Raw genomic sequence first — 57,671 nt, 5'->3', positions numbered from 1 at the left:
CTCCGTCCGATCCCGAGCCGCGCGGCTTCAGCGGTTCACCGCGCGGGCCGAAGCGCTCGTCGCCTTGCGGGGCGCGGTCGCGCTTGGCTTTCTTGCCGTGCTTGGAGCGGCCCGAGGCCGGCCCCATGACCGATTCTTCGAGCTCCGCTGCGGCGGCCATCGGATCGGCCTCCTCGACGGCGGTCGCGCCTTTCTTGCGGCCGGATCCGGTGTCGCCGCCAAATTCCAGTTCCTTGGCGTTGAGCTTCTTGATTTCGTCGCGCAGTCGCGCCGCCCGCTCGAAATCGAGATCGGCCGCCGCCTCGCGCATCTGCTTTTCCAGATGCTCGATATGGGCGCGCAGATTGTTGCCGACGAGTTCGCCTTCCTTGGCGCTCGGACCCGCGGCGATCCGGACGTGATCCTTTTCGTAATAGCTGTCGAGAATGTCGGCGATCTTCGCCTTCACCGAGGCCGGCGTGATGCCGTTCTCGGCATTGTAGACCTCCTGCTTTTCCCGGCGCCGATTGGTCTCGGCGATCGCCCGCTCCATTGAGCCGGTGACGGCGTCGGCATAAAGAATCACCTTACCGTCGACATTGCGCGCGGCGCGGCCGATGGTCTGGATCAGCGAGGTTTCCGAGCGCAAAAACCCTTCCTTGTCGGCGTCAAGAATGGCGACGAGGCCGCATTCGGGGATATCGAGGCCTTCGCGCAACAGGTTGATGCCGACTAGGCAGTCGAAGGCGCCGAGTCTCAGATCGCGGATGATCTCGATGCGCTCCAGCGTGTCGATGTCGGAATGCATGTAGCGCACCCGAATGCCCTGCTCGTGCAGATATTCGGTCAGATCCTCGGCCATCCGCTTGGTCAGCACCGTGCACAGCACACGGTAACCTTTTTCGACGGTTTCGCGGATTTCGCCGAGGAGGTCGTCGACCTGACTGCGGGCCGGGCGCACTTCGACCGGCGGATCGGTGAGGCCGGTCGGGCGGATCACCTGTTCGGCAAAGACGCCGCCGGATTCCTCCAGCTCCCAGCCACTCGGTGTGGCCGAGACGGCCACGGTCTGCGGCCGCATCGCGTCCCACTCCTCGAAGCGCAGCGGCCGGTTGTCCATGCAGGAGGGCAGGCGGAAGCCATATTCGGCGAGCGTTGCCTTGCGGCGGAAGTCGCCGCGATACATCGCGCCGATCTGCGGCACGGTGACGTGGCTTTCGTCGATGAAGACCAGCGCATTGTCAGGCAGATATTCGAACAGCGTCGGCGGCGGATGGCCGGGGGCGCGGCCGGTCAGATAGCGCGAATAATTCTCGATGCCGGCGCAGGAGCCTGTCGCCTCGATCATTTCGATGTCGAAGCGGGTGCGCTGTTCCAGCCGCTGGGCTTCGAGCAGCCGCCCGGCCTTTTCGAGCTCGGCCAGGCGATGCTTCAGCTCGGCGCGGATCGATTTGACCGCCTGATTGAGCGTCGGGCGCGGGGTGACATAGTGCGAATTGGCGTAGATCTTGACCGACTTCAAATCGTCGGTCTTCTTGCCGGTTAACGGATCAAATTCGTGGATCGCCTCGATCTCGTCGCCGAACAACGAGATCCGCCAGGCGCGGTCTTCCAGGTGGGCGGGGAAAATCTCGATGGTGTCGCCGCGCACCCGGAATGAGCCGCGCTGAAAATCCATATCCCGGCGCTTGTATTGCTGGGCAACGAGGTCGGCGAGCAGCTGGCGCTGGTCGAGCCGGTCGCCGACCGCCATCTGGAAGGTCATCGCCGTATAGGTCTCGACCGAGCCGATACCGTAGATGCAGGACACCGAGGCGACGATGATCACGTCGTCGCGTTCGAGCAGAGCCCGGGTGGCGGCGTGGCGCATCCGGTCGATCTGCTCGTTGATCGAGGATTCCTTCTCGATATAGGTGTCCGAGCGCGGCACATAGGCTTCAGGCTGGTAATAGTCGTAATAGGAGACGAAATATTCCACCGCGTTGTCGGGGAAGAACGCCTTGAACTCGCCATAGAGCTGGGCCGCCAGCGTCTTGTTCGGGGCCAGCACCAAGGCCGGGCGCTGGGTGCGCTCGATCACGTTGGCGACGGTGAAGGTCTTGCCGGAGCCGGTGACGCCAAGCAGCACCTGGGTCTTGTCCTGATCGCCGATGCCGGCAACGAGATCGGCGATCGCCGTCGGTTGGTCGCCCATCGGTGTGTAGTCCGAGGCGATCTTGAAGGCGACGCCGCCCTCCGACTTTTGCGGCCGGGCCGGTCGGTGCGGCAGCCACACCTCGCCGTTCTTGATCAGCGGGTTGCCCTCGGAGATCAGCTTGGTCAACGCTTCGACGGTGGCGGTGACGCCGCCCGCGGGCAACGATTTGGCATCCTCCAGCGAGACATCCATGCCGGCGACGGGATTGAGCCCCGCGGCGGCGCGTTTCTTCGGATCGGTGGTGCCGCCCATCGACGTGCCGCGGGCCGACTTCATCGGCTTTTGGCCGTCGCCTTTGCCGGTCTTGCGCCCACCCGCCGGTTTCGCAGCCTTCGACGGATCGCTCCCGCCGGCATCGGCGGCGCGCTCGGCCTTCATCTCGGCCGCATTGGCGATCGCGTCCGCCCAGCCGGAAATCGGCCCGTTCACCGGCGTGCCGGCTTCGAACGCCGCCTGCGGCGCTTCGGCAAAGCCGTTCTCCGCCCGCTCTGCCGCATCAGAAGAATCGCCCAACGGCCCGCGTCGGGCGGGCGCGGAGGGATCGAACGGGGAGTCCTCCACAGCCTCAATGCGAGGCTTGGCGGTAGGACGGCGAGAGGCATTGCGGGGTCGGGAAGCCATGGCGGAACATATAGAGACCGTGGCGCTCGGATGGAAGGCGGGCACGCGGCTCATGCACCGGCTGGAAAATCGAAAGCGATTTTCGGCGACGGCCAATGCATCGCTTCCATGAGTGAGAGCGCCTCTCCTGCGTCCTGTCGGACGCACGAGGTTCTCATCGCGAGTGACGCTCTGCCGCCGCGCAGGGTATTTCTGCCTCGATCGCAAGATCGCATGCGTCACCTTCGCGGTGGCCTGTCGGCTCAGCGTCGGGCCGATTTGACGGTGCATGGAAGCAGCAAAAAGCCTGCTTGCGTGATGATGAGGCCGATGAGATCAAGTTCATTTCGTGGCGGGATTGCGGCCCGGTGCGATGGTGCGGTGCCGAAGGCGCGCGCGCTTGGGCCGTCCTCCCGCCTTTCGCGGTCGGATCTCGGGGATATTCCAGCACGGCGCAGTGAAGATGAACCGCAGATAAATAGCCCGGATAACCAATTGATTCTCGAACAGAAAAATCGGACCAATCGCATTGGTCCGGTTCTTTTCCCAGCCAGTCCGTCCTCACAAGACAAGGCGGCAAAACGTCTGGGAGAAAGAAGATGAAATCCCTCCAAACCACGGCGCTCGCCACCATCCTGCTCGCCGGCAGCGTCGGCCTTGGCTACGCGCAGTCCTCGAGCTCGACGGTCGGCACCGGCGGCACCTCGGCGACGACACTCGGCACCGGTGGCGCTTCCATTGACGCCGATGGCGACTATGCCGCCTCGATTGGTTCCGGCGGGTCGGCTGCGGCGGTTGACGGCAAGACCGACAGCCGGACGAAGAGCAAGGTTCACAAGGACAAGCTGCATGGCCAGTCGCGTGCTAGCGCGCAGGATGGCGGAACCTTCTCGAAGTCGCGCACCCAGACGAAGATCCACGGTGATGACTTGTCGAGCAAGACGCTGACGATGTCGCACGAGCGCGGCCAGAAGCCGGTGATCGAAACGTCCCCTTCGAAGACGACGCTCGGCGATTAAGAGCGGGAGAAGCGGAAATCCGGCTGTGTTTTCATCGTCATCAACAAGCAAAGCCGGCGCTCTGAGTGCCGGCCTTGCCGCATGTCAGATCGATATATTTCGCGCCTTTCAGCGTTTTGTCATAGACCGCCCACAGGCCGTTGGTCTCAGAGCCGTCCGCCCGCGCCTGGGATGCCGCAAAACTCGCCGCGAGGCGGAGACACAAAGCTCCGGACAATGCTGACCGGATCGCTATGGTCGTCAAACTGTCCTCCGCTTTGTGCAATGATATCGCGAGCCTATCAATGCGGCAACGGTTGCTCCAAAGAGCGCTTAAGGTGTTGCAGCAGAAGATTTTTTGTGGAGGGATATTTTCGCGCTGTGCAGATCGTGTAAGCCGCTACCGACAGGTTCAGGAATCGATCATGATCGAACAGCTCTATCGCCGATTTTCAGGCTCGACCTTTGACCTGGATAATCGGGTGTTGAAGCCGCAGACCGGCTGCATTCCCTACGCCTTCGTCGATGGACAACGCGTGATCCTGTTGGTCACCTCGCGCCGCACCGGGCGATGGGTGTTTCCCAAGGGCGGCCTGATGGAAGGGTTGGAGCCGTGGGAAAGCGCGGCGCAGGAGGCCTATGAAGAAGCCGGCGTCGAGGGCCATGTCGACCCGCGGCCGGTCGGCGTCTATCACAGCATCAAGCAGCGGATTCGCCCGATCCCAGTCGAGGTCACGCTCTATCCGTTGCTGGTCGAGACGCAGCACGATGCTTGGCCGGAGATGCGCCAGCGCCACCGCCACTGGGCGACGATCGCCGAGGCACGCCGGCTGATCGCCGAACGGCCGCTGAAAGCGATTCTCAACGATTTCGCCGCGCAGTCGGTCACGCCAGAGTGACGGCGACGGCCAAGCTCATCATCACGCAGAAGACGGCCGACAGCAGCGCCGCGGCTGGCACGGTTACGAGCCACGCCGCGACGATGCCGAGGACCTGGCGGCGGCGCACCAGCCGGCGACGCTCGCGTTTTTGAAAGTTCTCCACTGCCTCGCGGGGCGTGCGGTTGAGGTGCGAGGTTTTCAGAAAGGTCGAGCGCGGCTGGACCGCCGGGTTGGGAATGCCGCGATTGGTCTTGAATTCACGCAAAAAACCGACGCCGAAGATCGCGCCGACGGCGATATGGGTCGAAGAAACCGGCAGGCCGAATGCGGAGGCGACGAGCACGGTGATCGCCGCCGACAGCGCCACGCAGAAGGCGCGGATTTCATTCATCCTGGTGATCTTCTCACCAACTGTGCGGATGACGCGTGGGCCGAACAGGGCCAGGCCGACCGCGATGCCGAGACCGCCGATCACCAGCACCCAGAGCGGCAGCGCGACCGTGTCGCTTGGCCCCGAGCCCGCGCTGGCGGCATCGACGATCGCCGCTAGCGGGCCGACCGCATTGGCGACGTCGTTGGCGCCATGGGCGAAGGAGAGCAGGGCGGTGGCAAAGATCAGCGGCGGCACGAACAGCCGATTGACGGACTTGCCGTTCATGGCGACGTCTTGCGAGCGCGCCGCGACCCAGGGCCGCGAGACCGCCCAGCCGATCAGGAAGAAGCCGACGCCGGCAGCGAGCACGCCGGCAAAGCCCGGATGCCAGATCCGTTTCAGCCCCTCGGTCATCAGATACATGGCGAAAACCGACGCCATCAGTCCGACCAGCAGCGGCACGAAACGACGGGCGGCGGCGGCCTTGTCCGCTCGCTCGACGATCAGCCGATCGATCAGGGCGAGCAGCAGGGCGGCGATGCCGCCGCCGAGCGCCGGCGAGATCACCCAGCTCGCGACGATCGCGCCAAGCACCGACCAATGCACCGCGGACACACCGGCCGATATCACCGCCGCGCCGACAACGCCGCCGACGATCGCGTGGGTGGTGGAAACCGGCGCGCCGAGGAAATTGGCAAGATGCGTCCAGATGCCTGCGGCGAGGAAGGACGACATCATGACGAGGATAAAGTTCTTGGCGTCCAGGACCGTGCCGGGATTGACGAGGTTGTGGGAGATCGTGCCGACCACGTTGCCGCCGGCGATGATCGCGCCGGCAGCCTCGCAAACCGCGGCAATCGCCAGCGCGCCGGCCAGCGTCAGCGCCCGGCTGCCAACTGCCGGGCCCATGTTGTTGGCGACGTCGTTGGCGCCGACATTGAGCGCCATATAGCCGGCGATCAGCGACGCGAGGATCACCAGATAGGAAAGCGGGCCGCTGCCGAAGGACAAGGCGCCGAGCACCATCGCGCCGAGCAGGAAGACGATAGCGAGCCCCGGAACGGCAAAGGATCGCCCGGTGCTCTGGGCGGCCTTTTTCAGCTGGGCGACCTTCTCCAGATCCTTGTCGAGTGCACTCTTTGCCATGAAATGTCCAATGCTCTGCAATGCGTCCGCCGCCAGCGGACGATCGCTGGAGCTACAGCATCGGCCCGAGAATCGGAATCGATTTTCGGCACAGCGCGACGCGTCGATCCGAAGGGTGAGAGCGACCTTTCTGCGTCCGATCGGACGCAGGGCGCTCTAGCATCGCTGGCAAAGCCGGGGGAGGATTGGGTTGAACATTCCCGTAAGGTCGAGACGGCGCGGGCCCCGCCGGCCTCGCTAAAGCGGCGGCGCCGAGCCAGGCATCTCAGCTGAGAATGATCGCCGGCTGTGGTTTGCAGGCGGAGGGCCGCCCACGCCGCTCTGGCGTGGAGTGCCACGCTGCGCCGTGAAACGGCATCGGTTTTATTTCACAGAGACCGAGGTCGCCTGCAGGATCAGCGAGCCGATGGTGGTTGGAACGCTCGCATAGACCGGCACATAGACGTCCGGCCGGGCGATCGGCGCGAACCACACCTCGATTGTCCGGCTCTCTAAGAATTTCAGCCCCTTGGAGCTTTTGTCATAGCCGCTGACCGGCTGAATTCGGACATTGCAGACCGCCGCCTCGCCGCTGTAGCCCTCAAGCGCGACCGTCTCCGTCCCATTCGGCGACAGGCGCAAGTCGAGGCGTGACCAGCCGTCGTAGAGGGGGAGGGTCCGGCGGCAGACGCTAGCGGGATCGTGGGTGCGAATCATCAGGCCGCTAAGCGGGTCGACCACCGAGCGTAGCTGGGCGGTCTCCACCGGGATGTAGGACGGCTTTTCGTTCTTCGATCGTTTTGGGCTGACCTTGGTGAAGGTCACTCTGCCGGAGCGGAAGTGAACGTCGCTCTGCCAGTGCTTGCCGTCCGAGGTGTAGTCGAGTCCATAGCGTTCCGGCAGAAACCCGCTGTTGGTGACGCGGCCGGAGACGCGGCTGGTGCCGCCGGTGTGCGAAACCAATCGGCCGAGGCCGGCCGAGGACAGATTGCCTTTCACGGAGAAGCTATTGTCGGTCATCACCGTGTCGAAGGAGGCTTTGCCGACGATCAGGCCGAGCAACGCCATGCCGTATTCGGTGGTCACGGTCTGGCTTTGGGCGTATGCGGCGGGATGGGAGGCGCTAGCGACCGCGGCGAAGGCCGAAACAGCGAGCGCGATTCGCAGGATGCGCATGGCTTATGATTCCCGTTGCCCGGGTGGATGCCCCGGAAGAAAGTTGATCTGGTGACAGATTATGGGCCAAGAAAAGGCCTTGGCGAGTTGGCGGCCAGCCACAACATCGCGATCGTTGCCGACGCGTGAAAAACTTGACGCTTCTTCCGATCGCGCCTATAGAGCGCGGGATTTTTCCGATCATGCCTCTGTCGCGATGATCGCGCCGTTTTCGAAGACGGCGGCGCGCTCGCCAGGGTTTGACGATATTCTGAAAGGTAAAGCGATGTCACGCGCTTGCGAACTGACCGGCAAGGCCGTTTTGACCGGCAACAACGTGTCCCACGCCAACAACAAGACGCGTCGCCGTTTCCTGCCGAATCTGTGCAACGTCACGCTGATCTCCGATGCCCTTGGCCAGCGTTTCCGCTTGCGGGTTTCGGCCCATGCCTTGCGCTCGGTTGAGCATCGCGGTGGCCTGGATGCCTTCCTGCTCAAGGCCAATGAGACGGATCTGTCGCAGCGCGCCCGTCTGTTGAAGCGCCAGATCGCCAAAAAGGTCGCCGAGGCCGCGTCGACCGCGGCCTGAGGCCGATCGACGGTGCGTCACGGCGCCGCATCGGCTTTTTGTCATACCGCAACTTGCTTCGTGCGCCCCTCGTGGCGCACGTTTCGTTCCTGAGGTCCAGTTCGCCCGAAGAGCGGAGCTGGGCCCTGCTGGCTCCATCCCCCAGGATAAAAGCCGCCGGATAAGGGCGCGCCGGTGCCGGGTTGGTTGCCAAAATTCAGTTGCGAAAAAGGCCGGCGTCTCAACGCCGGCCTTTTTTCTTGCGAATTGTCGGGCCAAGCGGCGAATTTACCGCTCGATCTCGATGAGGATCTCGTTGCGCTTCATGAAGCCCGGCGTCCAGGGTGGATTGTAGAAGGCGTATTCGGGATCGCCTTTCTGCTTCAAATTGTTGTCCGCCAAATAGTTGTAGAGCGTCATCAGATGCTTACTGGCCAGAGTGGCGGTAAAATTGCCGGGAAAGCGGATCACCGCGACACGACGGGCCGCCACATCCTTAAGCGCGATGTCGGTTGTGCCGGGCTCTGGCAGGCTGGCGAGGGTAAATTTCTTCGGCATGACGAAGCGCACCGCCCATCCCTTGCTGCGGCCTTCGCCATCAGCGAGCTGCTGCAGCACCGGCGTCGTCATCTTGATCTTCTTGCCCGGCCGGTTCTTGGCAAAAATGTAGTCGGCCAGCGTCATGAAGCCGATTCGGCGGGCCTTCTCGTGATAGCCGCTCTTGACCGTCTCGGCGACGATCATCGCGTCATAGTCGCGGATCTCGACGGCGCCGTCGGAGCGCACGACGTCATAATCCGGCTCCTCGGCGTGTTCCTGCACCTTTTTGGTGACGTAATAGGCCGCTCCCACGGCTGCCACGGCACCGCCGATGACGAGCAAAGCGGTCAGATCCGGATTGTCCCGGGTCGGCTGCGGTCGGTGGCGGGCCGGCAGGCGGTTGCGCAGGGTCGAAAGCGCAGGGCTCGTCCAATCGGCGAGGCTTTGCCGTGCGCTGCCGAGATAGTCCTCGGCGCCATGGGCCAAGCTTTCGCCGGTCTCGCGCAGCGCCCGAAGTTGGCGCTGGGCGTCGCGCTTGGGATGATCCGGCCAGTAATCCGAGAGATTCGGGATATAGCGCGATAGACCGGCCGGCTCGGCAGTGAGACCGGGAACAACGCGGCCGATCGCGCGGCGGGCGCGTTCGCCGGCCGACGGCGTCGGATTCAGTCGCTCTGCGACCTCGCCTTCCAATTCTCCGATGCGCTCACTCAGCGCGCCGAGTGCATTGGCGACCTGCTCGTAGGTGCTCGGTCTATCCCGAAACATATGCAAAACTCCTGGTGTTTTTGGTATCGTCCCGGCTGCACATTCCTTTAGGTCTGCTCCAAGCTGTGTCGGGCGGGCCCAAAAGCTGCGGTGGGGTGTGACACCGCCATTCGACTGTTTTCGATAACGTGAGGCACTGATATTGGTTGCGCCGCGAAAGGCGCCAAGGGCCAAGGAATCGGCGCTTGGACGTCCTCGGCTTGCGGGAAACTGCAAAAGTTCCCCAGCAATAAAATTTGACGCGCCAGCGTTGCCCAAGTGCAACCATGTTTCGACGTTAGCGTTCCTGTCCCATCGGGTTTTATGACCTGATACTCCAGCCAAACTCTAAGGCGGCCTTCGGGCCGCCCTTTTTTTGGCCAGGTAGTCCCGCGGCGATCGCACCGGATTTGTGCGCTCTCACCCTTTGAATCGACGCATCGTGCTTTGCCGAAAATCGATTCCGATTTTCAGGCCGATGCTGTCGGGATTGCCGTCCGGGCATGGGCATCGTGCCAGGGCGTGTCGGGCCCGTCATTGGTCATGGCAGGTTGCCGCAACGCGCTCCACCATGCCTTAACGGAAGATCGTTAGACTGTTCAGATCGCATTCAGCGTGGAACGCCTATCACTTCCGCATCGTTTGTCACGCCGACCAACAAAAACCGGAAGGGTTTGATCATGCGGAAGTTTCTCATTGCATCTGCCGTTGCGCTCGCTGCGAGCTTGGGCGCCGGCGCAGCGGCCCAGGCGGCCAGCGTGAATGTCCAGATCGGCACCCGCGACCACTACGTGCCCCGTCATCACCACCGGATGGAGCGCTATCACACCCCGCGCAAGACGGTCGTCATCCGCGAAGGCCGCCGCAATCATGCCGACTGCTACATCAAGAAGACGGTGAAGTACCGCCATGGCGAGCGGATCGTGAAGCGCGTTCGCATCTGCCGATAAGGGCATCGACCTGAAAATCGGAATCGATTTTTGGCAAAACACGATGCTCGAAATCTATGATTAAGAGCGTGTCTTGGGCGTCGTGAAGGACGCCAGGTGCTCTCACTGAGGCGATTGTGCCTGCGATCGACGGTCAACAAGCGGGTGGGGCCTATCAAGGCGCCGCCCGTTTTTCTTGTGCGGGCAAGCCGGCATCGGGGTGTGGCAGGGCGTTCGACCGTCTGCGGCAAAATGCCGGGCGAGGGGCGCAACGGTGACGCCTGCCCGTGGTGTTGATCCTCTTGGCCTCCTCTATAACTCCCCTTAGGGCATCGTAGTGCGACGCCGACCGCGCCACGCGCCCGGATCGGCCGGGGAGGAAAAACATCATGGCAACCGCTTCCAAGACCGCGACGCTCGCGGCTGCAGGGTCGATTCTGGCATCGCCGGCGTTGGCCGCCGAGGTCTCGAAATCCATCGAGATTGCGGCAACGCCCGCAGCCGTCTGGCAGATGATCGGCAGCTTCTGCGAGATCCAGAACTGGCATCCGGCGGTGAAGACGTGCGAGCCGGGCAGCAAGGACGGCAAGAAGATCCGCACGTTGACGCTGCCCGATGGCGGCAAGCTGGTCGAGGAAGAGGTGTCGCGCGACGACGACAAGATGCGTTACACCTACAAAATCTTGGAAGGCCCGCTGCCCGTCGACAATTATCAATCGACGATCAGTGTCTCCGGCTCCGGCGACATGGCGACGGTCGATTGGTCTGGCCGTTTCGATCCGAAGGGCGCCAGCGAGGAGAAGGCATCGGAGGTCGTCGAAGGCATCTACGAGGCAGGCCTCAATTCGCTGAAGGACAAAGCCGGGGGGATGTGAGGCGGGTCCGCCGGAGACCGCAGGGTCCGGTGAGCGCATCGATTGGGTGGGAGCGGGCGTGCGCTGGAACCGGTGCACGGCGCTGCCACCTCCATCATCCCGGCCTGCCGGTGGATTTCATCCGGGAGACAGGCTGGCGCCGGGCCGGTGCGGGGAATCAATTAGATCGCCTGTCCTTTGTGGGCCGTCCTGCCGGACGCACAGCGGGCGAGAGCCGCCCGTGGCCCGGCGCCCTTCCATCCGTTCAGTGATGATCCTGTGCGCCCAGGGCGGCGGTGCCCAAACCCCGATCCAATCGCCGTGGCTCAACGATCCGCAACGCCCGATTGTTCTCAACCTGCAGACAGGTGACCTCATGCGCCTCGCGGTCCAGCCATGCGCCGCTGAGTTTGCCGGTGAACACGGCGCCGGTATCCAGCGACAGCCGATTTTCGGTGACCGTTGGAAGGCCGCCCTTTTGCGGTGTGTGGCCGTGCACGACGATGTGGCTCAGCTTGCCGACATGGTTCATGAAGCGGCCGCGGATCCACAGGCAATCCTCGCGGCGCTGGGCACTGATGGCGCGCTGCGGATCGATCCCGGCATGGACGAAGGCGAATGTGTCGATGCATTCGATCGTCGAGGCCTGTTCGAGAAGGCTGATATGGCTTGGCCAATCCGCGTGGATGGCACGGCGAAGATCTTCGAGATCGCGGACATTGGCAACCTCGTAGGAGCGCAGCGTCTCGAAGCCGCCCTGATCGAGCCAGCCGGCGGTCTCCTCCGGCATCAGGTCGTCGGCCAGGAAGCGGTGGAACCACTCGTCATGATTGCCGATCAGCAGCTTTGAGCCGGGCCGCTCGGCGATGATGCGCGTCGCCAGTTCCATAACGCCGCGGCTGTCGGGGCCGCGATCGACGAGATCGCCGAGCAGATAGATTGCCGGCTGGACATCCTTGCGCTCGGCCAGCGCATCGACGCCGTCGAGGAAACGCTGCAAGAGCGCCTGTTCACCATGGACGTCGCCGATAGCGACGATGTGTTGGGGCCGATCTGCCATCGCGCGACCTGATGTTCCCGTGGCAGTGGGTCGAAGTGGCCGTCCGAATTCAATTCGATCTGAAAAAGGATCCGTGAAACAGCCGGTCGGGCACTCAATAAGCCCAGGTGCGGGCTTTGGAAATCAGGAAATCCCGAAAGACCTTCAGTTTCGCGGCGCTGCGCAGCTGCTCAGTGTAACACAGATAGGTATCGAACGCGGGCATTTCCATTTCGGGTAGAACTTGCACGAGCTTTGAATGTTTGTCGATCATGTAGTCGGGGAGAAGAGCGATGCCGGTGCCGCTTTCGATCGCCGAACGGATCGCCATCAAATTGTTGATCTGCAGGATCGGGTTACGGCCCTTGCCTTCCGGCAGTCCGACCGTCTCCAGCACGTTGAGATTGCGCAGATAGTTCGGCGCCGGTTCGCCGAAGGTGATGATGCGGTGGCGGTCGAGATCTTCCAGCGTCTCCGGCGTGCCGAAGCGGGCGAGATAGTTCGGCGCCGCATAGACGTGGAGATGCACGGTGAACAGCCGGCGCTGGATCAGATCCGGCTGTTGCGGCTGACGCAGGCGGATCGCGGCGTCGGCTTTGCGCATGGTCAGATCGATCTCTTCGTTGTCGAAGACCAGCTGCAATTCGAGGTCGGGATAAAGCTCCAGGAATTCGCGGGCACGATCGGTCAGCCAGCCGGAGCCGAGGCCGACGGTGGTCGTCACCCGCAGTTTGCCGGCGGGTTTTTCCTTGGTCTCGGTGAGCTGCATGCGCACCGTTTCCAAACGCTTCAAGACGTCGTTGGCGGTCTGGAAGAGCAGTTCGCCCTGCTCGGACAGAACCAGGCCGCGGGCATGGCGGTGAAACAGCGGCACACCGATCTCGTTCTCCAGCGCGGCGACCTGCCGGCTGATCGCCGATTGGCTGAGATTCAGCGCATCGGCGGCGTGGGTAAACGATCCAGCTTCCGCTGCCGCATGGAAGATCCGCAGCTTATCCCAGTCGAGGGCCATGATCGGTGGTCCTTCAAGCGATCGATCCGGGTGCACCGGTCTCAAACGCGGGTCAGGGGCTGTTCAGCCCTATTCGGCGGCTTCGCGCGCCTCGGAAAGCGCTTGCTCGGCGAGCCACTTCTCGGCTTCGAGCGCGGCCATGCAGCCCATTCCGGCGGCGGTCACCGCCTGGCGGTAGACGTCGTCGGCAACGTCCCCGGCGGCAAACACGCCGTCGCGCGAGGTCCTAGTGCTGCCCGGCTCGACCCAGAGATAGCCCGACGGCTTCTGCTTCAGCTGGCCGGTGAACAGCTCGACCGCCGGCGCATGCCCGATGGCGATGAAGACGCCGTCGACCGCGCGCTCACTGATCGCGCCGGTCTCCAGATTCTTCAGCTTGACGCCATTGACCGACTTCATCGGTTTTGCGACGCCGACGATTTCCTCGATCGCGCTGTTCCAGATGATCTCGACATTGGCGCTGGCAAACAGCCGCTCTTGCAAGATCCGCTCGGCCCGCAGTGCGTCGCGGCGATGCACCAGGGTCACCGACTTGGCGATATGCGACAGATACAGCGCCTCCTCGACGGCGGTGTTGCCGCCGCCGACGACCACGACCTCCTTGCCGCGATAGAAGAAGCCGTCACAGGTCGCGCAGGCCGAGACGCCGAAACCCTGGAAGGTTTCTTCGCTCGGCAGGCCAAGCCACTTCGCCTGGGCGCCGGTGGCGATCACCAAAGCGTCGCAGGTATAGCGGGTGCCGGAATCGCCGGTGAGGCGGAACGGGCGGCTGTCGAGATCGGCGGAGACGATGATGTCGTTGGCGATTTCGGCACCGACATTCAACGCCTGCGCCTTCATCTGCTCCATCATCCACGGGCCCTGCACCGGATCGGCATAGCCCGGATAGTTCTCGACGTCCGTGGTGATGGTCAACTGGCCGCCTTCCTGCAGGCCGGCGACGATCAGCGGCTTCATCATCGCGCGGGCGGCGTAGATCGCAGCCGTATAGCCGGCAGGGCCGGAGCCGAGGATGAGAATGTTGACGTGACGATCGGACATGATGCCTTTCCAAGCTATGCGGATGGCAGGTGGCGATGGGAACGATCCCGTTCAATAGACGAGGGCCGGGCCTGCTGCAACATGGTGACACCCTGGGCAGAGAAGGGATATCCACCGGTGCGTGCCGAATTGCCGAGGCTCATCCAACGCTTTAGAACCCGGCACGTCGGTCGCGTGTCGCGGCTGCCGCGAATCTCGGAGAGCCGAACATTTTTAGGACGATCGCTCACGTCAACTCGATCTTCGGCCTCGGCCTTGCCCTCGCCATGTCGGTGCCCGCGCTCACCGATCTTTCCGATCAGAGCGGCGATTTTCGGGTCTTTCTCGGCACCGGCATCCTCGTCGGAGTGATCTGCACCCTTGTCGCCGTCGCAACGAGCGGGCAGCGGCCGGAATTCACCCAGAAGCTGGGCTTCCTCATGGTCACGACGGTGTGGATCGTCGCCTGCGTGATCGGGGCGCTGCCATTGTATTTCTCCTCGGTGAAGATCACCTTCGCCGGCGCCTTTTTCGAATCCATGTCGGGGCTGACCACCACCGGCTCGACGGTGATTTCGGGCCTCGACTCCCTCCCGCGCGGCATTCTGCTCTGGCGTTCGCTGCTGCAATGGCTGGGCGGTATCGGCATTATCGGCATGGTGCTGCTCATCCTGCCGTCGCTACAGGCGGGTGGGCTGACGCTGTTCCACATGGAAAGCTCCGACAAGTCGGACAAGGTGCTGCCGCGGGTGAACCAGCTCACCGGCGGCCTGATCGCCGCCTATGTGACGCTGACGCTACTGTGCGCCATTACCTACACCGCGCTCGGCATGTCGTTCTTCGACGCCACCAATCACGCCATGACGACGCTGGCGACCGGCGGCTATTCCACCCATGACGCCTCGATGGGCTATTTCGACAGCAATCCGCTGCTCATCGCCTCGACGGTCTTCATGGTGCTGGCGGCGCTGCCCTTCGTTGTCTATGTACGCGCCTTCCTGCCGCGCCGGTTTCAGCTTTGGCGCGATCCGCAGATCCTGGTCTTCATCATGATCTGCGCGGTGCTGAGCTTCGCCATCGCCGTGACCCGCCGGATCTTCAACGACACCCCCTTCGGCGAGGCGCTGATTTCCTCCGCCTTCAATTTGGTCTCGGTGATCACCACCACCGGCTATGCCTCGGAAGACTATACGCTCTGGTCAAACGCGGCGATCGGCATCTTCTTCCTCGCCATGTTCCTTGGCGGTTGCGCCGGTTCGACCGCCGGCGGGATCAAGGCCAACCGGCTGGTCATCCTGTTTCTGGTGGTGCGGGCGGGTTTCCGCAAGCTGGTGCGGCCGCATGCGGTGATCCGGCTGAAATACGGTAATGACGACATCAGCGATCAGACGATCCAGACCGTCACCATTTTCTTCTTCTTATTCTTCGGGACGCTTCTGACCGGGACCGTGCTGCTGACGATGTTCGGGCTCGACCTGATCACCGCCTTCTCCGGCACCTTGACCGCGCTTTCGAACGTCGGTCCGGGCTTCGGTCAGATCATCGGCCCGGCCGGCAATTTCTCCAGCTTGCCGGATTCGGCCTTGTGGGTGCTCTCGGCGGCCATGCTGCTCGGGCGGCTCGAGCTCGTGACGGTTCTGATCCTGCTCTTCCCATCGGTGTGGGCGGACTGATGGCGAACGACACTTCGATGCCCGAGATGCACTACATCAATCTTGGCCGCGCCAGGCAGCGCCGGGCATCGATGGAGGTGCAGGCGCGTGCCCATGGCTTGGCGCTCACCCGCTTTGCCGCCTGCGAGGCAGCGGCGATTGATGAGGACCGCTTCGCCTGGCTCTCGACTCGTTGGGAGCGTCCGATGACGCGGCCGGAGCTTGCCGCCTATCTCTCCCACCGGGCGTTATGGGAGAGGGCGGCCGCCACGCCCGAGGGGCTGGTCATTCTCGAAGACGACACGATCTTCGCCGCGCATTTTCGTGCAGTGGCGTGCGAAGTTGCAGCCAGCGGCTATGACCTTGTCAATTTCGAGACGGTCGGCCGCCGCAAGTTCTTCAAGAAGGCCGCGGCCAGCGATCGTGGTCGGTTTCGCTTCACGGCGCTGGTGCGCGACAAATCCGGCGCCGGCGCCTATTACGTTTCCCAGGCCGGCGCGCGGCGTCTTCTCGCCGCGTCTAAGACGCATGTGGCGCCGGTCGACGCTTACATGTTCGGGGTCTGCCGGTTGAAGATCGCGCAAGTCGAGCCGGCAGCCACCATGCAAGTGCATTTGTTGCAAGAGCGCGGGTTTGATGTCGGGTTGACGACCACGACGTCGATCCACCAGCCGCGCCAGCGTCTGCCGCTGACTTTGACCAATCTCGGCTATGTCGCCAAACGGCTTCGGACGCAGCTGCGCCTGGCCGGGGTTCAGGCCCGCCGCCTCGTCGACGTCGAATTTCGCCGTGCCGATTTTGATCATACGGTGTTCGACGACGTCCTGCCGATTCCAGCCGCCGATCTTGACGCCGAGATGCGGCGCTATTGGCCGGCCGACCAGACGCCCTCGTAGACCTTTCGCAGATCCTCGACCTCGCGCTGCAGCGGGAAGCGCGCGCGCACGTGGTTAAGGGCGGCCTTGGCGGCGGCAGCGCGCAGGACTGCATCGCCGAGATAGGGGGCGATCGCCTTGGCCAGCGCCCCGACATCGCCGGCCGGAACGATCCGCCCCGTGACGCCTTCGACGATCAGTTCCGGAAAGGCGCCGGCATCGCTGGCAACCACCGGCGTGCCGCTCGCCATCGCTTCCAGCGGCGTCAGGCCGAAGCCTTCGTTGCGGGGCGGCGCGACATACAGATCGAAGCGTCGGAACCAGGCGCGGATATCGTCGACCTCACCGGCAAAGAGGATCCGGTCGGCCAGGCCAGCGGCGGCGATTCGCGCCTTGAGCGCGTCGGCGAAATCCCGATTGTCCGCCGTCACTCGGCCGGTGATCACGGCCGACCAGTCGGGGTGGCCCGGCAACAGAGAGATCATCGCGTCGACGAAGACGTCGGTGCCCTTTTGATAGCGGATCCGGCCGGAACAGCCGATCACCTTGTGATCGGCCAATTGCGCCGCGATCCCGCCCTGCGGCATCGGGCCGTCGGGGGAAAAGCGTGTGCAGTCGACCCCGTGCATCACCACCGTCGCCGGGACCTTGAGATAGGAGCGGCTGCGTTCGCTCGTCGCCACCACCTGATCCATGCGGCCGATGAGAAAGCGTGTCCAGGCGGTGTGGTGGCGCTGCGCGGCCGAGGTGAAGACCAGCTTCAGCTTCATGTGCAACAGATCGCGCATGACCAATCCGGCGAGCATCTCGGTGTTGCGCCGTGCATGCCAGATCCGAAACGCCCGGCGTTGCGGCCGCCGCCAGAAGCTCGCCAGATCCCGCCAGGCAAGATGCGGCAGCGTCGCGGGCAGTCCGGGGCCAAAAGCGGCGATCGACAGACTGCGCGCCTGCAGGGGAACGAGCTGCACGATCGTCGAGGTCACGCCCGACAAGCGCCGCTTGAAGTTCGGCGCGACGACTTCGACCGTGTTGACCTCGGGCACTTTCAGAGCCTCAATCCCGGTTTCGCGAAGGGGGTGGCGCAGACCCAGGGACGGACGAGCCGTATCGGCCGGTGAGACGCAAAACGCTCGGCGCCAGCGCCGTCTAGCGGCACATGCCGCCGCATCTGCGTCGATCCGCCCGGCTATTGCCAGGAGACGGCGAGGATCTCGTAGGAGCGGGCGCCGCCGGGGGCCGCGACTTCGACGGTGTCTCCCTCCGTCTTGCCGATCAGCGCGCGGGCGATCGGCGACGAGATCGAGATCTTACCCTGCTTCACGTCGGCTTCCTGATCGCCGACGATCTGGTAGCGCTTTTCTTCCTCGGTATCCTCGTCGACGAGCTTCACCGTCGCTCCGAACTTCACCCGGTCGCCGGACATTTTCGAGACGTCGATCACCTCGGCCCGAGCGGTCAGATCCTCCAACTCGGCAATTCGACCCTCGTTGAGGCTTTGGGCCTCCTTGGCGGCATGATATTCGGCATTTTCGGACAGGTCACCATGAGCACGCGCCTCGGAGATCGCCTGGATGATCCGCGGGCGCTCCTCCTGTTGGCGGCGGCGCAGTTCTTCGCGCAACGCTTCGAAACCGCGACTCGTCATCGGGACCTTATCCATGGCCTCCACCTTTCCGGACTTCGCATCATCTGCGGAGTCAATTTGACCGACGCCCCGCGCAACGCGCGAAGTCTGTTTTACACAGTGTGTCGAGGACGCTGCCGCGACACAATAAAAAACCAGTCCCGAACGGTTCCGCCGTTCCGGACCAGCACCTCATGGCGGACTAATAGAAGAGCCTGGGGCGCCCGTCCGTCAGGAGCCGCAAATACTCAGGCCGTTGTAAAATACGATTGCAGCGGCCGAACTTCAAGGTTGCCCTTTTTGAGCGCGGCGATGGCTTCGGCAGCCGCCACCATACCGGCCAGAGTGGTGTAGTAGGGCACCTTGTGGATGAGCGCGGCGCGGCGCAGCGAGCGCGAATCCGACAGCGCCTTGGCGCCCTCCGTCGTATTCAGAACAAGCTGGACCTGCCGGTTGCGGATCGAGTCCTCGATATGCGGCCGGCCTTCGAGGACTTTGTTGATCTTGGTCGCCGCAATGCCGTTCTCGCTGAGGAATCGCTGGGTGCCGCCGGTCGCCAGAACCGCGAAGCCGAGATCGGCCAGTCGGCGCACCGCCGGCAGACACCGCTCCTTGTCTGCGTCCTTGACCGAAACGAACACCGTCCCCTCGCGCGGCAGGTCAACGCCCGCACCGAGCTGGGCCTTGGCAAAGGCGATGGCGTAATCGGTGTCGAGGCCCATTACTTCGCCGGTCGAGCGCATCTCCGGGCCGAGCAATGTGTCGACGCCCGGGAAGCGGGCGAAGGGGAACACCGCCTCCTTGACCGCGATGTGGCGGACATTCCGGGTGTCCGGCTTGTCGCCGTAATGGGCAAAAGCCGCGTCGAGGCTCTCGCCGGCCATGATCCGGGCGGCGATCTTGGCGATCGGCCGACCGACCGTCTTGGCGACGAAGGGCACGGTGCGCGAGGCCCGGGGGTTGACCTCGAGGACATAGATCTCGCCGTCCTTGATGGCGAACTGGACGTTCATCAGGCCACCGACATTGAGCGAGCGGGCGAGGGCCTCGGCCTGGCGCGTCAACTCGTCGGTGGTCTCCTTCGACAGCGAATGCACCGGCAGCGAACAGGCCGAGTCGCCGGAGTGGATGCCGGCTTCCTCGATATGCTCCATGATGCCCGCGACGAAGCTGGTCTCACCGTCGGACAGGCAGTCGACATCGACCTCGATGGCATCGGTCAGATAGCTGTCGAAGAGCAGCGGGTTCTTGCCGAGCAGCGTGTTGATCTGGCCGGTCTTGTCGTTCGGATAGCGCTGCTTGATGTCCTCGGGTACGAGGCCCGGCACGGTGTCGAGCAGATAGCTCTGCAGCATCGTCTCGGAGTGGATGATCTGCATCGCCCGGCCGCCGAGGACGTAGGACGGACGCACCACCAGGGGGAAGCCGATCTCGGCGGCGACGAGCCGGGCCTGCTCGACCGAGAAGGCGATGCCGTTGTTCGGCTGCATCAGGTCGAGCTTGGTCAAAAGCTTCTGGAACCGGTCGCGATCTTCGGCAAGATCGATCGCGTCGGGCGCGGTGCCGAGGATCGGGATGCCGTTCTTCTCCAGCGCCTCGGCGAGCTTCAGCGGGGTCTGGCCGCCGAACTGGACGATCACGCCGACGACCTCGCCCGATTCTTGCTCGGTGCGCATGATCTCGATTACGTCCTCGGCGGTCAGCGGTTCGAAATACAATCGGTCCGATGTGTCGTAGTCGGTCGAGACCGTCTCCGGATTGCAGTTGATCATGATCGCTTCGTAGCCGGCATCCTTCAGCGCGAAGGCGGCATGGCAGCAGCAATAGTCGAATTCGATGCCCTGGCCGATCCGGTTCGGGCCGCCGCCGAGAATGACCACCTTCTTGCGGTCGGAGACCCGCGCCTCGGAGCGCGGGGCGCCGGCGAAGGGCCGCTCATAGGTCGAGTACATGTAAGGGGTGGGCGAGGCGAACTCGGCCGCGCAGGTATCGATGCGCTTGAAAACCGGCCGCACCCCGAGCCGATTGCGTAGCTCGGCGACTGACTTCGGCCGCTTCTTGGTGAGGCTGGCGAGCCGGGCGTCGGAAAAGCCCATCGACTTCAAGAGGCGCAGATTGTCGGCATCCTCCGGCAGGCCGAATTCGGCGATCTTCTTCTCGGTGTCGACGATCGCCTTCAGTTGGGCGAGGAACCACGGATCGATCTTGCAGCCGGCATGGACGTCTTCAAGGCTCATGCCGAGGCGCATCGCCTGAGCGACCATGCGCAAGCGGTCCGGCGTCGGCGTGCCAATAGCGGCGCGAATGGCGTTCTTGTCGTCATCCTGGCCAAGGCCGGGGATCTCGATCTCGTCGAGGCCGGTCAGGCCGGTTTCAAGGCCGCGCAGCGCTTTTTGCAGCGACTCGGCAAAGGTCCGGCCGATCGCCATCACCTCGCCGACGGACTTCATCGCTGTGGTCAGGGTCGGCTCGGCGCCGGGGAATTTCTCGAAGGCAAAGCGCGGGATCTTGGTGACGACATAGTCGATCGATGGCTCAAAGGACGCCGGTGTCGCGCCCTGGGTGATGTCGTTCTGGATCTCGTCGAGAGTGTAGCCGACGGCGAGCTTGGCCGCGACCTTGGCGATCGGGAAGCCGGTGGCCTTGGAGGCGAGGGCCGAGGAGCGCGACACCCGCGGGTTCATCTCGATCACCACCAGGCGGCCGGTCTTCGGGTTCACCGCGAACTGGACGTTGGACCCGCCCGTCTCGACACCGATCTCGCGCAGCACCGCCAGCGAGGCGTTGCGCATCACCTGATATTCCTTGTCGGTGAGTGTCAGCGCCGGGGCCACGGTGATCGAGTCGCCGGTGTGAACGCCCATCGGATCGACGTTCTCGATGGCGCAGATGATGATGCAGTTGTCCGCCTTGTCACGGACGACCTCCATCTCGAATTCCTTCCAGCCGAGCACCGATTCCTCGACCAGCACTTCGGTGGTCGGCGAGGCGTCGAGGCCGGTCTCGACGATCTCGAAGAATTCCGAGCGATTATAGGCAATGCCGCCGCCGGTGCCGCCCATGGTGAAAGACGGCCGGATGATTGCCGGCAGGCCGACGACCTCAAGCGCTTCGGCCGCCGCGGCGAGCGCCCTGCCCATATAGCGCTGCTTGCGCTCGCCTTCGCCAAGCTGCCACTCGGCTTCCAGCGCGTCCAGCTTTTGGTCGCGCTCGGCCGGATCGGTGATGGTGGCGAGGATCGCGGCACGGCGTTCCTCATGGCTGGCGCGGTCGGCGGCTTTCGCCTCGCTGGCATTGGCGAGCATCGACTTCGGCGTTTCGAGCCCGATCTTCGCCATCGCCTCGCGGAACAGCGAGCGGTCCTCGGCCTTATCGATGGCATCGGCATTGGCGCCGATCATTTCGACGCCATAGCGCTCCAGGACGCCCATGCGCCGCAGCGACAGCGCCGTGTTCAGTGCCGTCTGACCACCCATGGTCGGCAGGATCGCGTCTGGCCGCTCCTTGGCGATGATCTTGGCGACGACTTCCGGGGTGATCGGTTCGATGTAGGTGGCGTCGGCGAGCTCGGGATCGGTCATGATCGTCGCCGGGTTCGAATTCACCAGGATGATCCGGTAGCCTTCTTCGCGCAGCGCCTTGCAGGCCTGGGTGCCGGAATAATCGAACTCGCATGCCTGACCGATGATGATCGGGCCGGCGCCCACGATGAGGATCGATTGGATGTCGGTGCGTTTGGGCATGGCAGACCGTCCGATTTTTTCGCGCGTACGGAACCGGGCCGCCGCGCTGATGCGGCGTCCGTTCGCAGATAAGTTCTAAAGGCTGAGGCCGGCTTATAGGCAAGGCCGGCGCGCGGCGAAAGGGGCGAAGGGACAATTTCGAACCGGTTTTTGGGCAAAACCGGTTCGCGGGCTGACACTCGTCTTTGGGAGGGCTGAGCGAAATGGTTACGACGCCGTGGTCTCGTCCGGCATTTTGGCGGTCGATTCACGGTCGCTCGGCGAGGCTGCGGTCGAATCGTCGCCTGGCCTGTCGCCCGGCTGCTTCGCCTGGCTTGCGGCAGTCTCGTCGTCGGCCGCGGTGTCCTCGCCCGCTACTTTATCCGGCAGGACGGCCGCGTCGTAGTGCTCATATCCGAGGGCAAGAGCCAGACAGGCGAGCTCGATACTTTTCGGGATCTCGACGGCTTTGCCGTCGCGGTGCCCCTTCTCGTAATACTGGATCACTCGCTTTTTGAGGCCGAGCTTCTCGGCGACCTCTTTCTGCTTAAAGCCAAGTGCCTTGCGCCATTCCTTGAAGGTCTGGGGAGTCATCATGCTTGAACTCGCTCTCCTTGATGCCGATGACCGGCCAAGTCCCGGTCATCGGTCCGGACCATCGACGGCGCCCCGACCGGCCGATGCACTTTATGCAATAAGCGATTATGCGGCAAAAAGCGCCGGGCGACCGTGGCACAGGGGTTGTTGTATCTCTAAAGAATGCTCGGAATGGCTGAATTGCTCCGTTTCGCAAGCTTTGTGAAAGCTTGATCAGCTATAAAAAACAGGTTCATAGTCGATTGTTTTAATTGAGTGTCTGAGCGCGCCTTGCGCGCTCATCATGATGCATGAGCGCACGGCGTGCGTCAATTTTACCACGAACTCACTGCGCCATTCGCTTGACGTAGGCGCACGCAGTGCGCATCTTGCTGGCAGTCAAGTCTTAGGAGCCCCGCGCCCGAGCAGGCTTTTCATCGACGCGCGGTGACGTCAATCAAGCGCAAAGAAGTCAATCAAGCGCAAGGAAAGGGTGAGCTGCAATGTTGGCGGATATTTTGGTTGGCCGCTCGTCCTATGGCGGCGATCGGGGGCGCGACGATCTGCATCGTCACGCGACATTCAGTTGTGGTGTCCGATCACTTTTCAGGAAGGTGCTGCGGCTGTTCAGGCACGATTGAACAACCTTTTGAGAACAACAAAAGCGGCGCCGGATGTTCTCCGGCGCCGCTTTTCGTTGGGGCCCTGCCTGTCTCGGCGCGGCCGGCCGGTCAGGCGGCCCTCTTGGCGCGGTTTTCCTCGATCATGTCGATGAAGCGTTGGAACAGGTAATGGGAGTCCTGGGGACCCGGCGAGGCTTCCGGGTGATGCTGCACGGAGAAGACCGGCTTGCCGGACAAGCGCAGACCGCAATTCGAACCATCGAACAGCGAGCGGTGGGTTTCCTCGACGCCCGCCGGCAGGCTGTCGGCCGCGACCGCGAAGCCGTGGTTCATCGACACGATCTCGACCTTGTTGGTGGTGAAATCCTTCACCGGATGGTTTGCGCCATGGTGGCCCTGGTGCATCTTCTCGGTCTTGGCGCCGAGTGCCAGGGCCAGCATCTGGTGGCCGAGGCAGATGCCGAACAGCGGGACGTCGGCCTCGATCAGCTTGCGGATGGTCGGCACGACATAGTCGCCGGTTGCCGCCGGATCGCCCGGACCGTTGGAGAGGAACACGCCGTCAGGCGCATGCGCGAGGATTTCCTCGGCGCTCGCGGTTGGCGGAACGACGATGACCTCGGCGCCAAGGCCAGACATCAGCCGCAGAATGTTGCGCTTGGTGCCGAAGTCGATGGCGACGATCTTGTAGCGAGGCGCGTCGATGTCGGCATAGCCCTTGTCCCAGATCCACGGCGTCTCTTTCCACACCGCGCTCTGACCGACGGCGACGTCCTTGGCGAGATCGAGGCCGACGAGGCCCGACCACGCCTTGGCCTTGGCCTTCAGCGCGTCGAGGTCGAACTCGCCGCTGGCCGAATGGGCGATTACGGCGTTCGGCATCCCGTTCTCGCGGATGTGCGCCGTCAGCGCGCGGGTGTCGATGCCGGAAAGGGCGATGACGCCGCGGGCCTTCAGCCAGGTGTCAAGAGGGCCGGCCGAGCGATAGTTCGACGGTGCGGTCACGTCGGCGCGGAAAATCGCGCCGACCGCGCCGCAGGAATTGGCCGGGGTCAGATCCTCATGGTCGTCCGGGTTCGCCCCGACATTGCCGATATGGGGAAAGGTGAAGGTGACGATCTGACGGGCATAGGACGGATCCGTCAGGATTTCCTGGTAGCCGGTGAGTGCGGTGTTGAAGCACACTTCGCCCTCGACCGATCCCTCGGCACCGAGACCATAGCCCTCGATCACGCTTCCATCCTGAAGCACGAGGAGCGCGGTCGTTTTGCGCTGAGTCCAGCCTTCGCCAGCCATCGTCGTTCCTTTCGCCGTCCATTGTCTGCAAGTCGTTCGAAGTGGCCGCAAGGCGGCCGGCCGCATCCCGCAGTGCTCATATCAGGATCACGGCGGGCAAGGGCAAGGCATCTTGCGGAAAGTCCACGATGTCTCTACATCCAGCGGGCGCCGACGAGCAAGAGCGTCCGCCAAGGCGGACGGAACGGCGATCAGCCGATGCAAACGGGCGACAATCCGGCCGATTCAAGATGAAGTTTGATCGCAACTGATGCGATTCCGCTTTACGTCGGCGATCAACAGGTATTGCACTAAAGCCGTGGCGTGCATCCATCGCGATGTCTGCCGACAGTCGAATCGAAAGTCATGCATTATGCGCGAGCATCTGACCGACGCTCTCAATGCCGCAGTCAAACAGCAGGACAAGCGCCGGATCAGCACCTTGCGGCTGATCAATGCGGCGATCAAGGACCGCGACATCGCTTGTCGCACCGCCGGACGCGATCCGGTCAGCGAGGAGGAGGTGCTGCAAATCCTCGTCAAGATGATCAAGCAGCGCGAGGAGTCGGCGCGGACCTACGAGGATAACGGCCGGCTGGAACTTGCCGAGCAGGAGCGCGAGGAAATCGCCGTCATTCGCGATTTGCTCCCGGCGCAGCTTGACAGCGGAGAGATCGAACGGGCCTGCCGCAAGGTGGTCGAAGACACCGAATCGAAGGGGCTGCGCGACGTCGGCCGCTGCATGAACGCTCTGAAGGAGCGCTATTCCGGTCAGATGGATTTCGGCAAGGCCTCGACCGTGGTGAAGGGGTTGCTGCGCTGAGCACGGGGCGGTGCGCGGTGTGGTCTTCGTCTGTGAACGCCCGGTTCGGCCGTCGGCGCTCATGGGGTCAAGGCGGCGAGGGCCGGCTGCGAAGCTTGCAGAACAACCGCGTTTCCTCGATGACCGGCCTTGCCGCTCTGCGACCATAGGGCCCGTCCGGCCGCTGCCGACATGTCAAACAGGTGAACGCCCGGTTGACTTGCCAGGCGCATGTCCCTATAGCCACCGCATTCGCGATTTCTGCGGCTGGCACGGGACTCGAATCTGGGGACCGACCGGCCGCTTTCGGCCATCACGCCCCGCGGCAAAGAATGGGCTCACGCCCGCGCAACAAACGGGTCATCGCCCGTCAAGATTTTGTAGGAGAAGCGACGTGGCACGTATCGCTGGCGTCAATATCCCGACTGGAAAACGCGTCGTCATCGCGCTTCAGTACATCCATGGCATCGGCCCGGCTTTCGCCCGCCAGATCATGGAAAAGGCGAATCTGTCCGATGAGCGCCGCGTCAACGACCTGACCGACGCCGAGGTTCTGCAGGTCCGCGAGATCATCGACCGCGACTATCAGGTCGAGGGTGACCTGCGTCGCGAGACCGCGATGAACATCAAGCGGCTGATGGATCTTGGCTGCTACCGCGGTCTGCGTCATCGCCGCAGCCTTCCGGTTCGCGGCCAGCGCACCCACACCAACGCCCGCACCCGCAAGGGGCCGGCGAAGGCGATCGCCGGTAAGAAGAAGTAAGATTATCCACGCTGGCGGAGCGGCCCGATCGGGTGTCCGTCTTTGCGGTGTCAGGGCGTCGGATCTTGGCTGCGGGGCAGGTCTTGCAGTGAAGATCCGTCGCTGTTTCAAGGCGGCGCCTTTGCGCGGCGCTGGTGGAGCCGCCGGAATTACGGCGGTGTCGAGATCAAACAGGAAATTTGAATGGCCAAGGAAGTCCAGCGCGTTCGCCGTCGCGAGCGGAAGAACATTTCGTCGGGGGTGGCGCATGTCAACTCGACCTTCAACAACACGCTGATCACCATCACCGATGCCCAGGGCAACACGATCGCCTGGTCTTCGGCCGGTGCGCAGGGCTTCAAGGGCTCGCGCAAGTCGACGCCGTTTGCGGCGCAGATCGCTGCCGAGGATTGTGCCAAGAAGGCGCAAGAACATGGCATGCGCACCCTCGAGGTCGAGGTCTGCGGTCCGGGCTCGGGCCGTGAGTCGGCGCTGCGTGCGCTGCAGTCGGCGGGTTTCACCATCACCTCGATCCGGGACGTGACTCCGATCCCGCACAACGGCGTTCGCCCGCGCAAGAAGCGTCGCGTCTGACGCCCTGAAGACGCCCGATGCGATGATGCTTCGGGCCGGCAGAACGATTGGGCCGCCACAAGCGGTCATGGGCGGGGCGTCATGCGCTCCGCCGTTCGACTTTCCGGAAGGCTGGCGGCGGTGCTGCCATGCCCGATCCGGCATCAGACCTTTCGTCACGATTGGATGGTGGCGAGGAAACTGAGAGGCATCCTCATGATTTCAAGCAATTGGCAAGAGCTGACCAAGCCGAACCAGCTTGTGTTCAAGAACGAGAGCGGCCGCAACCGCGCTACGCTCGTCGCTGAACCGCTGGAGCGTGGCTTCGGTCTGACGCTCGGTAACGCATTGCGCCGCGTGCTCTTATCGTCACTGCGCGGCGCATCGGTTACCGCCGTTCAGATCGACGGCGTTCTGCACGAGTTCTCTTCGATCCCGGGGGTGCGCGAAGACGTCACCGACATCGTCCTGAATGTCAAGGAGATCAACATCTCCATGCAGGGCGAGGGGCCGAAGCGTATGGTCGTGCGCAAGCAGGGCCCGGGCGTCGTCACGGCTGGCGACATTCAGACCGTCGGCGACATCGAGGTTCTGAACCCCGAGCATGAGATCTGCACCCTCGATGAGGGCGCCGAGATCCGCATGGAGTTCACCGTCAACACCGGCAAAGGCTACGTCCCGGCCGACCAGAACCGGGCCGAGGATGCGCCGATCGGCCTGATCCCGGTCGACTCGCTGTTCTCGCCGGTCAAGAAGGTGTCCTACAAGGTCGAGAACACCCGCGAGGGTCAGGACCTCAACAAGGACAAGCTGTCGATGACGATCGAGACCGACGGCTCGATCTCCGGCGAGGACGCCGTCGCCTATGCGGCGCGGATCCTGCAGGACCAGCTTTCGGTGTTCATCAATTTCGAAGAGCCGCAGCGTGACGCGCGGCCGGGCGCTCCGGGCGCGGCGGACGATCAGATCGCCGAACTCGCCTTCAACCCGGCGCTGCTCAAGAAGGTCGATGAGCTGGAGCTTTCGGTCCGCTCGGCGAATTGCCTGAAGAACGACAACATCGTCTATATCGGCGATCTCATTCAGAAGACCGAAGCGGAGATGCTGCGCACGCCGAACTTCGGCCGCAAGTCCTTGAACGAGATCAAGGAAGTTCTGGCGTCCATGGGCCTTCATCTCGGCATGGAAGTCCCGTCCTGGCCGCCGGAGAACATCGACGATCTCGCCAAACGCTACGAAGATCAGTACTAAGTATGACACGTCCCGGCTGCCCTTTCGGGTGGCCGGGCGTTTCGGCCTCGGGGACCCCGAGGACGCAATTCATTCAAAGGCACGGCGACTTGTCGGTTGATCCGGCATGGACGCGAAGATACCGACCCCCGGCCAATGAGCCGGTTTCTTTCGAAGGAAACACACCATGCGCCACGCCAGTCGCGGACGGAAGCTCAACCGCACTGCCAGCCATCGCAAGGCGATGTTCGCCAACATGGCGGCTTCGCTGATCGAGCATGAGCAGATCATCACCACCCTGCCGAAGGCGAAGGACCTGCGTCCGATCGTCGAGAAGCTGATCACCCTCGGCAAGCGCGGCGATCTGCATGCACGCCGTCTGGCCGCCTCGCGTCTGCGCGATGAGGCTGCCACCGCCAAGCTGTTCGACACGCTGGCCGGCCGCTATGCCGAGCGCAACGGCGGCTACTGCCGCGTTCTGAAGGCCGGCTTCCGGCGCGGCGACAATGCGCCGCTCGCCGTCATCGAATTCGTCGATCGCGATCCCGAAGCGCGCGGCGCGATCGACCGCGCCCGCGTCGAGGCAGAAGAGGCCGAGAGCGCCTGAGGCGATCTGGGTCTTTTGAACGACTTGCGAAAGGGGGGCTTCGGCTCCCCTTTTTGTTGCCGCAACCCCGCAGCGGTGAATGCCGAAGGAACGCCGGCATTCTGCGCCGCGTTGGTTGATCATCGAAGCTGAGTTTACCGGGCAAGGAGGTGAAGCGATGGCGGGCGAGCGGATTTTGCTGACGGGAGCATCGGGCTTCATCGCCAAGCACATCGCGCTGCAGCTTCTTCAGGCCGGCTATCGCGTTCGCGGGACGGTGCGCAGTCCGCAGAAGGGCGAGGCCCTGCGCCAGACGCTCGCCAGGGCCGGCGCCGATGTTGCACGGCTGGAAATCGCCGAAGCGGACCTTTTACGGGACGAGGGTTGGGAGGCGGCGGCGCGCGGCTGCGACGTCGTCTGCCATACGGCATCGCCGTTTCCGGCTCGTCAGTCCAAGGACAAGTGGGCGTTGGTGCCGGTCGCTAAGGGCGGGACGCTGCGCGTCGTCGATGCCGCGATCAAGGCCAAGGTCCAGCGCTTCGTCATGACATCCTCCGTCGTCGCCGTCTATTACGGCCATGGCGCCGATCATCCGCCGGTCTATGGCGAAGACGATTGGTCGAATGTCGGGGCGGCGGATATTTCCGACTATGCCGTTTCCAAGACCGAGGCCGAGGCCGCCGCCTGGGGCGCCGCCGATGCGGCAAGCCTGCCGATGGTGACGATCAATCCGTCTTTCGTTGCAGGGCCGTTGCTCGACGCCGACGCCGGCACCTCTGCGACGCTGATCGGGATGATGATGACCGGCAAGCTGCCAGCTGTCCCGAACGTCTCTTTCGGCATTGTCGATGTGCGCGATGTCGCCAAGGCCCACGTCGCGGCCCTGACGGCTGCCGAGGCGCCGGGCCGCCGCTTCATCGTCTCTGCCGGGTCGCTGACGATGATCGAGATCGGCCAGGCGGTGGCCGCCGCCGTCCCCGAATGCCGCAAGCGCGTGCCGCGCTTCACCGTGCCGGATTTTGTCGTCAGGCTGGCGGCGAAGGTGGTGCCCGAGGCGCGGGCGGCGGTTCCGGAACTCGGGCGGCAAAAGACATTGTTAACCAAGCCTGCCGAAACAATTCTCGGCTTTACGCCGGGACACACGCGAGAGGCGGTGGCCGAGACCGCGCTCAGTCTGCGTGATCATGGTTGGCTCCGCCGAGATCCCCAAATCGGTTAACGCCCGACCTGCCGTAAGGCATTCAAGGCGTTAAGTTTGAAAACAGCGAAAAATCGCAGTGTGGCGGAAATGATATCGTCGCCAGACTCGGGCCATGCGATACCGACCGCGAATTCGATTTTTGCTGGAACCGAAGCAACCAAATCGTCGATCCAGCCTTTTACGACAGGAATGAGGCGACGCCACAACAAGATGGCGGAGTTTACGCGGTTGAAACAATCTTCATGAATGATGCAACAACAATGAACACGATGGGCCGGAGTACCATGCGTCGAACCCTTCTCACTCTTCTGGGAGCCATTGCGGCTTTCGGCGTGCTGACGGCGAGCTACGCGACGGCGGATCTGCCGTCCAAAGCTCAGGAAGCCGGGATCCAAACCGGCGTCTCCGACTGATCCCTTCGCGGGCGTCGGGGCACCACAATTGGGGCATTTGCGGAAAAGGGGCCTTCGAGGCCCCTTTTTCGTGGCATTTTCCTGCTCTATCCCGGACAAGAACACCAGGTGGTGCGAACCGCTCTGTTCGGACCGCCGACAGCCTCGGTCCGCTGCGGATGATCGGAGCGGCCTGCCGAGTGCCGCGGAATTGAATCGAGCCGGCTTGGCCGCTTCGAAGTCGATGGGTTTCACAACAGTCCTCGGAACCGATATGAAACTGAAAATGCTTTTCCTCGGAGTGCTCCTCCTGCTGGGAACGGTCGCGGCAGTGCCTGCGGTCTTCACGAAAAACTCGGTGGTGCACGACTTTATCCGGCCGCTGGTGAATGAGCAGCCGGTGCGGCTCGAGCAGGGTGACGAGCGCCTGCGCAAGGGCCTTGGCCTCGACAAGAAGGCCGCCTGGCGGCATCTGGGCGACGCCCGCCGAACGGTCAAGCCGACGTCGGTGGTCGATGTGGCGGAGGCGGCGCAGGACACCCAGGCCCAGGATCGAATCCCAAAGAGCCGCGCCGAAGTCGATCTCAGCTTTGCTCCGCTGGTCAAGGAGACCGCGCCGGCCGTCGTCAACGTCTATGCGGCGCGCAAGATTCCCGCCCGCCGCTCGCCTTTTGCCGACGATCCATTTTTTGGCCAGTTCTTCGGCGGCCCGTTCCAGAGCCCGCCGCGCATGGAGCAGTCGCTGGGGTCTGGCGTGATTCTCGACCCCTCCGGCCTGGTCGTCACCAACAATCACGTGATCGATGGTGCCGACGAGGTGAAGGTCGCCTTTGCCGACGGGCGGGAATTCAGCGCCAAGATCTTGTCGAAGGACAAAACGGTGGATCTCGCCGTCCTGAAGATTGAGGGCAAGGGACCGTTTCCGACCATTTCGATCGCCAATTCCGACGATCTGGCGATCGGCGACCTGGTACTGGCGATCGGTAATCCCTTCGGGATCGGCCAGACGGTGACCAACGGCATCGTTTCGGCGCTGGCCCGCAACAATATCGGCGTCGACAATTTTGGGTTCTTTATCCAGACTGACGCGGCGATCAATCCGGGCAATTCCGGCGGCGCGCTGATCAATATGAAGGGCCAGCTGATCGGCGTGAACACCGCCATCTTCTCGCGTTCGGGCGGCTCCAACGGCATCGGCTTCGCCATTCCCTCCAACATGGTCGCGACCTTTCTGCGAGCGGCCAAGAACGGTGGGCACTACGAGCGGCCCTTCGTCGGCGCGGACTTCGCACCAGTGACCGCCGATATCGCCGACGCGCTCGGTCTCCGCCGACCGACCGGGGCGCTGGTGCGTTCGATCTATCCGGGCGGGCCGGCGGCGAAGGCCGGCCTGAAGGTCGGCGACGTGGTGATGACGGTCGACGGCAAGGAGGTGCTGACTCCCGACGCGCTGAACTTCCGCTTTGCCACGCTCGGCATCGGCAAGTCCGTGACCCTCGACGTTCTGTCGTCGGACGTGCGGAAGATCGTTACCTTGCCCCTTGCCAAGGCGCCCGAAGTGCCGCGGCGCGATCAGCGGACGATCAAAGGGCGCAATCCCTTTGCGGGCGCGACCGTCGACAACCTCTCGCCACGGGTCGCTGATGAGCTGCGGCTGCCGCGCACGAAGACCGGCGTCGTTGTCGCCGAGGTCGGCAACGGCTCGCTCGCTGCGCGGTTTGGCCTGCAGCCGGGCGATATCATCCTCGACATCAATGGCGAGCGAGTCGACACCACGCGCAAGCTCGCCGAGATCGCCGATCGTGGCGATCGCGGCTGGCAGTTCGACATCGAACGGGGCGGGCGCCGCCTGACCCAGGTCGTGCGCTGACCATGGCGGATCTCTTCGGCGAGCCACCAGATCCGCCATCGCCTTCGGCCAAGCGTCCAAACGCCGGGCCGCGCGGCGCGGGCGCGGGTGAGATCGAGGACAAGGAACGACGGATCGCCGAAGCACCGCGCCCGCTGGCCGATCGCCTCCGGCCCAAGCAGCTTTCGGCGGTGGTCGGTCAGGAGCACCTGACCGGGGAGGGCGGGGCGCTGACCCGCATGCTCGCCAATAAGAGCCTCGGCTCGTTGATCTTCTGGGGGCCGCCCGGCACCGGCAAGACGACGGTGGCACGGCTCCTGGCGAATGAGGTCGATTATGCCTTCGAGCAGATTTCGGCGATCTTTTCCGGTGTGGCGGACCTGAAGAAGGTTTTCGAGGCGGCGCGCTTCAGACGGCAGAACGGCCGGGTGACGCTGCTCTTCGTCGACGAGATCCATCGTTTCAACCGCACCCAGCAGGATTCCTTCCTGCCGGTGATGGAAGACGGCACGGTGGTGCTCGTCGGCGCGACGACGGAAAATCCGTCCTTCGAGCTGAACGCTGCGCTGTTATCCCGCGCCCGGGTGCTGACCTTCGAATCGCTGCCGTCGGACAGTCTTGCCAAGCTCCTCGATCGGGCCGAGGCGGAAATGGGCCGCGCACTCCCGCTCGACGCTGAGGCGCGTGATGTCCTGCTCGGCCTTGCCGATGGCGACGGGCGGGCGATCCTGACGCTTGCCGAGGAGGTCTGGCGCTCATCGGGGCCGGGTGAGATCCTCGACGCCGAGACGCTGCTCAGCGTCGTCCAGCGGCGGGCGCCGATCTATGACAAGGGCCAGGACGGCCACTACAACTTGATCTCGGCCCTGCACAAATCGGTGCGTGGCTCCGATGTCGACGCCGCACTCTACTGGCTCGCCCGCATGCTCGACGCCGGCGAAAACCCGCTTTATCTCGGCCGTCGGCTGGTGCGCATGGCCTCGGAAGATATCGGGCTCGCCGATCCGAACGCGCTCACGATCGCACTCGCCGCCAAGGACGCCTACGATTATCTGGGTTCGCCCGAAGGCGAATTGGCGCTCGCCCAGGCGACCGCCTATCTCGCCGCCGCACCGAAGTCGAATGCGGTCTATGTGGCCTACAAGGCTGCGATGCGCGCAGCCAAACAGCATGGTTCGCTGCTGCCACCGAAACATATCCTCAATGCGCCGACCAATCTGATGAAGGATGTGGGCTACGGCGACGGCTATCTCTATGATCATGACCAGCCGGATGGATTTTCCGGCCAGGACTATTTTCCGGACGCAATGGGCCGGCAGCGCTTTTACGAGCCGACCGACCGGGGCATCGAGAAGCGGATCGGCGAGCGTTTGGCGATGCTCGATCGGTGGCGGGCCGAACGCGCGAAACGGTGAACCCCGCGCGGCAGGTCTTGGCTCGCCGATCGTCCTCGATCAGATCGCCATCAGTCCCTGGATCAGCGCCGCCAAGGCCGCACCGGCCATGGCCAGAAGCGACAGGCCGGTGCCGGAGAAGCGCTGCCAGCGTGGCGCGTCGTCCGCGGTGAAATGCAGCGCATGCAGCACCCGGCCGACGGTCAGCATGATGCCGAGGACGTGCAGCACCAGGGCCGGAGCGCCGAGCAGGGCGGCGAGCGTCATGGTGATCAGTGTGATCGGGATGAACTCGACGGCATTGGCGTGACCGCGCATTGCCCGGATCAGGCGAGGATTACCACCGTCGCCCATCATCACCTTGTCGCGCGCCCGCACGCGGCCCGTCTGAACGGTCAGCCAGACCAAGACGCCGCCGTTAAGCGCTGCGTAAATTGCCACAGCGGCAAGACCGGTCGTATTCATTAGAATTTTTCCCGTTTTTAAGAGCGACGCATCAATTCATAAGATCGCAACGTAGTAGCAAAGTGAAAGCGTCCGGCGAAGACGGGCCGAGGTGACGGACTGGCACTGAGGCCATCACGAGGGCGGCGGGCCGATGTCGCCGGCCGCGCACCGCCGGTCGTGCGATGGAGGGACAATGTTTATTCTGGTGATTGGACTGTTTGTGTTTTTGGGGGTTCACTCCTTTCGGATTGTCTCTGAACCGGGCCGGGCGGCGGTGCTGCGCAGGCTTGGCGAGATGCGCTTCAAAGGCAGCTATTCGGTGCTCGCGCTGATCGGCCTGGTGCTGGTGGTCTATGGCTACGGCCTGGCGCGCGCGAGCGAGGGCAGCCTCTATCAGCCGGCGCCGGTGTTGTCCCATCTCGCGCTTGTCCTCGTGCCGAGCGCGTTTATTCTCGTTGTCGCCACCTACACGCCGACGGGTCATATCAAACGGACGGTGCGCCATCCGATGGTGCTCGGCGTCGCGCTGTGGTCGCTCGGCCATCTCCTGGCGAATGGCGGGACTGCCGAAGTCGTGATGTTTGGCGCCTTCTTCGTCTGGGCGGTGGTCGATTATCTGAATGCGTTCAGCCGGCCGCAGCCGGCGTTCGGCCTGCCACAGGCCAAGGGCGACATCGTCGCCATTGCCGGCGGACTGATTGCCAGCGGAATTTTTCTTCTCGGGCTTCACCGCTGGTTGATCGGCGTTTCGCCGCTAGCGTGACGCCTCGGAGCGCCTCTGACCCTTCCACTCTTTCGCTGCCGCAAAAAATCGTTAGAAGACGCTTTGATTTCCGTTGGTTTGGCCGCCTTTCGCCGATCCGTCGGAAAAGAAGGAAAGCGAGCGGATGAGCGACGAGAGTTTTTTCAGGGAAGTCGACGAAGAGCTTCGCCAGGATAAGGTCAAAGCGGTCTGGACGCGGTTCGGCAGTTGGTTGGTGGGCGCTGCGGTTGTCGTCGTCGCCGGAACGGCCGGCTATGTCGCCTACGAGCGTTACCAGACCAGCCAGGCCAATGCCGCCGGCGATCGCTATGCTCAGGCCATGAAGCTTGCCGAAGAGGGCAAGCGCGAAGATGCCATCAAGGCGCTGAAGACGATCGCCGATAACGGCATTGGCGCCTATCCCGCTCTCGCGCAACTGACGATCGGGGGGCTCGAGGCAAAGGCCGGCGACCCCAAGCGGGCCGTCGCAGCCTTCGATGCGGTCGCCAACAATGCCGAGGCCCCTCAGGATCTGCGGGACATGGCGGCGCTGCGCGCCGGTTATGTGTTGGTCGATCATGGCACGCTCGACGAGGTTCACGACCGGGTCGACCGACTGACCGGCGATAGCCAGCCGTTGCGCTTTGCCGCCCGCGAAGCGATTGCGCTCGCCGCCTGGAAGGCCGGTGACGGCAAGACTGCCAAGCCGCTGCTTGAAAAGCTCGTGACCGACGGCGAAACGCCCTCGGACATGGCCGGGCGCGCGCGCATCCTCCTCGCCTTGATCAATTCCGGTGCGACCGGACCCAACGCCATTCCGCCGGCCAAGCCCGAGCCGGCCGGCGCGACGCCGCCCGCAAGCGCCGACAACGGCCTTGGCGTCATCGATCTGCCGGGGCTGCTCGACACCAAGCCCGGCGCGGCTAAAGGCGGCGGTGCGGCCCTGCCGATCGGGACACCGCAGATGCCGACCTCGAATATCGGCATGGAGACGACGGGCGGAGCGCCAGGCGCGGCGCCCGCTGCATCCGCCGGAACGCCGGCACCGGCAAGCCCGGCCCCGATCGCACCCTCCACAACCGCGCCCGCACCGACGACGTCAGAGCCCTCCGCGCCAGCCGCCGCGCCGAAGAGCGGCAATGCGCCGGCTTTGACACGCGGGACCGACAGCACAAGCTCGTCGTCCTCAAGCGATAATCAAAGCGGGGCGGCCGCATCGTCAGGCACCGCCTCGCCCGCAACCGCAACGCCGCCGACCGACAAGCCGGCGGCAGACGGCCAAGTCCCGCCGCCGGCGGCGACCACCGGCGCCGGCAACTGAGGCGGAGCGCCCGCGAAGCCCTCATAGGAGCATACCGACATGGTCACCATCGCCATCATCGGTCGACCGAATGTCGGAAAATCGACCTTGTTCAACCGCCTTGTCGGGCGCCGTCTGGCGCTCGTCGACGATCGGCCGGGCGTCACCCGCGACCGGCGGACCGGCGAGGCCCGGCTGATGGATCTGACCTTCGAGATCGTCGATACGGCCGGTCTCGAAATCGCCGGAGCCGACACGCTGGAAGGGCGCATGCGTGCCCAAACCGAAGCGGCAATCCGCGCTGCCGATCTCTGCCTGTTCATGATCGACGTGAAGGCCGGCCTGACGCCGCAGGACCAGGATTTCGCCGACCTTCTGCGCAAATCTGCGCAAAAGCTTGTGCTCGTGGCCAACAAGGCCGAGGCGCGGAGTTCGGAGGCCGGGCTGATCGACGCTTATGCGGTCGGGCTCGGCGAGCCGGTCGGCATTTCCGCCGAACATGGCGAGGGCATGGGCGAGCTGCGCGACGCGATGGTCGAGGCGCTGGGGCGTGAAGCGTTCCGGCCCACCCGCGCGCCCTCGCAGCGCAGGTCGGACGAAGACGACGCAGCTTCATCAGGTGACGCAGCGGACGGCGACGAGGGCGAGGAGCCAATCGAGGCCTATGACGCGACCAAGCCGCTGCGCATGGCGATCGTCGGCCGTCCGAATGCCGGCAAGTCGACGCTGATCAACCGCTTTCTTGGCGAAGACCGGCTGCTGACCGGACCGGAAGCCGGCATCACCCGCGACTCGATCTCGGTCGAATGGGAGTGGCGCGGCCGTCAGATCAAGGTGTTCGACACCGCCGGCATGCGCCGCAAGGCGCGGGTGCAGGAAAAGCTCGAAAAACTTTCCGTCGCTGATGGCCTGCGCGCGATCCGCTTCGCCGAGGTGGTGGTGATCGTCTTCGACGTCACCGTTCCCTTCGAGCGCCAGGATCTCTCCATCGTCGATCTGATCGTGCGCGAGGGGCGGGCGCCGGTCATCGCCTTCAACAAGTGGGATCTGGTCGAGGATCGGCAGGCGCTTCTGGCGGATCTGCGCGAAAAGACCGATCGCCTCCTGCCGCAGATCCGCGGCGTCAAGGCGGTGACGGTTTCCGGCGAGACCGGCGAGGGGATCGACCGGCTGATGCGCTCCGTCGCCGAGACCCATGAGGTCTGGAACCGGCGAATCAGTACGGCGAAATTGAATCAATGGCTTGAGCGCATGCTGGCCAAGCATCCGCCGCCGGCGGTCGCCGGAAGACGTGTTAACGTCAAGTATATGACGCAAATAAAGTCGCGGCCGCCGACTTTTATCGTCTCGACGGCCCGGCCGGATGCCCTTGGCGCGGCCTACACCCGCTATCTCGTCAATGGGTTGCGCGAGACCTTCGGCTTCTTCGGGGTGCCCCTCCGGATAGCTTTACGCAAGCCTCAGAACCCCTTTGCGGGCAAAAAGAAGCGATCGTCTTGAAACCGTCGCAATTTGTTAACCAAAGAACAAGGTTAATGGGGGATGTTTTAGCGGCATCTGTGGAAAGTTTGTAACACGCAATCGGGGGCGTGATGAGGCAAGAGGGGCGAGCGGCGTCGGGCTGCAAGCGACGTCGTGGCTATCGCACAGCGGGGAAATCTGCGTTCGTTTTGGTGGCCGGCGGGCTGCTGGTGGGGACCAGCGGCGGTTCAGTTGCCCATCAGGACGTGACCAGCATGGTGGGCGGCGCCGACATCGCCAAGCGTGTCCATGCGTTTCTGGTGCCGAACGCGGATGAGACGCCGTCCACGGTCGATCTTGCCTATTCCGAAAAGGAAGGCGCCGGTCTCGTCGCCGAGCGTGAGGCGGCTACCAAACGTGCGCGTATCCTCGCACAGATCGCCGAGGGCGATGGTCCGCGCATCACCCGCCACGGAAAAGGTGGCCGGGTTTACACCCAGACCGCCGACAATGCCTTTTCGCCCTACGGCGTGCGCGCCGGCTCGGTGTTTGGCGGCAAGACGCTGCTGGGCGCTCGGGTCGTCGGCTCGCAGGAGCGCCTCCGCACCGCCTTCGCCCAGGTGACGCCGGAGACCCGCGATCAGATCGCGCTCGCCACACGGTTCCAGCTGATGGGCCAGCCGAACTTCGGTGCCACCGGCCGGGATGGCGGCGAGCCGGCCAACGCCAATGTGCTGCTCGCCTCGCTGAAACCCTCCGACGATGCCGGAGCGCTCGGCTATGCGCCGGCCGACGGCGGCAATGCCGGCCGCGCCTCCTCGATGTTCGAGCGGGTGCTGAAGGATCAGCCGGAAGCCTTCATTCCGCCGATCGACGACGGCGATCACGCCTGGGCCGCGACGGCGCTGCCGCAAAAGGCCTATAGCAAGGCCGAACAGACCTGCCTCGCCAACGGCATCTATTTCGAGGCGCGGGGCGAATCGTCGCAAGGTCAGGCGGCGGTCGCGCAGGTGATCCTCAACCGCGTTCGCAATCCCGCCTATCCGAACTCGATCTGCGGCGTCGTCTATCAGAACAAGAATTGGCGCAATCGCTGCCAGTTCTCCTTCGCCTGCGACGGCCACAAGGACCGGGTCCGCGATGCCGAAGCCTATGACAAGGCCAAGGACATCGCCGAGGAGGTCACCGAAGGCAAGATCTGGATCGCCGAGGTCGGCTCGGCGACCCATTACCACGCCACCTATGTGCGGCCGCGCTGGGCCCGGGCGATGGAAGAGGTCGACAAGATCGGCCGTCATATTTTCTACCGCACCTTCGATGGCGGCCGCTGAACGATTGCTGGTCGTCCGCTTGCTGCAGGGGCCGTTTGAGCGCCCGATGTTTTTTGAAGCCGGCGGCTTCCCTCGATCACGCCCGATGGTCTAAGCCTGCGCTCGGATTCATTCTTTTTCGAAAGAGCAGCGGCAATGAGCCAGGATACCAAACGTCTTCTCGCGATTTTGACGGCCCAGCCGGTGGTTCCCGTGGTCGCCGTCGACAGCGCGGCGCAGGGCGTTCTCCTGGCGCGGGCGCTGATCGCCGGCGGGATCGGTTCGATCGAGGTCACCTTGCGCACGCCGGCGGGGCTCGAGGCGATCGCGGCGATCGCCGCCGAGGTTCCGGAAATGGTCTGCGGCGCGGGCACGATCCTGACGCCGAAGCAGTTCGAGCAGGCCGAAAAGGCCGGCGCCGAGTTCATCGTCTCGCCGGGCGCAACGGTCGAGATCCTCGATGCGGCGCGCAACAGCGACGTGCCGCTGCTGCCCGGATCGGCAACGCCGAGCGAAATGATGGCGATGCTGCAGGAGGGCTATGAGGTTCTCAAATTCTTTCCCGCCGAGCAGGTCGGCGGCGCGGCGCTGTTGAAATCGATTGCGCCGGTGATCCCGCAGATCAAGTTCTGCCCGACCGGCGGCATCTCGATGAAGAATGTCGGCGACTATCTGAAACTGCCGAATGTTTTGTGCGTCGGCGGCTCCTGGCTCGCGCCGAAGGACAAGGTCGCGGCCGGCGACTGGGATGCGATCTCGGCTCTTGCGGCCGAGGCTTCGGGCCTGCGCGACGCGGCCTGACCCGCCCTTTCGATCGAACGGCAGACGGCCGCGCCTTGATTCAGGGCGCGGCCGTCTGCGTTTGTCGCTGGAGCGCCCCGCGTTTGATCGGACGCAGGAAGGACGCTCGAACTCTTTGCATCGACGCATCGTGCTTTGCCGAAAATCGACTGGGATTTTCGGGCCGATGCTGTTGAATGCGGTTGGGGCTGTTGCTCTTTCAGCCCGCGGCCAGCGCCGGATCGGCGCGCACCTCGGTCCAGAACAGACAGGCCACCTGATGGTCGGCATCGACCTTGGCAAGCGGCGGCAGATCCTTGGCGCAGTCCTCGCGCGCGATCGGGCAGCGGGTGCGAAAGCCGCAGCCGGACGGCGGGTTGATCGGCGAGGGCGGATCGCCCTGCAGCGCGGTGCGCTCGCGGCTGCGAGCGACCACGGGATCGGGGATCGGCGCGGCGGAAAGCAACGCCTGCGTATAAGGATGCGCCGGGTTTTGAAACACCTGTTGGCGCGGACCGATCTCGACGATGCGTCCGAGATAAAGAACCAGGATGCGGTCGGAAACGAGCCGCACGACCGACAGATCGTGGCTGATGAAGATCAGCGTCAGTCCCATGCGCTCTTTCAGCGCTTTCAGGAGATTGACGATTTGCGCCTGGATCGAGACGTCGAGGGCTGAGACCGGCTCGTCGCAGACGATCAGCTTCGGCTCGGTCACGATCGCCCGGGCGATGCCGATGCGCTGGGCCTGACCGCCGGAAAACTCGTGCGGATAGCGATTGATCATCTCCGGCGCGAGGCCGACCTCGTCCATCACCCGCTCAACCCGCTTGCGCCGCTCGCCGCGCAGCAACTTCGGCTCGGCGATTTTGAGCGGCTCCTCGATGATCTGGCCGACATTCATGCGCGGATCGAGGGAGGCGACGGGATCCTGAAAAATGATCGAAAGATCGCGGCGGGCCTTGCGCATCTCGGTCTTCGACAACGCGGTCAGCGACCGCCCCTGCCAGACGACGCGGCCTTCCGTCGGCTCGATCAGGCGCAGGATCGAGCGGCCGAGCGTCGACTTGCCGCATCCCGATTCGCCGACGATACCCAGTGTTTCACCCTCCTCGAGGCAGAACGAAACGTCGCTGACCGCCGTCAGTCTCGCCGACTTCGCCAGCAGAGCGCGGCCGGGCAGAGTGAAGACGGTGGAGAGATTTTCGACCGAAAGCAGTGTCTCAGGCATGCTGACCCTCCGCAGTTCCGGCGGCCGCATCGATGAAAGGGGACCAGCAGGCGGCGCGCCGGCCAGGCGCCACGTCGGCGAGCGGCGGACGCTCGCTGCGGCATTTGTCCTTCGTGAACCCGCAGCGCGGGTTGAATGGACAGCCCCTCGGGAGATTGATGAGATCCGGCGGGCGGCCGCCGATCGGCTGGACGGCGTCCGCGTCGCGATCGACGCGGGGGATCGAGCGCAGCAGCGCGGCGGTATAGGGCGCGGCTGGCCGGGCGAAGAGCTCGTCGACCGGCCCCTCTTCGACGATCCGGCCAGCATACATCACCACCACCCGGTCGGCGATGCCGGCGACGACGCCGAGATCGTGGGTGATGAGGATCAGTGCCGTTCCGGCATCGGCGGTAAGATCACGGAAGAGATCGAGGATTTGCGCCTGAATGGTGACGTCGAGCGCCGTGGTCGGTTCGTCGGCGACGATCAGCTTGGGGCGGCACAAGAGCGCCATGGCGATGACCACGCGTTGACGCATGCCGCCCGACAGCTCATGCGGATACTGGTTGATCCGCCGCTCGGCCTCCGGAATGCCGACTTTCTTCATGATCGCCAGCGCTTCCGCCTCGGCCGCCTTGCCTTTCAGGCCCTTGTGGATGACCAGCGTCTCGATCAGCTGATGCTTGATCTTCATCGCCGGGTTGAGCGCGGTCATCGGATCCTGAAAGACCATCGCCATGTCGGCGCCGCGCACCGTGTCGAGTTCCTTGGAACTCATCGCCAAAAGATCGCGGCCCTCGAAATTGACCGCGCCACGGGTCTCGGCGTTGCGGGCAAGAAGGCCAAAGACGCCGTTGAATGTCTGGCTCTTGCCGGAGCCGGATTCGCCAACGACGGCCACCGTCTCACCGCGTGCAACGGCAAGGTCGAGACCATTGACGGCATTGACCGTGCCGTCCAGCGTCGTGAAGCGGACGGTGTAGTCGGACAGGGTCAGAAGGGGCTCTATGGTCGCATTCAAAGGCCGTGTCCCTTTTTCCAGTTTATCCTGAGATCGCTCATCACCGGATGCCGTGATCCATGTCGTTCCATTGCGGATTCGTGCTTTCGATCAGACCTGTCATTCCTTTTCGTCAACCACAACGCGCGGCGGTTTGGCATGGTGGCAAAACGCCTGGTTCTCATCACCGATCCTTCGGGTCGAAGGCGTCGCGCAGGCCGTCACCGATGAAGGCGAGGGCCAGCAGCATCACGATGAGCACGCCGCCGGGAAAGAGCAGCAGCCAGTCGGCGGCGCCGAGGGCGGCGGCGCCTTCCGAAATCAGCGTACCGAGCGACGTCAGCGGCTCCTGCACACCGAAGCCGAGATAGGACAGGAAGCTTTCGGTGACGACGATCTCTGGGATCGTCAGCGTCGCATAGATCACCACCGGGCCGACGAGGTTCGGCACGATGTGCCTTAAGATGATGGCGAAGTTGGAGACGCCGCCGGCCCGCGCCGCTTCGACGAACTCCTTTTCCTTCAGGGACAGCGTCTGGCCGCGGACGATCCGGGCCATGGTCAGCCATTCGAGCAGGCCGATGGCGGCAAAGAGCAGGAAGACGTTGCGCCCGAACATCACCATCAACAGGATGACGAAGAGGATGTAGGGAAGCGCATACATGACATCGACGAAGCGCATCATCGCGCTGTCGACGCGGCCGCCGGCAAAGCCTGCGATCGCTCCGTAGAGCACGCCGACCACTACCGAGACGGTGGTCGCGATCAGCGCGACGAGCAGCGAAACGCGGGTGCCGTAGAGGGTGCGCGCGAGGAGATCGCGGCCGTTCTGGTCGGTGCCGAAATAGTGGCCGCTTTCGATCGACGGCGGCGCGGTGAACGCGCTCCAGTCAGGCGTTTCAAAGTCGTAGGGGACGAGATGCGGCCCGACGATCGCGGCGATCACGATCAAAGCGAAGATGACGATCGCCGTCATCGCCGCCTTGTTGGCGCGCAGGCGCCGAAGCGCGTCGCGGCTGACCGAGCGGGGCTTGCCCCGGGGAATGGCGTCATCGCGCTCGATGAACGCCTCTTCGAGGGCTTGGCGCTTGCCGGCGTAAAGGCTCATCGCTGCCGCACCTTCGGATCGAGCCAGGCATAGGCGAGATCGACAAGCAGGTTCAAAACCACGATCAGCGCCATGTAGAAGACCACCGTCCCGAGAACCATGCCGTAGTCGCGATTGAGCGCGGCCTGGACGAAATAGCGGCCGATGCCGGGGATGCCGAAAATCTGCTCGACCACGATGGAGCCGGTGAGGAGATAGCTGGCGGCCGGACCAAGATAGGAAACGACGGGCGTGAGCGCCGGGCGCAGGGCGTGTTTGAGAACGACGCGCCGGCGGCCGATGCCCTTGGCCGTCGCGGTCTTGATGAAGTTCGAGTTCAGCGTCTCGATCAACGAGCCGCGCATCAGCCGGGAGATGCGGGCGATATGGGGCAGGGCAAGCACCACCACCGGCATCGCCAGGAAGCGGATCGAGCCGTCGCCCCAGCCGCCGACCGGCAGCCAGGCGAGATGGACGCCGAAGACGAGTTGCAGGATCGGCGCGACGAGAAAGTTCGGCACCACCAGTCCGGCCATCGCGACGATGGCGATGAGCCAGTCGGCCGAACGGTTTTGGTAGAGCGCGCCGTAGATCCCCGCGGTGATGCCGCCGACGATCGCCAGGAAGAAAGCCGAGCCGCCGACGATCAGCGTATAAGGCAGGCCGATGGCGATCTGCTGGGCGACGGTGAAGTCCTTGGTGACGAAGGACGGCCCGAGATCGAGCTGAGCAAGCCGCAGGAGATAGCGAAGATACTGGACGATCAGCGGGTCATTCAGGTGATAATAGGCCCGCAGATTGGCGAGAACATCGGGGGGCAGCGCGCGCTCTTGGTCGAACGGGCCGCCCGGCGCCAGGCGCAGGATGAAGAAGCAGACCGTGATCGCGATCAAAATGACCGGGATCGTCGAGGCCAGCCGCTTCAGAACGAAGGTCAGCATGTCGGGATCGTTTCGTCAGGTCAGGCCCGAGGCTCCTTGATCGGCCGCGATGCCTTGGGAATGGTGCGAGCGCCCTTCGACCGGTTTCGGTTCAACGGCGCTCGCTCTCGATCATGGCCGTCGGGGTCGTTTTGCGCGACCCCGCTTCGACCGCCCTTGCTGGCGGCTTCGTCCGTCTGCCGCTTATTTGTCGAGCGACAGCCAGCGGGTGCGGTGCTTGTCGAAGACGTTGTCCTTGAACCCCTTCACCTTTGGCGACACCAGGTTTTCAGACAGGTAGAAATAAATCGGCATGGCCGCGTCGTCGTCGAGCGCGATCTGTTCGGCCTGTTTCAAGAGCGTGGCGCGCTTTTTGAGATCGCTTTCGGTCGACGCCTGCTTCAGCAGAGCATTGTATTCCTTATTGTTCCACTTGCCGTAATTCATCTCGTTGCCGCCCTTCAGCAGGTCGAGGAAGTTGATCGGATCGTTGAAATCGGCGAGCCAGCCGGCGCGCGCGACCTGGAAGTCGCCCTCGCGCAGATTGGCGTAGTGGACCTTCACCTCGGCATTGACCAGCTTGACGTTGACGCCGAGCGGCTTCCACATGGCCGCGATGGCGATGGCGATCCGCTTGTGATTGTCGCTGGTGTTGTAGCTCAGCGTGACGTCCAGCGGATGGTCGGGGCCGTAGCCGGCTTCCTTCAGCAGCGCCTTGGCCTCTTTGACACGCTGGGGATAAGGCTCTTTGGCCCATTTGAACCGGGCCCCTTCCTTCGGATAGTTGTCCATGCCGGGGGGAACCCAGCCGAAGGCGGCGGGCTCGCCACTGGTCAGCACTTTCGGGCCGATGACCTCGCGATAGATCGCCTTCGACAGCGCCTCGCGAACCCGCTTGTCATCGAAGGGCGGCTTCTGCTCGTTGAAGAGGTAGTAATAGAGGCCCGCGAATGGCGTAAAGTGGCCCTGGCCGGGCAGGTTCTTCTGGATGAACGTGTACTGGTCCTTCGGATACGCCGTCATGATGTCGATTTCGCCGGCCTGATAGCGGCGGAAGCCGGCCGCATTGTCTTCCATCGAGAGGAAGCGCACACCGTCGATATCGAGCTTGTCCTTGCCCGGCCAATAGGGGTTCTTGGCGGTCAGGACATGGCTGCCTGGCACCCACTCGACTGGCTTGTAGGGCCCGTCCGTGACGATATTGCCGATCTTGACCCAGTCGTCGCCGACTTTGTCGATCAGGTGCTTGGGCAAGGGATAGGCGGTGAAATGGCACAACAGGCTGCGATAGTAAGGAATGGGATGTTCCAGCGTGATCTCAAGCGTCTTGTCGTCCAGCGCCTTGACGCCGAGCTGGCTGAAATCCTTGATCTTGCCGGTGTTGATCGCCTCGGCATTCTTGATCGGGTACTGGATATAGGCGTATTCGGACGCGGTCTTCGGATCCATCAGTCGCTGGAAGGCGAAGACGAAATCCTCCGCCGTGACCGGTTGGCCGTCCGACCATTTGGCGTCGTCGCGCAGTTTGAAGGTCCATGTCAGACCGTCTTTCGAGGTCTCATAGCTCTTGGCGACGCCGAGGATGGGCTTGGCCTCAGCGTCCTCGGTGAAGAGCCCCTCGAAGATGTCGCCATCGACGCGGTCTTCCCAGTCGCCGCTGATCTTCTGCGGATCGAGTGAGGTGACGTCGCCGCCATTGTAGACGACAAGATCCCTGGCCTCGGCCGAGCCGAAGGCGAGCAGCGTCGAAAGCACCACGACGCCGGTGAAAGTTTTGAAGGAAAAGTTCATTTTGCCCCCCGGAACGATCGGATTATCGCGCCCGCACGCGCGACCATGGCGAGCATCTTTCCGATTTACTCCCCTCTGTCCAGTGCTCAATTGCCTAGAAAATTGACGCGCCCATAAGACAGGCAGTAAGCGGCGGTCCGCCGGTAAATTCATTTAGACCCTGAAAATCAGGCTGTTCGGAAGTTGTTTCCGATCGATCATTCGTCGCATTCATGACGGTTGGATGTGGGAATATTTTTTTAGCGCTGGGCAACTGCTCGGCGTTGACCGCTCATCCGGACCGGACCGGTTTCAGCCTGGCTTCAACAGTTGACGATGACCGGCATGACCGGCTCGCGCCACCCCCCTGATTTTTGCCGCCGCTGAGCCTATATGAGCCTATGTCAGCACGCGGGGGCGGCTGCATTGTCGTTAATGGCTTTGCCTTCGGGGTAAGCCGCTTGTCGCGATCACGGCCGTCTCGGCCACTGTCCGGATATGTCAGGAAACAGCGATGTTCTCGAAATTCGAGAGGATGGTTGACGCGTTCCCCGCGCCAGAACTGAACGCTCCGCCGCCCAAGACGCTCGCAAAGTTCATCTGGTTCTTCGCCCGGCCGTTTTGGCCGCTGTTCCTTGCCATGGCCGTGATCACCGCGCTGATTTCGACGATCGAGGTCTCGCTGTTCGGCTTTCTCGGCCATTTGGTCGATTGGTTCGGCGACACGCCGCCGGATCGCTTCCTGGCCGAACGTGGCTGGCAGCTGGCGCTGATGGGCGTCGTTATTATGATCGTCCTGCCGGGAATCCAGTTCATCGACGGCTTGGTCAGTTTTCAGGCGCTGTTCGGCAATTTTCCGATGCGCTTCCGCTTTCTGATGCACCGCTGGTTGCTCGGCCATTCGCTGAGTTTCTTTCAGGATGAATTTGCCGGCCGGGTCTCGCAGAAGCTGATGCAGACGGCACTCGCGGTGCGCGAGACCGTCGGCAAGTCGATCGACGTCTTTCTCTATGTCGCGGTGTATTTTACCGGCGTCGTCATTCTCGCGGCGTCGTCGGATTGGAAGCTGGCGCTGCCCTTTGTCGGTTGGCTGATCCTCTACGCGGTGATGTTGCGCTGGTTCATTCCTCGGCTCGATAAGGTGGCGGAAAGTCAGGCCGATGCCCGCGCCGAGATGACCGGCCGGATTGTCGACGCCTATGCCAATGTGCAGACGGTCAAGCTCTTTGCCCATACGCGGCGCGAGGCTGATTACGCCCGCCAGTCGATGGGCGGATTTCTGACCACGGTCTACGGCCAGGGGCGGCTGATCACACTGTTCGTTTTCTGCCTGCAGAGCCTCAATTCGCTGCTGTTGTTCACAGTCGGCGCGGCGGGCATCGGCTTATGGGTGAATGGCCTTGTCACCGTCGGCGCGATCGCTGCGTCGGTCGGGCTGGTGCTGCGCATCCACGGCATGTCGCAATGGATCATGTGGGAGGTCTCGGCGCTGTTCGAGAATATCGGCACGATCCGCGACGGGATGGCGACCTTGAGCATTCCCCATGCCATCACCGATCGCCCGCAGGCGCCGCCGCTCGCCGTGCCGAAGGGCGAAATCCGTTTTGAAAAGGTGTCGTTTCACTATGGCAAGGATGGCGGCGTTCTGTCCGATTTCGGCCTGACCATCCGGCCCGGCGAAAAGGTCGGTCTCATCGGCCGCTCCGGTGCCGGCAAATCGACGATCCTCAATCTTTTGATGCGCTTCCACGACGTCGAGAGCGGCCGCATCCTGATCGACGGCACCGACATTCGCGATGTCGGGCAGGAAAGCCTGCGCGCCAGGATCGGCATGGTCACCCAGGACACGTCGCTGCTCCACCGCTCGATCCGCGACAACGTGCTCTATGGTCGGCCGGATGCCGGCGAAGCGGCGCTTGAAGCGGCCGTGCGGCGGGCGGAGGCGGCCGATTTCGTCGCCGAGCTGCGTGATCGCGACGGCCGGACCGGCCTCGACGCCGAGGTCGGCGAGCGCGGCGTCAAGCTGTCCGGCGGCCAGCGCCAGCGCATCGCCATCGCTCGCGTCATGCTGAAGGATGCACCGATCCTGTTGCTCGACGAGGCGACCTCGGCACTTGATTCCGAGGTCGAGGCAGCGATCGCCGAAAATCTCTACCGGCTGATGGAGGGCAAGACGGTGATCGCCGTCGCCCATCGGCTGTCGACGATTGCCGCGCTCGATCGGCTGATCGTGCTCGACAAGGGCGCGATCGTCGAAACCGGCAGCCATGCCGAACTCGTCGCGCAGGGGGGGCTTTATGCCAAGCTCTGGTCGCGCCAGGTCGGCGGGTTTCTGGCTGCTGGCGACAGCGATGAGGCCCAGAACGGCACGGCGGCGGCCGGCATGCGAGCGGCGGAATGATGGATCGCCTGCTCCAGCGCTTTGAGCGGATCCTCGATCCCTTCGAGGATGAGCCGCGCCCGCAGGCGGATGGGGTCTATCGCACCGGTCATCTGCGACCTCTGCCGGATGACACCAATGCCTTCATCTGGCATTTCGCCAATCAGGCGAAAGGGCCGCTCATCGGCCTGCTCATCGTTGGCGGCCTGACCGGCGGCGTCGAGGCGTTGCTGTTTACCGGCGTCGGCTGGCTGGTCGACGCACTCGGCACCTCAACGCCGCAAACGCTTCTCGCCGATCATTTCTGGCTGCTCGCCGGGCTGTTGTTTCTCACCCTGATCGGCCGGGCAGCGCTCCTGTTCGTGTCGTCGGTGCTCGAAGAACAGGTGATTTCGCCGAGTTTCTACAACCGTATCCGCTGGCAGAGCTATCGACGGCTGATGGAGCAGGCGTACACCTTCTTCCAGAACGATTTCGGCGGCCGGCTCGGCCAGAAGGTCCAGCAGGTGGGGGCGGCGACGGGCGATTTCGTCGTGACGATCCTGCAAACCTTCTGGGGCTTCGTCACCTTCATTATCCTCACCACCACCATCCTGGGCTCGATCGACGCACGCATGGCGATCGTCCTCGCCATTTGGGTCGCGGGCTATGTCTGGATCGTGCGCAATCTTCTGCCGAAGATCCGCAAGTTCGGCCGCGCCAGCGCCGATGCGCGCTCGATCGTCTCCGGCCGGGTGGTCGACAGCTTCACCAACATCTTGTCGGTCAAGCTGTTTGATTCCGCTCGCCGGGAGGACGCCTTCGTCAAGGACGGTTTTGTCTATCTCGTCGACATGACCCGCCGCTCCACCCGGGCGATCACCGAAGTGCGGACGATCGTTGCGCTGCTCAACGGCTTCATGATGGCCGGCGTCGGCGTCATCGCCACCCTCGGCTGGCGGGACGGAGCGGTGACGGCGGGCGGTGTCGCCACGGCGCTGGGGCTGGTGCTGCGGCTGAACCAGATGTCCGGCTGGATGATGTTCAACATCAACGGCCTCGTTCGCAATTACGGGACCATCCAGGACGCGGTGGCGACGATCACCCGGATCCCAACCCTGGTCGATGCGGCCGACGCGACGCCGCTGGTCGCGCGCGAGGGCCAGATCCGCTTCGACGCGGTCACCTTCCACTATGGCAAGGGCGGCGGCGTCATCTCCAATCTCGACATCGACATCAAGTCGGGCGAGAAGGTCGGTCTGGTCGGCCGGTCGGGCGCCGGCAAGACCACCCTCGTCAATCTCTTGCTGCGGCTCTACGATCTCGAGGGCGGGCGGATCACCATCGACGGCCAGGATATTTCCGCTGTGACGCAGGACTCGCTGCGCGCTGCGATCGGCGTCGTCACCCAGGACACCTCGCTCCTGCATCGCTCGATCCGCGACAACATTGCTTACGGCCGCCCGGACGCCGATGATGCGGCGATCGCACTTGCCGCGCGCCGGGCCAGTGCCGACGGCTTCATCGCCGGACTGCGCGATCCCAAAGGTCGCAGCGGCTTCGACGCCCATGTCGGCGAGCGCGGCATCAAGCTGTCTGGCGGCCAGCGCCAGCGCATCGCCATCGCCCGCGTGCTCTTGAAGGACGCGCCGATTCTCGTTCTCGATGAGGCGACCTCGGCGCTCGATTCCGAGGTCGAGGCGGCGATCCAGGACAACTTCACCCGGATGATGGAGGGCAAGACCGTCATTGCCATCGCCCACCGCCTGTCGACCATCGCGGCGATGGACCGGCTGCTGGTGATGGACAAGGGCGCGATCGTCGAGGACGGCTCCCACGAGCAGCTTCTGGCGCAAGGCGGGCTCTATGCCAGCCTGTGGCGGCGTCAATCCGGAGGGTTCCTGTTCAGCGATGCGGACGATGAGGAAAAGAGCGCGGCCGAGTGAGTTGCCGGTCCGTGTCGCGGCGGCGAATTTGGCTGTGCGGACGCGAAAACCGATTCCGGTTTGCCGGCCGATGCGGTAAGTGGCGCTGGACTCCGCTTGCAACCTCGCGATCGATTGAAGGATGCCCATGACCCGCGCTGCGACCGAAACGCTGATCCACCGCTATCTCGAGGCCTTCAACACGGGCGATCTCGACACGATGTTCGTCTGCCTCGACGAGGATGTCGCCCACGACGTTAACGAGGGCGAGCGGGAGATCGGCCGCGAGGCGTTCCGCCGCTTCATGGCGGCGATGCATCGACACTACGACGAGACGCTGGCCGACATCGTTGTCTTCGCATCCGAGGACGGCAGCCGGGCGGCCGCCGAATTCACCGTGCGCGGCCGCTATATCGAGACCGCCGCCGGCCTGCCGGAGGCGAGCCATCAGGCCTATTCGATCCCGGCCGGCCAGTTTTTTACGATCGACGACGGCAAGATTTCCCGCCTCACCACCTATTACAATCTGAAGGCCTGGATCGCAGCCGTTTCCAAGGCATGACAGGCGAGGGCGCGATGCGCGGTGAGAGCGATGAAACCCTGAGCTTCGCTGTCCTTTCGGGCGGCGAGATCGAGCCGATCCTCGCGGATCTTGCCCGGCTTCGGACCATCGTCTTTCGCGCGTTTCCCTATCTCTATGACGGCGACGAGGCTTATGAGCGCAATTACCTGCGTACTTATGGCGAGTCGCCGGGGGCAATGGTGGTGATCGCGAGCAGCGGCAAGGGCGAGATCGTCGGCGCGGCGACGGCTGCCCCGCTCGGCGATCACCAGCCGCAGCTGGCCGCTGCCTTTGCCCGCCAGGGGATCGACCCCACCGAGGTTTTCTATCTCGCCGAGTCGGTGCTGCTTCCCGCCTATCGCGGCCTCGGCGCCGGCCACCGCTTCTTCGACGCCCGCGAGGCGGCGGGCCGGGAGCAGGGATTCGGCATCGCCGCCTTTTGCGGCGTCGTCCGGCCGGCCGATCATCCGCGGCGGCCCGCCGATTATGCCCCGCTCGACGGGTTCTGGGCGAAACGTGGCTATCGCAGGGTCGACGGCCTCGTATCCCATATGCGCTGGCGCGATATCGGCGAGAGCGAGGAAAGCGAAAAGCCGATGCAGTTCTGGATGCGTCGCCTGGATTAGATCGCCCTGCATTCCATCGGACGCAGAAGGCGCGCTCTGACTCTTTGAAACGATGCATCGTGAATTGACGCATCGTGCTTTGCCGAAAATCGATTCCGATTTTCGCGCCGAAGCTGAGACGGTCGCAGTTCTCTCGCCACGTCATTGTCTGAATGCCGCATGAATGGCGGTTTCCGGCTCGGTTCAGGGCCGGCTTGCCATGGTGTCTTCATCGATAATCGACAGACGGCCGCCGCGCGGCTCGACGCATCAGGCCTCGGCTCGTTCGCGCACTGGCTTTCAACCGGACGGGCGATGCCGAGATCGAAGGAGAAACCGAAAATGTTCCAGACCCTTGCGAAAACCCTTTGCATCGTCGCCGCGCTTGGCTCGGCCGCCATTGCCGCGCCGTCGGTTGCCGCCGCCGAAAGCCGTGCCACGATCACCATCGGCGGCGACCGGGTCCATGTCATCCGCGATCGCCGTCACGGTGACCGCCGCGACCGCTGGGATCGGCGCGAGCGTTGGGACCGCCCGGCTTGCTCGCCGCGCCATGCGGTTCGCAAGGCCGAGCGCATGGGGGTGCGCCACGCCCATATCCGCCGCGTCGACCGGCGGGCGATCGTCGTCGCCGGCCGCCGTCATCACCACCGTCAGATCGTGCGCTTTGCCCGTGCTCCGGGCTGCCCGGTCATTGCCTATCGCCGCTGATCGTTGCCGCTAGCGGTCAGGGCGGTCGCCGCTCCTCGGTCTCAGATCGGGGGGCGGTGTTTTCATGATCGCGCTGTCAGTCGCCATGGGCCGTCATGAAAGCCTCGACGAAGGCAGGTGCCGCCTCCGAGACGGCGGCTAGCGAATAGCCGCCCTCCTGGATGATCACGCTCGGCAGCTTCAGTTCGCCGAGCATGGTTCCGACCGCGGGATAGGCGTCGGTGGTCACTTCGAGCCGCGACAGCGGATCCTGGCGATGGGCGTCCCAGCCGGCCGAAATCACCAGTGCCTCGGCGCCGAAGCGGACTGCCTCGTCGATCAGCTGCGCGATTGCGGCGAGAAAGTCGTCGTCGCCAGAGCCGAAAGCGAGCGGCCGATTGCGATTGCAGCCTTCGCCCGCGCCCGTCCCGATCTCGTCGGCATAGCCGAGAAAATGGGGGTAATAGGCCGAAGGATCGGTGTGGACCGAACCGAAGAAGATGTCGTTTCGGGCATAGAAGATCGTCTGGGTGCCGTCGCCGTGGTGGGTGTCGAAATCGATGATCGCGACTTTGGCATAGCGCTCGCGCAGGGTTTCGGCGGCGATCGCCGCATTGTTGAGAAAGCAAAAGCCGGAAGCTCGGTCGGCATAGGCGTGGTGGCCGGGCGGGCGGCAGAGCGCGAAGGCCGCCGTCTCGCCCGAGCGCACCGCGCGAGCGGCGGCGATGGCGCTGGCGGCCGACGCAAGGGCCGCCTCGTAGGTGCCGGCGGTCATGGCGCAGGACAGGTCGCCGATATACCAGCCGGTCTGACCGAGAATGCCGGTGGTGCGGGGCTGCGGCCGGGCGCCGTTGGCCTGCATTTCGGGCGCATAGGGGCGGGCGGTGGAAAAATAGGGATGGACGTTCGGAAGCACCTCGGGCCCGACATTCGGCAGCTCTCGGAAGCGCTGATAGGCGCTCGCGAGGAAGTCCAGATAATCGCCCGCATGCACGCGCGCGATGGCTGCACGATCGGCGGCCGGCGGTGTTGCAAGGCTCAGACCCAGCGCGCCGAGACCTCCGACTAGCGTTTCGGCACGGTTGGGATTTTCCAGCGGCGTGACCAGCTTGCCGTGGACGCCGTATTGCGTCGGCCGATGGTCGAGCTGGGTCTGTGAAAAGAAGAGCTTCATCCGTCGTCCTTGATCTCGCCTCTGGCCGGTTCGGCTGTGTGAAACGGCTATGATACCCTACCTGAAAGCCAGAGGGTCCGCCGCGATTTCAAGGGATTTCGGCCGCCTTGCCGGTCAGCGCCCGCCTCCTTCATGTCGGAAGGACGAACCCGCTCGGACGGGCGGTGGATCTTGATCTTGCACCCGGCGGCGGGCGGGACTAGGGTCCGCCGCGTTTGTCAAGGTGCGCGGGGCGAGTCCGGCACCGGACCGTTTTGAACCATCGGAGTGAAAGACAATGGCGTTTCTTGCCGCCGCCCTCGATCGCGTGAAGCCTTCGGCCACCATCGCCGTCTCGCAAAAGGCCCGCGAACTCAAGGCGAAAGGCCGCGACGTCATCGGCCTCGGTGCGGGCGAGCCGGATTTCGACACGCCGGACAACGTCAAGAATGCGGCGATGGAGGCGATCCGCCGCGGCGAAACGAAGTACACCCCGGTGTCCGGGATTCCGCAGCTGCGCGAGGCGATCGCCGCCAAGTTCAAGCGCGAGAACAATCTCGACTACAAGCCGGAGCAGACGATCGTCGGCACCGGCGGCAAGCAGGTGCTGTTCAATGCCTTCATGGCGACGATCAACCCCGGCGACGAGGTGATTATCCCGGCACCGTACTGGGTCAGCTACCCGGAGATGGTGGCGATCTGTGGCGGCACGTCGGTGTTCGTGGAAGCGGGCATCGCCACCGGCTTCAAGCTGACCGCCGAGGCGCTGGAACAGGCGATCACGCCGAAGACCAAGTGGTTCTTGTTCAACTCGCCGTCGAATCCGTCGGGCGCGGCCTATACCCATGACGAGTTGAAGGCGCTGACCGACGTGTTGATGCGCCATCCGCATGTCTGGGTGATGACCGACGACATGTATGAGCATCTCGTCTACGGCGATTTCACCTTCGCTACGCCGGCTGAGGTCGAGCCGGCGCTGTACGATCGCACGCTGACGATCAACGGCGTCTCCAAGGCCTATGCGATGACCGGCTGGCGGATCGGCTATGCCGGCGGCCCGCTGCCGCTGATCAAGGCGATGGACATGATCCAGGGTCAGCAGACCTCCGGCGCCTGCTCGATCGCCCAATGGGCGGCTGTCGAGGCGCTGAATGGCCCGCAGGATTTCATCCAGACGAACAAGGCGATCTTCCAGGGGCGCCGCGATCTCGTGGTCGGCATGCTGAACCAAGCCCGTGGCATCGAATGCCCGTCGCCGGAAGGCGCCTTCTACGTCTATCCCTCCTGCAAGGGGCTGATCGGCAAGACGACGCCGGGCGGCAAGGTGATCGAGAGCGACCAGGACTTCGTGACCGAGCTGCTCGAAGCCGAGGGCGTTGCGGTGGTGCATGGCTCGGCCTTTGGCCTCGGGCCGAACTTTCGGATCTCCTACGCCACCTCCGAGACGCTGCTCGAAGAGGCCTGCTCCCGCATCCAGCGCTTCTGTGGCAGCCTCGACGATTGACACGGTGCTGGCACGGGCCCGCGGCATGCGTCCACGGACCTTGAACATCTGCGCAAAGCGACCCTGATCGTGATCGACCCGCCACGGATTCGTCCGGTGGCGGGTTTTTCGTTGGGACCGCCGAGGGTGCGGCCAACAGCATCGTGCTTTCGAAAATCGGAATCGATTTTCGGCAAAGCACGATGCGTCGATTCAAAGGGTGAGAGCGACCTTTCCGCGTCCGATCGGACGCGGGGCGCTCTTGGCGCCGCAAGAGAGGCGGAAACCCAGGCACACGCGCAAAAAAAAGCCGGGCTCATAACGAACCCGGCATGAGGCTGGTCTCGAAAGACCATATGGGAGGAAACAGCCGGAGGCGACCGAATTGGGAGGAGGTGGTCAACCCGCCGACTGAGGATTGGAATAATAGATCCAGAAGATTGAGCAATCAAGATATGGGCATGACTGCTATGCGTTTTCATCATATCGGATTTCTATCATTGGCCAATTTTCAAGGTGATAGCAAATATCGTGATAGCTTTTATCTATTGATATAATACATCTATGCGTTGAATGCGCAGGTCGAAGATCCGTAGCCGGATATGCATTGCGGACGTTAACCGTTCCCGCAATTACCCCCGGCCGGGACAAGCTGGCGCAGCCGCGCGCCCTTACCTCAGCCGAACGAAAGTCTTAATCTTCCGTTAACGTCATCGGTTCGTTCGGCGACGCGTCGAGAGGAAGGTCTTGCGTTCATGGGGGCATCCCAGTCTTACACCTTGCGGGGACAGGTCACGCGGCTCGATGCGACGACGCGGATCACCCTGTCCGTGCTGGCGCTGGCGAGCGGCGTCTACACCTATCTCGGCGTCCGCGAGCTTTTAAACGGCAGCGAGACCGCCGTGTTTCTCGGCGCGATCGTCTACGCCTCGGCAGTCTCGGTCGCGATATACGCCTTCTGGTCCTATCTGATGCGGCTTATGCCGCATGTGCGCCAAGCTGGCGGCCGGCGCATGCTGTATCTCGCCATGGCGATCGGCGCGGCGATGATCATCGCCATGTCGTCCTGGTTGAACGCCGCCGCGCTTGCCGGTTCGGCAGCCCTGGAACAGCATCTTGCGGTGACCACCGAGGCCTATCAGCAAAAGCTCAACGAGGCCCATGAGAATGCGCTGGCAGCCCAAAGCCTGTTGCCGGATATTCAGCTCGCCTCCCAGCGCTTCTCGCAACTGTCGCAGGAAGAGGCGCGATCCGGGGCTCTGACGGGAACCTCGGGCTCGGGCACGGTGGTGCAGCTTCTGCGGCAGATGTCGGATCAACTGACGAGTTTGCAGGGCGAGATCGAGGGCTCGCGGAAAGAGGTGAAGGCGCTGTTCGAGCAAGGCGGGACGCATTTGGCCGCGATGCGCCGGCTGGTCTCCTCGCAGGGGCCGATTGCCGATCGCTCCAATTCCTTTGGCGAAGAGGCGGTACAGCTGTCGGGCTTGATAACCGCCCTTGATCAGACCTCGGTCGCACCGGCGGTGCGCCGGGCGGCGGAGGATCTCGGTCGCAGCTTCATCGCCCCGATTGCCGATGGGGTCGATGCCGATCTGCGCGATCGGCAAAGCCGCGTCGTTGGCACCATCGAAGCCGCGGTGAAGACCCAGAGTGCTGCGTTGGCGAGCGCCGCCGACGAAATCCTCGCCCGGCCGAAGGTCGAGCCGCTGCGCTTCACCCCGCTCTCGGCGCCCGAGGCGGTGATCCGCTATGCCCGCGACTTCCTGCCGTCCTGGGCGGGGGCGATCTCGATCGACCTCTTGCCGGCCGTGCTGATCTTCGTCCTTTGCATCATCCAGGATGTGATCCGCCGCGAGGAAGGTGACGAGTTCGAGGTTGGCGACATGAGCGCGGCCGAGCTGATGCGTGCGATCCGCATCCAAAAGAAGATCGAGAGCGCTCAGGTGGGAGCGGCGGACGAGGGGGTGAGCATGCCGCCGACGGAGCGGCCGGGGGATGCCGCGGCCGCCGAGGCCCGGGAGCTGGCAGATGCGGACGGCGATGCCGACATCGTCCAGCGCAATCGGCCGGGCGCGGCGACGCCATTTCCCAAGACCGCCACGCGCTGAGATGACGCGCGCCGTCTTGCCCCCGGCCGGGGCCGGTCTGCCTGCGATGCCGAGCCGGCCACGATGATCGGCGACGAGACCCCACCCGGCCGGTTGGAGCGGTTGATGCTGCGGGTGCCGGAAGGCTCGGTGCTGCGCTTGGTGTTTTCGGCGCTCGTGGCGGTTTCGATCGCGATCGTCGTCGTCGACTATCAAAACCTGTCCGAGCGCGCCGCCGAGCAGGAGCGGACCAGCCGCACCGAACCGATGCCGCTGCGCCGCCCGCAGCCGGGCGATCAGATTCGGCCTTATTTGCCAAAGACGATCCCGGTCGGGCCGGATCGCGGCGAGCCGGAACTGCCGGGCTATGACGGCCCGGTCGAGGGCGAGGCGCTCGCCGAGCCGATGCGGTTTTTCGTCGGAAAAAAGGGCGAGGCGACGGCGATCGGCCGGATCGAGGTTGGCACGGCCAAGGCGCTGCAGGCCTTTCTCGACAAGCCCGAGAGCGCCGGCGTTCAAACCCTCGTCCTGCATTCGCCCGGCGGCTCGGTCGCCGATGCGATCGCCATGGCCCGTGACATTCGCGCGCGCAAGGTCTCGACCCGGGTGCCCGCCGACGGCTATTGCGCGTCGGCCTGTCCGCTGGTGCTGGCCGGCGGCCTGACGCGGCGTGCCGGCGACGGCGCCTGGGTCGGTGTCCATCAGGTCTATGCGGTTTCGGGGGATGAGCCCGGCCTGCCGAGCGATGTCGATCGTTCGATCGCCGACATCCAGCAAACCAGCGCCGAATGCCAGAACCTGCTCGCCGAAATGGGCATCGATCCGGCGCTGTGGATCAAGGCGATGCAGACGCCGGCGGCCAGTCTCTATGTGCTGCGGCCTGAAGAGCTGGTGCGCTATCGTCTCGTGCGACCAATTCCCGACGCCCCGGCGCTGATCGGCCCGCCGGCACCGCACTACCCGGATTTTCCGCCCGGCGAAAGCGCCGCCGATCCAGCCGCAAAAACCGCTGGCGATCTCGAGCACACCTCATCGCTTTGAGAGGATAGGGGGCGCCTGGGGCCGCAAGCTCTTATAGCGCGAGACGGTTGGCGCGATCGATGATGCAGGCTCAACTGTCTTTGCCGGCTTGCCCCGTTGCAGGGCCCCCACCGTCGCGGGCACGCGGTGATGGACGGACCGCGAAGCGCGGTGCCTAGAGCGTCGGGCGATTAATCGGCAACATATCCTGCGGTCTTGAAATAATTCCAGCATTCGTCGGGCTCGAAGAGGTCGCAGATATCGCCGAGGGCTCGCCAGAGGTCGTCGGTGGTCCGGGCTTTGGCTTTGCGCAGAAGGGTTTTGAGCTTGGCGAAAGCCATTTCGATGGGATTGAGGTCGGGCGAGTATTTCGGCAAGAGCAGGCGCCAGGCGCCCCGTTCGGCGAGCGCCTTGGCCGCCCGGGGGCTCTTGTGGACATTGAGATTGTCCATGATCACCACGTCACCGGGCGAAAGACACGGCGCCAGTTGCGTGCGCACGTAGAGATCGAACGCCTCGCCATCCATGGCGCCGTCGATGACCCATGGTGCGACAAGTTCATGGCAGCGCAGGCCCGCCACGAAGGTCTGGGTCTGCCATTTGCCGAATGGCGCATCGGCCCGC

At 63.9% G+C, this 57,671-nt stretch carries 49 protein-coding genes (1 of these 49 running past the window's edge); 28 read left to right on the top strand and 21 right to left on the bottom strand.

Going from position 1 to position 57,671, the window contains the following annotated elements:
• Positions 1–2,797: the 5' portion of an excinuclease ABC subunit UvrB gene (gene uvrB / locus J1C48_RS08635; RefSeq protein WP_207257435.1), read on the bottom strand. 383 nt of this gene lie to the left of the window's left edge; 2,797 of the gene's 3,180 nt are visible here — the first part of the coding sequence; its start codon is at positions 2,795–2,797; its stop codon lies beyond the left edge, outside the window.
• A 578-nt stretch (positions 2,798–3,375) separates the two neighbouring features.
• On the opposite strand from uvrB, the gene J1C48_RS08630 reads away from it, so the two are divergent.
• Together J1C48_RS08630 and J1C48_RS08625 are read left to right on the top strand one after the other, a co-directional pair.
• A complete protein-coding gene (locus J1C48_RS08630; RefSeq protein WP_207257434.1) occupies positions 3,376–3,795 on the top strand; it encodes a hypothetical protein in 420 nt (139 codons plus the stop codon).
• A gap of 404 nt (positions 3,796–4,199) precedes the next feature.
• On the top strand, positions 4,200–4,673 hold the full coding sequence (locus J1C48_RS08625) for an NUDIX hydrolase (protein ID WP_207257433.1): 474 nt from the start codon (positions 4,200–4,202) through the stop codon (positions 4,671–4,673).
• Here the strand turns inward: J1C48_RS08625 and J1C48_RS08620 are convergent.
• Entirely contained in the window at positions 4,660–6,174 is a 1,515-nt protein-coding gene (locus J1C48_RS08620) for an inorganic phosphate transporter (RefSeq protein ID WP_207257432.1), read from the bottom strand. The two genes, J1C48_RS08625 and J1C48_RS08620, sit on opposite strands and share 14 nt — an antisense overlap.
• Before the next feature lie 363 nt (positions 6,175–6,537).
• Positions 6,538–7,329, bottom strand: coding sequence for a DUF3108 domain-containing protein (locus tag J1C48_RS08615; protein WP_207257431.1), 792 nt, complete (start codon positions 7,327–7,329; stop codon positions 6,538–6,540).
• A gap of 265 nt (positions 7,330–7,594) precedes the next feature.
• Here J1C48_RS08615 and rpmB point away from each other — a divergent pair, with 265 nt between their 5' ends.
• Complete coding sequence (rpmB, locus tag J1C48_RS08610; protein WP_207257430.1) at positions 7,595–7,897, top strand: 50S ribosomal protein L28; 303 nt, start codon at positions 7,595–7,597, stop codon at positions 7,895–7,897.
• A 267-nt stretch (positions 7,898–8,164) separates the two neighbouring features.
• Here rpmB and J1C48_RS08605 read toward each other — a convergent pair whose 3' ends face one another.
• Positions 8,165–9,184, bottom strand: a complete 1,020-nt coding sequence (locus tag J1C48_RS08605) for an SOUL family heme-binding protein (RefSeq protein ID WP_207257429.1) — start codon at positions 9,182–9,184, stop codon at positions 8,165–8,167.
• Between the two features lie 659 nt (positions 9,185–9,843).
• Here J1C48_RS08605 and J1C48_RS08600 point away from each other — a divergent pair.
• A complete protein-coding gene (locus tag J1C48_RS08600) occupies positions 9,844–10,113 on the top strand; it encodes a hypothetical protein (protein ID WP_207257428.1) in 270 nt (89 codons plus the stop codon).
• Positions 10,114–10,481: 368 nt separating this feature from the next.
• Positions 10,482–10,967, top strand: coding sequence for an SRPBCC family protein (locus J1C48_RS08595; RefSeq protein WP_207257427.1), 486 nt, complete (start codon positions 10,482–10,484; stop codon positions 10,965–10,967).
• Between the two features lie 244 nt (positions 10,968–11,211).
• On the opposite strand, the gene J1C48_RS08590 is transcribed toward J1C48_RS08595, so the two are convergent.
• The 3 genes from J1C48_RS08590 to trxB form a co-directional block, all read right to left on the bottom strand.
• Positions 11,212–12,006, bottom strand: coding sequence for a metallophosphoesterase (locus J1C48_RS08590; RefSeq protein ID WP_207257426.1), 795 nt, complete (start codon positions 12,004–12,006; stop codon positions 11,212–11,214).
• Positions 12,007–12,100: 94 nt separating this feature from the next.
• On the bottom strand, positions 12,101–12,997 hold the full coding sequence (locus J1C48_RS08585) for a LysR family transcriptional regulator (RefSeq protein ID WP_207257425.1): 897 nt from the start codon (positions 12,995–12,997) through the stop codon (positions 12,101–12,103).
• A 69-nt stretch (positions 12,998–13,066) separates the two neighbouring features.
• A complete protein-coding gene (gene trxB, locus J1C48_RS08580; protein WP_207257424.1) occupies positions 13,067–14,038 on the bottom strand; it encodes a thioredoxin-disulfide reductase in 972 nt (323 codons plus the stop codon).
• Between the two features lie 266 nt (positions 14,039–14,304).
• On the opposite strand from trxB, the gene J1C48_RS08575 reads away from it, so the two are divergent.
• Both J1C48_RS08575 and J1C48_RS08570 read left to right on the top strand, forming a co-directional pair.
• The gene (locus tag J1C48_RS08575; protein WP_207257423.1) at positions 14,305–15,690 is read left to right on the top strand and encodes a TrkH family potassium uptake protein; all 1,386 of its coding nucleotides are present in this window, start codon (positions 14,305–14,307) and stop codon (positions 15,688–15,690) included.
• The gene (locus J1C48_RS08570; protein ID WP_207257422.1) at positions 15,690–16,565 is read left to right on the top strand and encodes a glycosyltransferase family 25 protein; all 876 of its coding nucleotides are present in this window, start codon (positions 15,690–15,692) and stop codon (positions 16,563–16,565) included. The genes J1C48_RS08575 and J1C48_RS08570 overlap by 1 nt, the downstream gene beginning before the upstream one ends.
• Here the strand turns inward: J1C48_RS08570 and J1C48_RS08565 are convergent.
• The 5 genes from J1C48_RS08565 to carA all read right to left on the bottom strand — a co-directional run bounded on the left by J1C48_RS08565 (position 16,535) and on the right by carA (position 24,385).
• Entirely contained in the window at positions 16,535–17,587 is a 1,053-nt protein-coding gene (locus J1C48_RS08565) for a glycosyltransferase (RefSeq protein ID WP_207257421.1), read from the bottom strand. The two genes, J1C48_RS08570 and J1C48_RS08565, sit on opposite strands and share 31 nt — an antisense overlap.
• A 143-nt stretch (positions 17,588–17,730) precedes the next feature.
• The gene (gene greA / locus J1C48_RS08560) at positions 17,731–18,204 is read right to left on the bottom strand and encodes a transcription elongation factor GreA (protein WP_207257420.1); all 474 of its coding nucleotides are present in this window, start codon (positions 18,202–18,204) and stop codon (positions 17,731–17,733) included.
• A 212-nt stretch (positions 18,205–18,416) separates the two neighbouring features.
• Positions 18,417–21,911, bottom strand: coding sequence for a carbamoyl-phosphate synthase large subunit (gene carB / locus J1C48_RS08555; RefSeq protein ID WP_207257419.1), 3,495 nt, complete (start codon positions 21,909–21,911; stop codon positions 18,417–18,419).
• 207 nt (positions 21,912–22,118) lie between these two features.
• Positions 22,119–22,487: a helix-turn-helix domain-containing protein gene (locus J1C48_RS08550; RefSeq protein ID WP_231081658.1), complete on the bottom strand. Its 369-nt coding sequence runs from the start codon at positions 22,485–22,487 to the stop codon at positions 22,119–22,121.
• Between the two features lie 710 nt (positions 22,488–23,197).
• Positions 23,198–24,385: a glutamine-hydrolyzing carbamoyl-phosphate synthase small subunit gene (carA, locus tag J1C48_RS08545; protein WP_207257418.1), complete on the bottom strand. Its 1,188-nt coding sequence runs from the start codon at positions 24,383–24,385 to the stop codon at positions 23,198–23,200.
• A gap of 352 nt (positions 24,386–24,737) precedes the next feature.
• Between carA and J1C48_RS08540 the strand changes: the two genes are divergently transcribed.
• From J1C48_RS08540 to J1C48_RS08515, 6 genes are all read left to right on the top strand, one after another.
• Positions 24,738–25,187 carry a GatB/YqeY domain-containing protein gene (locus J1C48_RS08540; RefSeq protein WP_207257417.1) on the top strand — a complete coding sequence of 150 codons (450 nt, stop codon included), beginning with the start codon at positions 24,738–24,740 and terminating at the stop codon, positions 25,185–25,187.
• A gap of 373 nt (positions 25,188–25,560) precedes the next feature.
• A complete protein-coding gene (gene rpsM, locus J1C48_RS08535) occupies positions 25,561–25,929 on the top strand; it encodes a 30S ribosomal protein S13 (protein ID WP_207257416.1) in 369 nt (122 codons plus the stop codon).
• Positions 25,930–26,112: 183 nt separating this feature from the next.
• Complete coding sequence (rpsK, locus tag J1C48_RS08530; protein ID WP_207257415.1) at positions 26,113–26,502, top strand: 30S ribosomal protein S11; 390 nt, start codon at positions 26,113–26,115, stop codon at positions 26,500–26,502.
• Between the two features lie 195 nt (positions 26,503–26,697).
• Positions 26,698–27,732 carry a DNA-directed RNA polymerase subunit alpha gene (locus tag J1C48_RS08525; protein WP_207257414.1) on the top strand — a complete coding sequence of 345 codons (1,035 nt, stop codon included), beginning with the start codon at positions 26,698–26,700 and terminating at the stop codon, positions 27,730–27,732.
• Positions 27,733–27,898: 166 nt separating this feature from the next.
• Positions 27,899–28,318, top strand: a complete 420-nt coding sequence (gene rplQ, locus J1C48_RS08520; protein ID WP_207257413.1) for a 50S ribosomal protein L17 — start codon at positions 27,899–27,901, stop codon at positions 28,316–28,318.
• Between the two features lie 157 nt (positions 28,319–28,475).
• Complete coding sequence (locus J1C48_RS08515; RefSeq protein ID WP_207257412.1) at positions 28,476–29,516, top strand: NAD-dependent epimerase/dehydratase family protein; 1,041 nt, start codon at positions 28,476–28,478, stop codon at positions 29,514–29,516.
• Here the strand turns inward: J1C48_RS08515 and J1C48_RS08510 are convergent.
• Positions 29,513–29,893: a hypothetical protein gene (locus tag J1C48_RS08510; protein WP_207257411.1), complete on the bottom strand. Its 381-nt coding sequence runs from the start codon at positions 29,891–29,893 to the stop codon at positions 29,513–29,515. The genes J1C48_RS08515 and J1C48_RS08510 overlap by 4 nt on opposite strands.
• Before the next feature lie 271 nt (positions 29,894–30,164).
• Between J1C48_RS08510 and J1C48_RS08505 the strand changes: the two genes are divergently transcribed.
• A complete protein-coding gene (locus J1C48_RS08505) occupies positions 30,165–31,760 on the top strand; it encodes a DegQ family serine endoprotease (protein ID WP_231081657.1) in 1,596 nt (531 codons plus the stop codon).
• 2 nt (positions 31,761–31,762) lie between these two features.
• Positions 31,763–33,154: a replication-associated recombination protein A gene (locus J1C48_RS08500; protein ID WP_207257410.1), complete on the top strand. Its 1,392-nt coding sequence runs from the start codon at positions 31,763–31,765 to the stop codon at positions 33,152–33,154.
• Positions 33,155–33,193: 39 nt separating this feature from the next.
• Here J1C48_RS08500 and J1C48_RS08495 read toward each other — a convergent pair whose 3' ends face one another.
• A complete protein-coding gene (locus tag J1C48_RS08495) occupies positions 33,194–33,598 on the bottom strand; it encodes an MAPEG family protein (protein WP_207257409.1) in 405 nt (134 codons plus the stop codon).
• 187 nt (positions 33,599–33,785) lie between these two features.
• Here J1C48_RS08495 and J1C48_RS08490 point away from each other — a divergent pair, with 187 nt between their 5' ends.
• From J1C48_RS08490 to eda, 5 genes are all read left to right on the top strand, one after another.
• Positions 33,786–34,343, top strand: coding sequence for an NnrU family protein (locus tag J1C48_RS08490; protein WP_231081656.1), 558 nt, complete (start codon positions 33,786–33,788; stop codon positions 34,341–34,343).
• A 124-nt stretch (positions 34,344–34,467) separates the two neighbouring features.
• Positions 34,468–35,643 carry a tetratricopeptide repeat protein gene (locus tag J1C48_RS08485; protein ID WP_207257407.1) on the top strand — a complete coding sequence of 392 codons (1,176 nt, stop codon included), beginning with the start codon at positions 34,468–34,470 and terminating at the stop codon, positions 35,641–35,643.
• 39 nt (positions 35,644–35,682) lie between these two features.
• A complete protein-coding gene (gene der, locus J1C48_RS08480; RefSeq protein ID WP_207257406.1) occupies positions 35,683–37,122 on the top strand; it encodes a ribosome biogenesis GTPase Der in 1,440 nt (479 codons plus the stop codon).
• Between the two features lie 191 nt (positions 37,123–37,313).
• Positions 37,314–38,414 carry a cell wall hydrolase gene (locus J1C48_RS19155; RefSeq protein ID WP_207257405.1) on the top strand — a complete coding sequence of 367 codons (1,101 nt, stop codon included), beginning with the start codon at positions 37,314–37,316 and terminating at the stop codon, positions 38,412–38,414.
• A gap of 135 nt (positions 38,415–38,549) precedes the next feature.
• Entirely contained in the window at positions 38,550–39,194 is a 645-nt protein-coding gene (gene eda / locus J1C48_RS08470; RefSeq protein WP_207257404.1) for a bifunctional 4-hydroxy-2-oxoglutarate aldolase/2-dehydro-3-deoxy-phosphogluconate aldolase, read from the top strand.
• Positions 39,195–39,393: 199 nt separating this feature from the next.
• Here eda and J1C48_RS08465 read toward each other — a convergent pair whose 3' ends face one another.
• The 5 genes from J1C48_RS08465 to J1C48_RS08445 form a co-directional block, all read right to left on the bottom strand.
• The gene (locus tag J1C48_RS08465) at positions 39,394–40,404 is read right to left on the bottom strand and encodes an ABC transporter ATP-binding protein (protein ID WP_207257403.1); all 1,011 of its coding nucleotides are present in this window, start codon (positions 40,402–40,404) and stop codon (positions 39,394–39,396) included.
• The gene (locus tag J1C48_RS08460; RefSeq protein WP_231081655.1) at positions 40,397–41,407 is read right to left on the bottom strand and encodes an ABC transporter ATP-binding protein; all 1,011 of its coding nucleotides are present in this window, start codon (positions 41,405–41,407) and stop codon (positions 40,397–40,399) included. Before J1C48_RS08460 ends, J1C48_RS08465 begins: the two co-directional genes overlap by 8 nt.
• A gap of 163 nt (positions 41,408–41,570) precedes the next feature.
• Positions 41,571–42,494 (bottom strand): ABC transporter permease, encoded by a 924-nt coding sequence (locus tag J1C48_RS08455; protein WP_207257402.1) that lies wholly within the window; start codon positions 42,492–42,494, stop codon positions 41,571–41,573.
• Positions 42,491–43,414, bottom strand: coding sequence for an ABC transporter permease subunit (locus tag J1C48_RS08450; RefSeq protein ID WP_207257401.1), 924 nt, complete (start codon positions 43,412–43,414; stop codon positions 42,491–42,493). The genes J1C48_RS08455 and J1C48_RS08450 overlap by 4 nt, the downstream gene beginning before the upstream one ends.
• A gap of 183 nt (positions 43,415–43,597) precedes the next feature.
• On the bottom strand, positions 43,598–45,184 hold the full coding sequence (locus J1C48_RS08445) for a peptide ABC transporter substrate-binding protein (protein WP_207257400.1): 1,587 nt from the start codon (positions 45,182–45,184) through the stop codon (positions 43,598–43,600).
• 493 nt (positions 45,185–45,677) lie between these two features.
• On the opposite strand from J1C48_RS08445, the gene J1C48_RS08440 reads away from it, so the two are divergent.
• From J1C48_RS08440 to J1C48_RS08420, 5 genes are all read left to right on the top strand, one after another.
• Complete coding sequence (locus J1C48_RS08440; RefSeq protein ID WP_207257399.1) at positions 45,678–47,564, top strand: ABC transporter ATP-binding protein; 1,887 nt, start codon at positions 45,678–45,680, stop codon at positions 47,562–47,564.
• Positions 47,561–49,468, top strand: a complete 1,908-nt coding sequence (locus J1C48_RS08435; RefSeq protein WP_207257398.1) for an ABC transporter ATP-binding protein — start codon at positions 47,561–47,563, stop codon at positions 49,466–49,468. The genes J1C48_RS08440 and J1C48_RS08435 overlap by 4 nt, the downstream gene beginning before the upstream one ends.
• 127 nt (positions 49,469–49,595) lie before the next feature.
• Complete coding sequence (locus tag J1C48_RS08430) at positions 49,596–50,009, top strand: ketosteroid isomerase-related protein (protein WP_207257397.1); 414 nt, start codon at positions 49,596–49,598, stop codon at positions 50,007–50,009.
• Between the two features lie 14 nt (positions 50,010–50,023).
• Positions 50,024–50,635 (top strand): GNAT family N-acetyltransferase, encoded by a 612-nt coding sequence (locus J1C48_RS08425; protein ID WP_231081654.1) that lies wholly within the window; start codon positions 50,024–50,026, stop codon positions 50,633–50,635.
• A gap of 321 nt (positions 50,636–50,956) precedes the next feature.
• Entirely contained in the window at positions 50,957–51,325 is a 369-nt protein-coding gene (locus J1C48_RS08420) for a hypothetical protein (RefSeq protein ID WP_210345353.1), read from the top strand.
• 76 nt (positions 51,326–51,401) lie between these two features.
• Here the strand turns inward: J1C48_RS08420 and J1C48_RS08415 are convergent, their stop codons facing one another.
• Positions 51,402–52,478, bottom strand: coding sequence for a histone deacetylase family protein (locus J1C48_RS08415; protein WP_207257396.1), 1,077 nt, complete (start codon positions 52,476–52,478; stop codon positions 51,402–51,404).
• A 277-nt stretch (positions 52,479–52,755) separates the two neighbouring features.
• Between J1C48_RS08415 and J1C48_RS08410 the strand changes: the two genes are divergently transcribed.
• The 3 genes from J1C48_RS08410 to J1C48_RS08400 all read left to right on the top strand — a co-directional run bounded on the left by J1C48_RS08410 (position 52,756) and on the right by J1C48_RS08400 (position 57,068).
• Positions 52,756–53,961, top strand: a complete 1,206-nt coding sequence (locus J1C48_RS08410) for a pyridoxal phosphate-dependent aminotransferase (protein WP_207257395.1) — start codon at positions 52,756–52,758, stop codon at positions 53,959–53,961.
• A gap of 734 nt (positions 53,962–54,695) precedes the next feature.
• Entirely contained in the window at positions 54,696–56,048 is a 1,353-nt protein-coding gene (locus J1C48_RS08405; RefSeq protein WP_207257394.1) for a hypothetical protein, read from the top strand.
• A 63-nt stretch (positions 56,049–56,111) separates the two neighbouring features.
• On the top strand, positions 56,112–57,068 hold the full coding sequence (locus tag J1C48_RS08400) for a COG3904 family protein (RefSeq protein ID WP_207257393.1): 957 nt from the start codon (positions 56,112–56,114) through the stop codon (positions 57,066–57,068).
• A 170-nt stretch (positions 57,069–57,238) separates the two neighbouring features.
• On the opposite strand, the gene J1C48_RS08395 is transcribed toward J1C48_RS08400, so the two are convergent.
• A partial coding sequence (locus J1C48_RS08395) for a transposase (RefSeq protein ID WP_207257392.1) occupies positions 57,239–57,671 on the bottom strand: 433 nt, incomplete at its 5' end.

It is taken from the genome of Jiella flava (assembly GCF_017349315.1).
Lineage (GTDB): Bacteria > Pseudomonadota > Alphaproteobacteria > Rhizobiales > Rhizobiaceae > Jiella > Jiella flava.
This window is presented reverse-complemented; position numbering and strand designations above follow the sequence as displayed.

Bases quoted from the DNA above. Each gene is read 5' to 3' on its own strand.
- J1C48_RS08630 (WP_207257434.1), top strand. From the start codon at position 3,376: ATGAAATCCCTCCAAACCACGGCGCTCGCCACCATCCTGCTCGCCGGC.
- J1C48_RS08625 (WP_207257433.1), top strand. From the start codon at position 4,200: ATGATCGAACAGCTCTATCGCCGATTTTCAGGCTCGACCTTTGACCTG.
- J1C48_RS08620 (WP_207257432.1), bottom strand. From the start codon at position 6,174: ATGGCAAAGAGTGCACTCGACAAGGATCTGGAGAAGGTCGCCCAGCTG.
- J1C48_RS08615 (WP_207257431.1), bottom strand. From the start codon at position 7,329: ATGCGCATCCTGCGAATCGCGCTCGCTGTTTCGGCCTTCGCCGCGGTC.
- rpmB (WP_207257430.1), top strand. From the start codon at position 7,595: ATGTCACGCGCTTGCGAACTGACCGGCAAGGCCGTTTTGACCGGCAAC.
- J1C48_RS08605 (WP_207257429.1), bottom strand. From the start codon at position 9,184: ATGTTTCGGGATAGACCGAGCACCTACGAGCAGGTCGCCAATGCACTC.
- J1C48_RS08600 (WP_207257428.1), top strand. From the start codon at position 9,844: ATGCGGAAGTTTCTCATTGCATCTGCCGTTGCGCTCGCTGCGAGCTTG.
- J1C48_RS08595 (WP_207257427.1), top strand. From the start codon at position 10,482: ATGGCAACCGCTTCCAAGACCGCGACGCTCGCGGCTGCAGGGTCGATT.
- J1C48_RS08590 (WP_207257426.1), bottom strand. From the start codon at position 12,006: ATGGCAGATCGGCCCCAACACATCGTCGCTATCGGCGACGTCCATGGT.
- J1C48_RS08585 (WP_207257425.1), bottom strand. From the start codon at position 12,997: ATGGCCCTCGACTGGGATAAGCTGCGGATCTTCCATGCGGCAGCGGAA.
- trxB (WP_207257424.1), bottom strand. From the start codon at position 14,038: ATGTCCGATCGTCACGTCAACATTCTCATCCTCGGCTCCGGCCCTGCC.
- J1C48_RS08575 (WP_207257423.1), top strand. From the start codon at position 14,305: ATGTCGGTGCCCGCGCTCACCGATCTTTCCGATCAGAGCGGCGATTTT.
- J1C48_RS08570 (WP_207257422.1), top strand. From the start codon at position 15,690: ATGGCGAACGACACTTCGATGCCCGAGATGCACTACATCAATCTTGGC.
- greA (WP_207257420.1), bottom strand. From the start codon at position 18,204: ATGGATAAGGTCCCGATGACGAGTCGCGGTTTCGAAGCGTTGCGCGAA.
- carB (WP_207257419.1), bottom strand. From the start codon at position 21,911: ATGCCCAAACGCACCGACATCCAATCGATCCTCATCGTGGGCGCCGGC.
- J1C48_RS08550 (WP_231081658.1), bottom strand. From the start codon at position 22,487: ATGATGACTCCCCAGACCTTCAAGGAATGGCGCAAGGCACTTGGCTTT.
- carA (WP_207257418.1), bottom strand. From the start codon at position 24,385: ATGGCTGGCGAAGGCTGGACTCAGCGCAAAACGACCGCGCTCCTCGTG.
- J1C48_RS08540 (WP_207257417.1), top strand. From the start codon at position 24,738: ATGCGCGAGCATCTGACCGACGCTCTCAATGCCGCAGTCAAACAGCAG.
- rpsK (WP_207257415.1), top strand. From the start codon at position 26,113: ATGGCCAAGGAAGTCCAGCGCGTTCGCCGTCGCGAGCGGAAGAACATT.
- J1C48_RS08525 (WP_207257414.1), top strand. From the start codon at position 26,698: ATGATTTCAAGCAATTGGCAAGAGCTGACCAAGCCGAACCAGCTTGTG.
- rplQ (WP_207257413.1), top strand. From the start codon at position 27,899: ATGCGCCACGCCAGTCGCGGACGGAAGCTCAACCGCACTGCCAGCCAT.
- J1C48_RS08515 (WP_207257412.1), top strand. From the start codon at position 28,476: ATGGCGGGCGAGCGGATTTTGCTGACGGGAGCATCGGGCTTCATCGCC.
- J1C48_RS08505 (WP_231081657.1), top strand. From the start codon at position 30,165: ATGAAACTGAAAATGCTTTTCCTCGGAGTGCTCCTCCTGCTGGGAACG.
- J1C48_RS08500 (WP_207257410.1), top strand. From the start codon at position 31,763: ATGGCGGATCTCTTCGGCGAGCCACCAGATCCGCCATCGCCTTCGGCC.
- J1C48_RS08495 (WP_207257409.1), bottom strand. From the start codon at position 33,598: ATGAATACGACCGGTCTTGCCGCTGTGGCAATTTACGCAGCGCTTAAC.
- J1C48_RS08485 (WP_207257407.1), top strand. From the start codon at position 34,468: ATGAGCGACGAGAGTTTTTTCAGGGAAGTCGACGAAGAGCTTCGCCAG.
- der (WP_207257406.1), top strand. From the start codon at position 35,683: ATGGTCACCATCGCCATCATCGGTCGACCGAATGTCGGAAAATCGACC.
- eda (WP_207257404.1), top strand. From the start codon at position 38,550: ATGAGCCAGGATACCAAACGTCTTCTCGCGATTTTGACGGCCCAGCCG.
- J1C48_RS08465 (WP_207257403.1), bottom strand. From the start codon at position 40,404: ATGCCTGAGACACTGCTTTCGGTCGAAAATCTCTCCACCGTCTTCACT.
- J1C48_RS08455 (WP_207257402.1), bottom strand. From the start codon at position 42,494: ATGAGCCTTTACGCCGGCAAGCGCCAAGCCCTCGAAGAGGCGTTCATC.
- J1C48_RS08450 (WP_207257401.1), bottom strand. From the start codon at position 43,414: ATGCTGACCTTCGTTCTGAAGCGGCTGGCCTCGACGATCCCGGTCATT.
- J1C48_RS08445 (WP_207257400.1), bottom strand. From the start codon at position 45,184: ATGAACTTTTCCTTCAAAACTTTCACCGGCGTCGTGGTGCTTTCGACG.
- J1C48_RS08440 (WP_207257399.1), top strand. From the start codon at position 45,678: ATGTTCTCGAAATTCGAGAGGATGGTTGACGCGTTCCCCGCGCCAGAA.
- J1C48_RS08435 (WP_207257398.1), top strand. From the start codon at position 47,561: ATGATGGATCGCCTGCTCCAGCGCTTTGAGCGGATCCTCGATCCCTTC.
- J1C48_RS08430 (WP_207257397.1), top strand. From the start codon at position 49,596: ATGACCCGCGCTGCGACCGAAACGCTGATCCACCGCTATCTCGAGGCC.
- J1C48_RS08425 (WP_231081654.1), top strand. From the start codon at position 50,024: ATGCGCGGTGAGAGCGATGAAACCCTGAGCTTCGCTGTCCTTTCGGGC.
- J1C48_RS08420 (WP_210345353.1), top strand. From the start codon at position 50,957: ATGTTCCAGACCCTTGCGAAAACCCTTTGCATCGTCGCCGCGCTTGGC.
- J1C48_RS08415 (WP_207257396.1), bottom strand. From the start codon at position 52,478: ATGAAGCTCTTCTTTTCACAGACCCAGCTCGACCATCGGCCGACGCAA.
- J1C48_RS08410 (WP_207257395.1), top strand. From the start codon at position 52,756: ATGGCGTTTCTTGCCGCCGCCCTCGATCGCGTGAAGCCTTCGGCCACC.
- J1C48_RS08405 (WP_207257394.1), top strand. From the start codon at position 54,696: ATGGGGGCATCCCAGTCTTACACCTTGCGGGGACAGGTCACGCGGCTC.
- J1C48_RS08400 (WP_207257393.1), top strand. From the start codon at position 56,112: ATGATCGGCGACGAGACCCCACCCGGCCGGTTGGAGCGGTTGATGCTG.